The organism is Brevundimonas sp. DC300-4, from assembly GCF_049897365.1.
Lineage (GTDB): Bacteria > Pseudomonadota > Alphaproteobacteria > Caulobacterales > Caulobacteraceae > Brevundimonas.
In genome coordinates this window covers 55,866-110,316 of sequence record NZ_JAFCWC010000005.1, presented here as the reverse complement: position 1 = coordinate 110,316, position 54,451 = coordinate 55,866, and the positions used below count along the sequence as shown (strand labels likewise).

General features: G+C 68.1%; 55 protein-coding genes (2 of these 55 only partly in view). 25 read left to right on the top strand and 30 right to left on the bottom strand.

The features are described 5' to 3' along the window. The 4 genes from ACP7AZ_RS10360 to ACP7AZ_RS10345 all read right to left on the bottom strand — a co-directional run. Positions 1 to 73, bottom strand: partial view of a redoxin family protein gene (locus ACP7AZ_RS10360; RefSeq protein ID WP_426038577.1) — the beginning only. Its footprint begins 587 nt before the window's first position; the window shows 73 of its 660 coding nt (coding positions 1-73); it begins with the start codon at positions 71 to 73; the stop codon falls past the left edge of the window. Positions 74 to 97: 24 nt separating this feature from the next. Continuing rightward, complete coding sequence (locus ACP7AZ_RS10355) at positions 98 to 2,275, bottom strand: protein-disulfide reductase DsbD family protein (protein ID WP_426038576.1); 2,178 nt, start codon at positions 2,273 to 2,275, stop codon at positions 98 to 100. 67 nt (positions 2,276 to 2,342) lie between these two features. Then, on the bottom strand, positions 2,343 to 2,519 hold the full coding sequence (locus ACP7AZ_RS10350) for a Flp family type IVb pilin (RefSeq protein WP_426038575.1): 177 nt from the start codon (positions 2,517 to 2,519) through the stop codon (positions 2,343 to 2,345). A gap of 23 nt (positions 2,520 to 2,542) precedes the next feature. Continuing rightward, positions 2,543 to 2,968 (bottom strand): (deoxy)nucleoside triphosphate pyrophosphohydrolase, encoded by a 426-nt coding sequence (locus ACP7AZ_RS10345; protein WP_426038723.1) that lies wholly within the window; start codon positions 2,966 to 2,968, stop codon positions 2,543 to 2,545. Between the two features lie 155 nt (positions 2,969 to 3,123). On the opposite strand from ACP7AZ_RS10345, the gene ACP7AZ_RS10340 reads away from it, so the two are divergent. The 4 genes from ACP7AZ_RS10340 (at position 3,124) to ACP7AZ_RS10325 (ending at position 5,679) form a co-directional block, all read left to right on the top strand. Continuing rightward, on the top strand, positions 3,124 to 3,567 hold the full coding sequence (locus tag ACP7AZ_RS10340) for a DUF350 domain-containing protein (RefSeq protein ID WP_426038574.1): 444 nt from the start codon (positions 3,124 to 3,126) through the stop codon (positions 3,565 to 3,567). Between the two features lie 10 nt (positions 3,568 to 3,577). Continuing rightward, complete coding sequence (locus ACP7AZ_RS10335; protein WP_426038573.1) at positions 3,578 to 4,408, top strand: S1 family peptidase; 831 nt, start codon at positions 3,578 to 3,580, stop codon at positions 4,406 to 4,408. Continuing rightward, complete coding sequence (locus tag ACP7AZ_RS10330; protein ID WP_426038572.1) at positions 4,405 to 5,043, top strand: LysE family translocator; 639 nt, start codon at positions 4,405 to 4,407, stop codon at positions 5,041 to 5,043. The genes ACP7AZ_RS10335 and ACP7AZ_RS10330 overlap by 4 nt, the downstream gene beginning before the upstream one ends. Positions 5,044 to 5,127: 84 nt before the next feature. Then, positions 5,128 to 5,679: a CC0125/CC1285 family lipoprotein gene (locus ACP7AZ_RS10325; RefSeq protein ID WP_426038571.1), complete on the top strand. Its 552-nt coding sequence runs from the start codon at positions 5,128 to 5,130 to the stop codon at positions 5,677 to 5,679. 22 nt (positions 5,680 to 5,701) lie between these two features. Here the strand turns inward: ACP7AZ_RS10325 and ACP7AZ_RS10320 are convergent, their stop codons facing one another. The 3 genes from ACP7AZ_RS10320 to ACP7AZ_RS10310 form a co-directional block, all read right to left on the bottom strand. After that, entirely contained in the window at positions 5,702 to 6,727 is a 1,026-nt protein-coding gene (locus ACP7AZ_RS10320) for an alpha/beta fold hydrolase (protein WP_426038570.1), read from the bottom strand. Continuing rightward, positions 6,724 to 7,587, bottom strand: a complete 864-nt coding sequence (locus ACP7AZ_RS10315) for a class I SAM-dependent methyltransferase (protein ID WP_426038569.1) — start codon at positions 7,585 to 7,587, stop codon at positions 6,724 to 6,726. The genes ACP7AZ_RS10320 and ACP7AZ_RS10315 overlap by 4 nt, the downstream gene beginning before the upstream one ends. 142 nt (positions 7,588 to 7,729) lie before the next feature. Next, on the bottom strand, positions 7,730 to 8,560 hold the full coding sequence (locus ACP7AZ_RS10310) for a class I SAM-dependent methyltransferase (protein ID WP_426038568.1): 831 nt from the start codon (positions 8,558 to 8,560) through the stop codon (positions 7,730 to 7,732). Between the two features lie 247 nt (positions 8,561 to 8,807). Between ACP7AZ_RS10310 and ACP7AZ_RS10305 the strand changes: the two genes are divergently transcribed. Beyond that, entirely contained in the window at positions 8,808 to 9,275 is a 468-nt protein-coding gene (locus tag ACP7AZ_RS10305) for an Hsp20 family protein (RefSeq protein ID WP_426038567.1), read from the top strand. Between the two features lie 53 nt (positions 9,276 to 9,328). Here ACP7AZ_RS10305 and ACP7AZ_RS10300 read toward each other — a convergent pair whose 3' ends face one another. The 5 genes from ACP7AZ_RS10300 to ACP7AZ_RS10280 all read right to left on the bottom strand — a co-directional run bounded on the left by ACP7AZ_RS10300 (position 9,329) and on the right by ACP7AZ_RS10280 (position 14,682). Further along, entirely contained in the window at positions 9,329 to 10,582 is a 1,254-nt protein-coding gene (locus ACP7AZ_RS10300; protein ID WP_426038566.1) for a pentapeptide repeat-containing protein, read from the bottom strand. Further along, positions 10,579 to 11,850 (bottom strand): pentapeptide repeat-containing protein, encoded by a 1,272-nt coding sequence (locus tag ACP7AZ_RS10295; RefSeq protein WP_426038565.1) that lies wholly within the window; start codon positions 11,848 to 11,850, stop codon positions 10,579 to 10,581. The genes ACP7AZ_RS10300 and ACP7AZ_RS10295 overlap by 4 nt, the downstream gene beginning before the upstream one ends. Positions 11,851 to 12,233: 383 nt before the next feature. After that, positions 12,234 to 12,881, bottom strand: coding sequence for a bifunctional diaminohydroxyphosphoribosylaminopyrimidine deaminase/5-amino-6-(5-phosphoribosylamino)uracil reductase RibD (locus ACP7AZ_RS10290; protein ID WP_426038564.1), 648 nt, complete (start codon positions 12,879 to 12,881; stop codon positions 12,234 to 12,236). Then, positions 12,878 to 13,591 (bottom strand): 2,3-diphosphoglycerate-dependent phosphoglycerate mutase, encoded by a 714-nt coding sequence (gene gpmA, locus ACP7AZ_RS10285; RefSeq protein ID WP_426038563.1) that lies wholly within the window; start codon positions 13,589 to 13,591, stop codon positions 12,878 to 12,880. The genes ACP7AZ_RS10290 and gpmA overlap by 4 nt, the downstream gene beginning before the upstream one ends. 47 nt (positions 13,592 to 13,638) lie before the next feature. Further along, the gene (locus ACP7AZ_RS10280) at positions 13,639 to 14,682 is read right to left on the bottom strand and encodes a serine hydrolase domain-containing protein (protein ID WP_426038562.1); all 1,044 of its coding nucleotides are present in this window, start codon (positions 14,680 to 14,682) and stop codon (positions 13,639 to 13,641) included. A 129-nt stretch (positions 14,683 to 14,811) separates the two neighbouring features. Between ACP7AZ_RS10280 and ACP7AZ_RS10275 the strand changes: the two genes are divergently transcribed. Together ACP7AZ_RS10275 and ACP7AZ_RS10270 are read left to right on the top strand one after the other, a co-directional pair. Further along, positions 14,812 to 16,311: a phosphomannomutase/phosphoglucomutase gene (locus tag ACP7AZ_RS10275; RefSeq protein WP_426038561.1), complete on the top strand. Its 1,500-nt coding sequence runs from the start codon at positions 14,812 to 14,814 to the stop codon at positions 16,309 to 16,311. A gap of 221 nt (positions 16,312 to 16,532) precedes the next feature. Beyond that, positions 16,533 to 17,834 (top strand): FAD/NAD(P)-binding protein, encoded by a 1,302-nt coding sequence (locus tag ACP7AZ_RS10270; RefSeq protein ID WP_426038560.1) that lies wholly within the window; start codon positions 16,533 to 16,535, stop codon positions 17,832 to 17,834. Here the strand turns inward: ACP7AZ_RS10270 and ACP7AZ_RS10265 are convergent. Continuing rightward, positions 17,831 to 18,310 carry an SRPBCC domain-containing protein gene (locus ACP7AZ_RS10265; RefSeq protein WP_426038559.1) on the bottom strand — a complete coding sequence of 160 codons (480 nt, stop codon included), beginning with the start codon at positions 18,308 to 18,310 and terminating at the stop codon, positions 17,831 to 17,833. The genes ACP7AZ_RS10270 and ACP7AZ_RS10265 overlap by 4 nt on opposite strands. A 50-nt stretch (positions 18,311 to 18,360) precedes the next feature. Here ACP7AZ_RS10265 and ACP7AZ_RS10260 point away from each other — a divergent pair, with 50 nt between their 5' ends. Further along, complete coding sequence (locus ACP7AZ_RS10260; RefSeq protein ID WP_426038558.1) at positions 18,361 to 18,699, top strand: ArsR/SmtB family transcription factor; 339 nt, start codon at positions 18,361 to 18,363, stop codon at positions 18,697 to 18,699. Positions 18,700 to 18,720: 21 nt separating this feature from the next. Here the strand turns inward: ACP7AZ_RS10260 and ACP7AZ_RS10255 are convergent, their stop codons facing one another. Both ACP7AZ_RS10255 and glmM read right to left on the bottom strand, forming a co-directional pair. Next, the gene (locus ACP7AZ_RS10255) at positions 18,721 to 20,184 is read right to left on the bottom strand and encodes a response regulator (RefSeq protein ID WP_426038557.1); all 1,464 of its coding nucleotides are present in this window, start codon (positions 20,182 to 20,184) and stop codon (positions 18,721 to 18,723) included. Positions 20,185 to 20,228: 44 nt separating this feature from the next. Beyond that, positions 20,229 to 21,578 (bottom strand): phosphoglucosamine mutase, encoded by a 1,350-nt coding sequence (glmM, locus tag ACP7AZ_RS10250; RefSeq protein WP_426038556.1) that lies wholly within the window; start codon positions 21,576 to 21,578, stop codon positions 20,229 to 20,231. 128 nt (positions 21,579 to 21,706) lie between these two features. Between glmM and glmS the strand changes: the two genes are divergently transcribed. The 4 genes from glmS (at position 21,707) to ACP7AZ_RS10230 (ending at position 26,657) form a co-directional block, all read left to right on the top strand. After that, positions 21,707 to 23,527 (top strand): glutamine--fructose-6-phosphate transaminase (isomerizing), encoded by a 1,821-nt coding sequence (gene glmS, locus ACP7AZ_RS10245; RefSeq protein ID WP_426038555.1) that lies wholly within the window; start codon positions 21,707 to 21,709, stop codon positions 23,525 to 23,527. Between the two features lie 72 nt (positions 23,528 to 23,599). Beyond that, positions 23,600 to 24,478, top strand: coding sequence for a UTP--glucose-1-phosphate uridylyltransferase (locus ACP7AZ_RS10240; RefSeq protein ID WP_426038554.1), 879 nt, complete (start codon positions 23,600 to 23,602; stop codon positions 24,476 to 24,478). A gap of 68 nt (positions 24,479 to 24,546) precedes the next feature. Next, complete coding sequence (locus ACP7AZ_RS10235; protein ID WP_426038553.1) at positions 24,547 to 25,785, top strand: NAD-dependent epimerase/dehydratase family protein; 1,239 nt, start codon at positions 24,547 to 24,549, stop codon at positions 25,783 to 25,785. Positions 25,786 to 25,793: 8 nt separating this feature from the next. Then, positions 25,794 to 26,657: an NAD-dependent epimerase/dehydratase family protein gene (locus ACP7AZ_RS10230; protein ID WP_426038552.1), complete on the top strand. Its 864-nt coding sequence runs from the start codon at positions 25,794 to 25,796 to the stop codon at positions 26,655 to 26,657. Positions 26,658 to 26,777: 120 nt separating this feature from the next. Here ACP7AZ_RS10230 and ACP7AZ_RS10225 read toward each other — a convergent pair whose 3' ends face one another. Continuing rightward, positions 26,778 to 27,518, bottom strand: a complete 741-nt coding sequence (locus ACP7AZ_RS10225; RefSeq protein ID WP_425990487.1) for a DUF6065 family protein — start codon at positions 27,516 to 27,518, stop codon at positions 26,778 to 26,780. A 50-nt stretch (positions 27,519 to 27,568) separates the two neighbouring features. On the opposite strand from ACP7AZ_RS10225, the gene ACP7AZ_RS10220 reads away from it, so the two are divergent. The 4 genes from ACP7AZ_RS10220 to ACP7AZ_RS10205 all read left to right on the top strand — a co-directional run bounded on the left by ACP7AZ_RS10220 (position 27,569) and on the right by ACP7AZ_RS10205 (position 30,000). After that, positions 27,569 to 28,117, top strand: coding sequence for a prolyl-tRNA synthetase associated domain-containing protein (locus ACP7AZ_RS10220; protein ID WP_426038551.1), 549 nt, complete (start codon positions 27,569 to 27,571; stop codon positions 28,115 to 28,117). A 39-nt stretch (positions 28,118 to 28,156) separates the two neighbouring features. Beyond that, positions 28,157 to 29,056, top strand: coding sequence for a tetratricopeptide repeat protein (locus tag ACP7AZ_RS10215; protein ID WP_426038550.1), 900 nt, complete (start codon positions 28,157 to 28,159; stop codon positions 29,054 to 29,056). A gap of 10 nt (positions 29,057 to 29,066) precedes the next feature. Then, positions 29,067 to 29,726, top strand: coding sequence for an LON peptidase substrate-binding domain-containing protein (locus ACP7AZ_RS10210; RefSeq protein ID WP_426038549.1), 660 nt, complete (start codon positions 29,067 to 29,069; stop codon positions 29,724 to 29,726). A gap of 79 nt (positions 29,727 to 29,805) precedes the next feature. Further along, positions 29,806 to 30,000: a Trm112 family protein gene (locus ACP7AZ_RS10205; RefSeq protein ID WP_426038548.1), complete on the top strand. Its 195-nt coding sequence runs from the start codon at positions 29,806 to 29,808 to the stop codon at positions 29,998 to 30,000. 288 nt (positions 30,001 to 30,288) lie between these two features. On the opposite strand, the gene ACP7AZ_RS10200 is transcribed toward ACP7AZ_RS10205, so the two are convergent. After that, positions 30,289 to 31,542: a UbiH/UbiF/VisC/COQ6 family ubiquinone biosynthesis hydroxylase gene (locus ACP7AZ_RS10200; protein ID WP_426038547.1), complete on the bottom strand. Its 1,254-nt coding sequence runs from the start codon at positions 31,540 to 31,542 to the stop codon at positions 30,289 to 30,291. A 158-nt stretch (positions 31,543 to 31,700) separates the two neighbouring features. On the opposite strand from ACP7AZ_RS10200, the gene ACP7AZ_RS10195 reads away from it, so the two are divergent. The 3 genes from ACP7AZ_RS10195 (at position 31,701) to ACP7AZ_RS10185 (ending at position 36,062) form a co-directional block, all read left to right on the top strand. Further along, positions 31,701 to 34,118, top strand: a complete 2,418-nt coding sequence (locus ACP7AZ_RS10195; RefSeq protein ID WP_426038546.1) for a DNA translocase FtsK 4TM domain-containing protein — start codon at positions 31,701 to 31,703, stop codon at positions 34,116 to 34,118. A 195-nt stretch (positions 34,119 to 34,313) separates the two neighbouring features. Then, the gene (locus ACP7AZ_RS10190; protein ID WP_426038545.1) at positions 34,314 to 34,961 is read left to right on the top strand and encodes a LolA family protein; all 648 of its coding nucleotides are present in this window, start codon (positions 34,314 to 34,316) and stop codon (positions 34,959 to 34,961) included. Between the two features lie 306 nt (positions 34,962 to 35,267). Next, positions 35,268 to 36,062: an exodeoxyribonuclease III gene (locus ACP7AZ_RS10185; RefSeq protein ID WP_426038544.1), complete on the top strand. Its 795-nt coding sequence runs from the start codon at positions 35,268 to 35,270 to the stop codon at positions 36,060 to 36,062. 16 nt (positions 36,063 to 36,078) lie between these two features. Here the strand turns inward: ACP7AZ_RS10185 and ACP7AZ_RS10180 are convergent, their stop codons facing one another. Beyond that, complete coding sequence (locus ACP7AZ_RS10180; RefSeq protein WP_426038543.1) at positions 36,079 to 37,491, bottom strand: SLC13 family permease; 1,413 nt, start codon at positions 37,489 to 37,491, stop codon at positions 36,079 to 36,081. 178 nt (positions 37,492 to 37,669) lie between these two features. Here ACP7AZ_RS10180 and ACP7AZ_RS10175 point away from each other — a divergent pair, with 178 nt between their 5' ends. After that, positions 37,670 to 38,425 carry a hypothetical protein gene (locus tag ACP7AZ_RS10175; RefSeq protein WP_426038542.1) on the top strand — a complete coding sequence of 252 codons (756 nt, stop codon included), beginning with the start codon at positions 37,670 to 37,672 and terminating at the stop codon, positions 38,423 to 38,425. A 3-nt stretch (positions 38,426 to 38,428) separates the two neighbouring features. Here the strand turns inward: ACP7AZ_RS10175 and ACP7AZ_RS10170 are convergent, their stop codons facing one another. Next, positions 38,429 to 39,115: a response regulator transcription factor gene (locus ACP7AZ_RS10170; RefSeq protein ID WP_303694776.1), complete on the bottom strand. Its 687-nt coding sequence runs from the start codon at positions 39,113 to 39,115 to the stop codon at positions 38,429 to 38,431. Positions 39,116 to 39,175: 60 nt separating this feature from the next. Next, positions 39,176 to 39,901 carry a YggS family pyridoxal phosphate-dependent enzyme gene (locus ACP7AZ_RS10165; RefSeq protein WP_426038541.1) on the bottom strand — a complete coding sequence of 242 codons (726 nt, stop codon included), beginning with the start codon at positions 39,899 to 39,901 and terminating at the stop codon, positions 39,176 to 39,178. Between ACP7AZ_RS10165 and ACP7AZ_RS10160 the strand changes: the two genes are divergently transcribed. Further along, positions 39,900 to 40,550: a thiamine phosphate synthase gene (locus ACP7AZ_RS10160; protein ID WP_426038540.1), complete on the top strand. Its 651-nt coding sequence runs from the start codon at positions 39,900 to 39,902 to the stop codon at positions 40,548 to 40,550. The genes ACP7AZ_RS10165 and ACP7AZ_RS10160 overlap by 2 nt on opposite strands. On the opposite strand, the gene ACP7AZ_RS10155 is transcribed toward ACP7AZ_RS10160, so the two are convergent. After that, entirely contained in the window at positions 40,547 to 40,939 is a 393-nt protein-coding gene (locus ACP7AZ_RS10155) for an NtrZ family periplasmic regulatory protein (protein WP_426038539.1), read from the bottom strand. The two genes, ACP7AZ_RS10160 and ACP7AZ_RS10155, sit on opposite strands and share 4 nt — an antisense overlap. Before the next feature lie 393 nt (positions 40,940 to 41,332). On the opposite strand from ACP7AZ_RS10155, the gene ACP7AZ_RS10150 reads away from it, so the two are divergent. The 4 genes from ACP7AZ_RS10150 to holA all read left to right on the top strand — a co-directional run bounded on the left by ACP7AZ_RS10150 (position 41,333) and on the right by holA (position 46,077). After that, on the top strand, positions 41,333 to 41,785 hold the full coding sequence (locus ACP7AZ_RS10150; RefSeq protein WP_426038538.1) for a DUF3576 domain-containing protein: 453 nt from the start codon (positions 41,333 to 41,335) through the stop codon (positions 41,783 to 41,785). Positions 41,786 to 41,977: 192 nt separating this feature from the next. Continuing rightward, complete coding sequence (gene leuS / locus ACP7AZ_RS10145; protein ID WP_426038537.1) at positions 41,978 to 44,545, top strand: leucine--tRNA ligase; 2,568 nt, start codon at positions 41,978 to 41,980, stop codon at positions 44,543 to 44,545. Further along, on the top strand, positions 44,546 to 45,028 hold the full coding sequence (lptE, locus tag ACP7AZ_RS10140; RefSeq protein WP_426038536.1) for an LPS assembly lipoprotein LptE: 483 nt from the start codon (positions 44,546 to 44,548) through the stop codon (positions 45,026 to 45,028). It begins immediately after the preceding gene. Further along, entirely contained in the window at positions 45,025 to 46,077 is a 1,053-nt protein-coding gene (holA, locus tag ACP7AZ_RS10135; RefSeq protein WP_426038535.1) for a DNA polymerase III subunit delta, read from the top strand. Before lptE ends, holA begins: the two co-directional genes overlap by 4 nt. Positions 46,078 to 46,237: 160 nt before the next feature. Here holA and ACP7AZ_RS10130 read toward each other — a convergent pair whose 3' ends face one another. The 9 genes from ACP7AZ_RS10130 to ACP7AZ_RS10090 form a co-directional block, all read right to left on the bottom strand. Beyond that, complete coding sequence (locus tag ACP7AZ_RS10130) at positions 46,238 to 46,414, bottom strand: hypothetical protein (protein ID WP_426038534.1); 177 nt, start codon at positions 46,412 to 46,414, stop codon at positions 46,238 to 46,240. A 26-nt stretch (positions 46,415 to 46,440) separates the two neighbouring features. Beyond that, on the bottom strand, positions 46,441 to 47,331 hold the full coding sequence (locus tag ACP7AZ_RS10125; RefSeq protein ID WP_426038533.1) for a ParB/RepB/Spo0J family partition protein: 891 nt from the start codon (positions 47,329 to 47,331) through the stop codon (positions 46,441 to 46,443). Between the two features lie 21 nt (positions 47,332 to 47,352). After that, the gene (locus tag ACP7AZ_RS10120) at positions 47,353 to 48,180 is read right to left on the bottom strand and encodes a ParA family protein (protein ID WP_426038532.1); all 828 of its coding nucleotides are present in this window, start codon (positions 48,178 to 48,180) and stop codon (positions 47,353 to 47,355) included. A 1-nt stretch (position 48,181) separates the two neighbouring features. Beyond that, positions 48,182 to 48,763, bottom strand: coding sequence for a 16S rRNA (guanine(527)-N(7))-methyltransferase RsmG (rsmG, locus tag ACP7AZ_RS10115; RefSeq protein ID WP_426038531.1), 582 nt, complete (start codon positions 48,761 to 48,763; stop codon positions 48,182 to 48,184). A gap of 47 nt (positions 48,764 to 48,810) precedes the next feature. Next, on the bottom strand, positions 48,811 to 50,676 hold the full coding sequence (mnmG, locus tag ACP7AZ_RS10110; RefSeq protein WP_426038530.1) for a tRNA uridine-5-carboxymethylaminomethyl(34) synthesis enzyme MnmG: 1,866 nt from the start codon (positions 50,674 to 50,676) through the stop codon (positions 48,811 to 48,813). A gap of 135 nt (positions 50,677 to 50,811) precedes the next feature. Then, a complete protein-coding gene (mnmE, locus tag ACP7AZ_RS10105) occupies positions 50,812 to 52,107 on the bottom strand; it encodes a tRNA uridine-5-carboxymethylaminomethyl(34) synthesis GTPase MnmE (protein ID WP_426038529.1) in 1,296 nt (431 codons plus the stop codon). A 145-nt stretch (positions 52,108 to 52,252) separates the two neighbouring features. After that, on the bottom strand, positions 52,253 to 52,486 hold the full coding sequence (locus ACP7AZ_RS10100; RefSeq protein ID WP_426038528.1) for a DUF6489 family protein: 234 nt from the start codon (positions 52,484 to 52,486) through the stop codon (positions 52,253 to 52,255). A 48-nt stretch (positions 52,487 to 52,534) separates the two neighbouring features. Continuing rightward, positions 52,535 to 53,968, bottom strand: coding sequence for a transcription termination factor Rho (gene rho, locus ACP7AZ_RS10095; protein WP_426038527.1), 1,434 nt, complete (start codon positions 53,966 to 53,968; stop codon positions 52,535 to 52,537). Positions 53,969 to 54,205: 237 nt separating this feature from the next. Beyond that, positions 54,206 to 54,451, bottom strand: the 3' portion of a protein-coding gene (locus tag ACP7AZ_RS10090; RefSeq protein WP_426038526.1) for a CopD family protein. Its footprint extends 219 nt past the window's final position; only the last 246 of its 465 coding nucleotides appear in the window; the start codon falls outside the window, past its right edge — the gene reads right to left on this strand; the stop codon is at positions 54,206 to 54,208.

Sequence of the window (54,451 nt, the reverse complement as noted above, 5' to 3'; positions counted from 1 at the left end):
CGGCGGGCGCCTCGGCCTGCTGGCAGGCGGCAAGGGTCAGAAGGACGGCGGCGAGGATGGGCAGGCGGTTCACGGCGGCGGTCTCCTTCGGGTCGGCTCAGGGGCGGGCGCTCTCCAGGGCGTCGATCACGACCCCTTCGGTCAGGAGCTGGGGCAGGATGCGGGGCTCGGGCGAGCCGGGCGCATAGAGGAGGTATAGCGGAACGCCGGAGCGTCGGCGGCGCTCCAGCTCGCGGGTGATCGCGTCATCTCGTCGCGTCCAGTCGCCGACCAGATAGACCGCGTTCGACGCCGCCATGGCCTCGGCGACCCTGGGGGAGCTCAGCGAGGTCCGCTCGTTGATCTTGCAGGTGACGCACCAGTCGGCGGTGAAGTTGACCAGCACCGGCCGACCTTCGGCCTGGGCCGCCGCCACGGCCTCCACTGACCAGGGTTGCGAGGCCAGCGGACCAGACGCGGCCGTGACGTCTCCGCCTTCCGCCCGTGCCTGACCGATGGCGACGCCGGTCAGGGCGATCGCGGCGACGATGGACAGGGTCGCTGTCACGGCGCTGATCACGCCGGCCCTGCCTTGCGCGCGACAGGTCTGATTGACCCCCGCCAGCCACAGGCCGAGACCCAGGAAGAGGATCGCCAGGAAGAGGACGCCCAGCGCATCTGCCCCCGCCTGCCGCGCGAAGACCCAGACCAGCCACAGGCCCGCGCCGTACATGGGGAAGGCCAGCAGGCCCTTGAGCCGATCCATCCAGGGGCCGGGGCGAGGCAGCTTCGCCAGCAGACGCGGCGACAGGCTGACGATCACATAGGGCAGGGCCAGACCCAGACCCAGCATCAGGAAGACGACCAGCGCCATCGGCCAGGGCATCAGCAGGGCGGCCCCGAGGGCGAAGGCCATGAAGGGCGCGGTGCAGGGCGCCGCCACCACCACCGCCAGCACGCCGGTGAAGAAGGCGCCGACCCCGCCGGAAAGCCGTGACAGGGGCCCGGAACCCGCCACCTGCAAACCGGCGCCGACATGGAAGACGCCCGACAGGTTCAGGCCCACGGCGAGCATCAGGAGGGCGAGGACGGCCACGACGCCCGGCGACTGAAGCTGGAAGCCCCAGCCCACCGCCTGCCCGCCGGCCCGCAAGGCGAGCAGGATCCCGGCCAGGACGAGGAAGGTCGTGAGCACGCCTGCGAGAAAGGCCAGGCCGTCTCGCCGCGCCTCTGCGGGCGCGTGGGCGCCGGCGGTCAGGGCGGCGGCCTTCATGGCCAGGATCGGGAAGACGCAGGGCATGAGGTTCAGGATCAGCCCGCCCAGCAGGGCCAGGAGCGCCGCCTGCAGGAAGCCCGTCCAGGATGACAGCGAGCCGCCTGCGGGCCGCTCAGACAGGTCGAGCGCGCCACCGCCCCGCGCCCCCACCAGGGCCGGGCCGGGAACGGCCGCGATCTCCCAGGCGCCGTCGTCGGTGACGAGGAGTCCCCCGATCGGCCCGGTCAGCCCCTCGGCCGCCAGCTTGCCGCCGACGGACAGATTCAGGGTCACCCCGTCCGGCCCCCGATCGCCCGGCTGGGGCGCTGAATGGTCGATCAGGCCGGTCTCGAACGGGAAGAACCAGGCGCGTTGGGGCTCAAGGCCCGCGAGCGGTCCGCCGGTCGCGGAGAGGCGCAGCGTCCGGCCCTCCAGCACGGCCCGGGCGGTGATGCCGGCGGGACGGGGGGCGGTCTCGACCACGGCCTGGATCGCGGCGCCGTAGTGGGGGTCCAGCGGCGCCGCGCCCTGGCGAATCGGGAGGTCGAGCCTGAGCGTCAGCTCATCCGGCACGCACATCTCGTCGCTGCACACCAGGAACAGGGCGCGGACGATGACGGGCAGGGTGGAGCCGGGACGGGCGCGGGCCGGAACCTCGATCGGCACCGGCAGAAGCACCTCGCCGGAGTAGCCGTAGTTCATCAGGTGCTGGAGACGTTGCCGTTCGGGCGTCGGCCAGACGATGTCCCCGGCAACGACGCCTGCGGGCAGGGTCCAGTCAAGGGTGGTCGCGCCGCCGGAATCACCGGGATTGCGCCAGTAGGTGTGCCAGCCGGGCTCTATCGTCTGGCGGACGGCAACGATGGCGGTGGAGCCGGGCGCGGCCCACTGGCTCATCGGGACCAGTTCGGCCTCGATCCGCACCGTGCGTTGGGGGCCGGACTGGGCGAAGGCGGGCGCGCGGCTGACCGCCGGTGCCTGGGCCAGGGCCGGCGCTGTCGACAGCAGCAGCGAAAAGAGGAGGGCGAAAAGGCGCGACATCGCCAGCAGCCTTAGCGGCCTGCGGTCCTTACCGCCACGGCCCAATCCGTCACAGGAGCGCCATCGCCTAGCGTGTGGCGACGCTCACGGCGGTCGAGACCTTGTCGAACGTGCCGGTGGCCTTGCCGGCGAACAGGGAGACGGCACCGACGATCACCAGGAAGATCATCGCCACGATCAGTCCGTATTCGATGGCGGTGGCGCCGCTGTCGCTTTTCAGGAACCGGCGGATCAGGCGCATCATTCGGCCCTCCGTTGGGCGAAACCTTAAAGAAGATCGCGCAACCAGGCGACCAGCGGGGCGTCGGCGGGCGGCATGGGATAGTCCGACAACTTGTCCGGCTTCACCCAGGCCAGGGCGGCGTGCTCGCGCTGGACGACCACGCCGGACCAGCGCCGGCACAGGTACAGTGGCATCAAGAGGTGAAACGATTCGTAAGCGTGGCTCGCGAAGACGAATGGGGCCAGACAGGCCTCGTTGACGTCGATGCCCAACTCCTCGTGCAGTTCGCGGATCAGGGCCTCCTCGGGCCGTTCGCCGGGTTCGACCTTTCCGCCCGGGAACTCCCACAGCCCCGCCAGAGCCTTGCCCTCGGGCCGCTGGGCGATCAACACCCGGCCGTCCACATCGATCAGGGCGACGGCGACGACAAGGACGGTGGGTAGTACGGGGGGGAGGGCGGCTTCGGTCATGCCGCCCAATACCGTCTGGCGTAACGCGACTGCAATCATTGGTCATCCAGTGTGTCCGCCACGTCCTTGCGGATTGGGGCGGCAATCAGGCAAGCAGTTTTGCTTTCGTTCCGTCGGCGTCCGACGGCTTTACCGTGAGATCGTTACCGCCCGCCATGGCCCCCTCCTCCCTGTCAGACACATTGTCGAGCCCCGAGGTCCAGGCCTTCGCCAGCGGATTCCCCGTGCTGGTCGTCCACCTCATGGTCACCTTCGGCCTGCTGGGCGCGGGAGCGGTCATCTACGCCCTGCTGACGCCGTGGAAGGAGATCAGCCTCATCCGGGAAGGCAACGCCGCGGCCGGCGTCGCCTTCGGCGGGGTCCTGCTCGGCCTCGCCATTCCGCTGGCGGTGTCGATGTCGGTGTCGACCTCAGTGGCGGATATCGTCCTGTGGGGCGTGGCGACCCTGGTGTTGCAGCTTCTGGCCTTCCGCATCGTCGATCTGGTCCTGACCGGCCTGCCCCAACGCATTCAGGAGGGCGAAATCTCCGCCGCCGTGCTCCTGGTGTCGGCCAAGCTGGCGACCGCCCTGATCCTCGCCGCCGCCCTGACGGGCTGAGCTCGCGCGGATGCGTTTTCCCCGTCCACCGGACTGGCTGATCTATTCCAGCGTGGTCTTCGCCCTGGTTCTGGGTTCGCTCAGTCGGCGCGAGAACGCCGATGCCCCGCCCGCGCCCCCGCCGCCTGACGAGATCGAGGGCGCACTGCTGGGGCCCGTCACTCCCTTTGATCCGTCGGTGACGGTGACCGCGCCGGGCGCGCCCTTCCAGCCTGTCGCCGGAACCGCCTTCTCGATCGCCGGACGCGGGCGCTGGCTGACCGCGCGCCATGTCGTCGAGGGCTGTCGTCGGCCGGCGCTGGTCGTCGGCGGCGGTCGCGCCGTGGCGGCCGATGTGCGGTTATCGCCCCGGGCCGACATTGCCCTGCTGATCACCGCCGGCGGTCCGCCCGCCCTGCCAGTCACGACCCATACGCCCCTGTACGTCGGCCAGAGAGCCTTCCATCCCGGTTTCCCGCAGGGCAGGCCCGGCGAGGTCACCTCGCGCCTGCTCGGCCGCGAGACGCTAAAGGTCCGGGGACGCGGCGCCCATGACGAGCCGGTGCTGGCCTGGGCCGAGGTCGGGCGAACCTCCGGGCTGGAGGGCACGCTCGCGGGCCTGTCCGGCGCGCCCGTACTGGACAGGCGGGGACGAGTCGTCGCCCTGACCATCGCCGAGGCGCCGCGCCGGGGACGGCTCTACACCACCGCGCCCGACACCCTGGGTCCCGCCATCCGGGGGGAACAGCAGGCGGACGAACAGTTGCTGGGCGAGCCCGTAACCGTCGATAATTATGGCCGGGTCTCGGACGACCTGCGCCGCGACCTGCGAGTCGCCCAGGTGGTCTGTCTGTCGCGGTGAGCACCCTGCCGGTCGATCCGCATCTCTATGTTGTCTTCCTGGGCGTGATGATGGTCATGGCGGTGACGCCGGGACCCGCTAACCTTTTCTCCATCGCCACCGGCATGGAGCGCGGCAAGCGGGCGGTGCTAATCGCTGTGGCCGGCATGAATGTGGCGACCCTGGTCTGGTTCGGCGCGGCCGCGCTTGGACTCGGCGCCATGGTGACGGCTTTTCCCGAGGTGTTTCGCTGGGTCGCGATCGCCGGCGCCCTCTATGTCGCCTGGCTGGGCGCGTCCTCGATCCGATCCGCGTTCAAACCTGCCCCGGGCGAGGTCTCGACCGAGGGCCGAACCCACCTGCGCCGACCCGCCTTCGTCGATGGTTTCCTGGTGCAGATCGCCAATCCGAAGGCGGTGCTTTTCTTCACCGCCGTCCTGCCGCCCTTCCTCGATATCGACCGTCCCGCCGCACCCCAACTCGCCCTATTCGCGGTCGCGGTCATCGGCATGGACGTCCTGACCATGAGCGCCTACGGTCTCAGCGGTGCCGTTCTGGCGCGGCGGATGGGCGAGCCTCGTTTCCGGCGCGGCTTCGGTGTCTTCGTCGGCTCCCTGCTTCTGATTGCCGCAGTCCTGATTGTTTCGCGATTATAGAGGTTTGTGAGTTGTCGTAACGTCTCTGTTCATGCGCCATTCAGGTGAAATGACGGACTTTCTGCTCAAGTTCAGGAGCCCCCAATGACGTCTTCGATCAAATCCCTTCTCGTGGTGGCCGCCTCGGCCCTGACGTTGGCTGCCTGCGCCACATCCACCGCCTACGCCCCTGCCGGCTTCAACGGCCAGCGCGGGGGCTATGCCGAGCAGCGGCTGGAGAATGACCGTTATCGCGTCAGCTTCTCGGGCAACTCGGTCACCGCGCGCGACCAGGTCGAGATGGGCCTCTTGCTGCGCTCGGCCGAACTGACTGTCGAGAACGGCTACGACTGGTTCTCAACGGTCAATCGCGCCACCGATCGCGACACCCGCTACCAGACGATCGGCGATCCGTTCTTCAACCGCTACAGCCCGTTCTGGGGCCCGTCGTGGCGCTACTACGGCCCGCGCGGCTGGAGCCGGTGGAACGACCCGTTCTGGGGCCGTGACGACTTCGACGTTCGCCAGATCGACCGTTACGAGGCGACCACCGAGATCGTGATGGGTCGCGGCGCGAAGCCTTCCGGCGACGCCAACGCCTTCGACGCCCGCGAAGTGATCGCCAACATCGGCGGCAGCGTCACTCGCCCGATGTGATCAAGGCTTCCGAAGCAGCGGCTCAGGCCACCGCTTCGGATTCCGCCCTTGGCGGCCCCAGGTCGGCGATCGGCGAGACATAGTCCGCCATCGCGTCGAACTCGTTCAAGAAGATCGCCCGCAGGTCATCGGTCTCCATGATGACCTCGTGCTTGGCGTGATCGATCTCGACATAGCGACCCCGGCCAAGCCGCTTGGCGGCCCAGCGGTTGGTCTGTTTCCAGACGCGGTCGTCGTCGCCTGCCTGCACGATGGTGCAGGGAATCTGGACGGACTTCAGCGCCTTGGGCTTCAGCGATCGTTCGCCCGCGTCGATGCCGAACGCCAGCCAGCCCCAGGTGGGGCCGCCGACCGCCAGGTGCGGACAGGCGTACAGCTGCTGACGCCACAGTTCGTAGCGGGTCTCGTCGGACGTCAGTGCGTCCTTCTCGAAGGTATGGTCAAAGGGATCGTCAGCGTCGTCCAGCACGAAGTCGCCGGCCTTGCCATGGCGCACGTTCCAGCGCACCGCCAGCTTGACCGACCACATCGACCGTTTTCCGGTCTTGATGCGCAGCATCGGACTGGACAGGACCGCCCCGGCGAACCGGGTCTCGCCGGCCTCCAGACAGAGCAGGTTCAGCACCCCGCCCATCGAGTGGCCGACCATGATCCAGGGCTTGGGCGCGCGCGTCTCGAACGCGTCCAGAAGCCGGGCATAGTCGTCCTGGAACTCCTCCACCGCACGGGCGTGACCCTTCAGCCGGTCCGGCAGCAGTCGCGCCGACAGGCCCTGGCCGCGCCAGTCGTGGGCCAGGACGCACCACCCGCGCGCGAGGAAGTTGCCGATGACCTCGAAATATTTCTCGATTGGCTCGGTCCGGCCCGGCGACAGCACCACAGTGCCTCGCGGCTTCGGCGCGACCAGGGCGGACGGGGTCCAGAGAGCAGCGCGCAGACGCAGGCCCCCGGCGCCCCGAAACCATTCGCCGACCCCTCCGGGAGGGGCGGCGGCTCCGGGCACGCCCATCAGCGGTGCATTGGCTGCGAAGGCGGCGGCGCGGTTCACTCGGGCTTCCTGAACTTCAAGGTCATGCGATCGCTTTCGCCGATCGCGCGGTATTTGGCGGAATCAAACGCCGGATCGGGCGCCTCACCCTGGGCCGCCGTCAAGAGGCGCGGCGGCAGGGTCTCGACGCCGAAGGGGTGGTCCTTTGTGTCTTCCGGGTTCGCGTTGATCTCGGAGGCGGCGACGAAGATGAACCCGGCCTCGGCCGCCAGCTGTTTGACGAACGCCTCCTGAACATAGCCGTTGGAGGCTGCCGGATCCTGATCCTCGTCGGGAGCCAGCCGGTGCTGCTCCACGCCAAGGACGCCGCCGGGCTTCAAGGCGGCATAGGCGTCCGCGAAAGCTTTTTCGGCGATGCCCGCCGCCATCCAGGCGTGGATGTTACGCATGAACAGAGCCATGTCGGCGGTCCCGGCCGGCGCCACGGGTCCGGTCCCGGACCCGAAGGCGCTGAACTTCACGTCGCCGTACAGCCTGCGGTCCGAACCGAACCGGCGCTCGAAATTGGCGACCAGGGCCGCCTGGGCAGGGTCTGTCCCCGGTCCGGTCGCGAAGCCCGCGCCGTAGTATTCGCCGTCGCCCTTGGCGAGATAGGGGGCCAGGATCTCGGTGTACCAGCCGCTGCCCGGCCAAAACTCGACCACATGCATCGACGGTTGCAGGCCGAAGAAGCGCAGCGTCTCCAGTGGGTGACGATAGATGTCGCGCGGCCGGTCTGCGGCTCGCCAGGGCCCCTGGATGGCCCATTCGAGTGAGCCTTCCGGCGGCCCGGCGGGAGCCTCGGGGTCGGCGGTCTTCTGTTCCTTTCGGCCACAGGCCGCGACGCCGGAGATCAGCACGAGACCAACGCCGGACAGCATGGCCCGACGCGATGGTCCCGTTCGCCCTATCCGCGCCTGATGCCGCATCAACTCTTCCCCGCCGGCCGTCGCCGGGAGGGCGACGCCGTCCCGGAACGGGTTGGGATAGAGGGGTTCGCCAATGCCGTCAAAGGCTTGAAACTCAGGCGGGCTTGCGGAATCGCAGGGTCATCCGATCGCTCTCGCCGATAGCGTCATATTCGGTCCGTTCGGCCTCGGTCAGCGGCGTCGCCCGGTCGGTGGCGTTGCCTTCGCGCGCGGCGCTGGTCCGCACTGGCGGCAGGGTCCAGACGCCGAACGGGTGGTCGCGGTCGTCCCTGGGATTGGCGTTCAACTCGCTGCGTGCCTCCAGCACGAAGCCGGCCGCCTGCGCGGCATGAATGACATAGCTTTCCGGGACATAGCCGGTGGGCGCAGTGACATCCGCGTTCAGCCCCTCAAGGGCGCGATGCTGTTCCACAGCCAGGATGCCGCCCGGTTTCAAGGCTTTGAAGAAGGCCGCCAGGTAGGGGCCGGTGCGCTGCGGGTTCGAGCGGTGCCAGTTGTGGAAGGCGCGGGCGACGACGACCATGTCCGCCGCGCCGTCAGCCACGACCATCCCTTCCAGCGGACGATTGACGGGGACATAGGCGCCGCCGGTCGCCTGGGCGTAGGGCTGCAGGATCGCGCTCCACCAGCCGCCCCGACCGGGTTCGATCTCGACCACGGTCGACCCGGGCGTCAGCCCCCAGAAGGTCAGCGTCTCGAACGGATGGCGGAAGGCGTCACGCGCGACGTCTGCGGCCGGGCGCGCATCCGAGCCGATCGCGGCCTGGAGCGCCTCATCCTCCTGCAGCACCGGCGGCGGCATGGCCTCGCGTCGCGCCTCGCGCTGGGCCGGGGTCTCTCCAGGGGAAGGAGCGGTCTGGGCGGCGGCGGCTCCTGCCGAGATCAGGGCGAGGGTGGTGACGAGGACGAGTCTGGACGCGTGCATGGTCAGCTCCGAAACAGAGGGCGGGTTGGGCGGCACCTTACGGACAGGTCGCACGCGGGCAAGTGACGATCCCGCAACCGGCCTGCCCTTGACGTCGCACTCAGGCATCCCACCTCTTCATCCGAGAGCGCCGATCACGGGCTCTCGCAGGCCGGACGGGGCCCAACAGGGACCGCTCGGACTGATTCCAACCGCCGCTTCGGGCAACGCGGAGCGGCTCAGTCTTGCTGATGATCAGGAGATCGACATGCGTACCATCGACTTCACCCCCCTCTATCGTTCCGCCGTGGGCTTCGACCGCCTCGCCGGCCTTCTCGAAAGCGCCGCGCGCACGGGCCCGGAGACCGGCTGGCCGCCCTACAATATCGAGACGACGGGCGAGAACGCCTATCGGATCGAGATCGCCGTCGCCGGCTTCAGGCCTGACGAGCTGAACATCGAGGTCAAGGAAAACCTGCTCACCGTCACCGGTCGCAAGACCGCCAATGACGATGCGTCGGCGAACCGCACCTATCTGCATCGCGGCCTGGCCGAGCGCGATTTCGAGCGCCGCTTCCAGCTGGCTGACTATGTGGTGGTGACCGAAGCTTCGCTCGACAACGGGCTCCTGGCCGTCAGCCTGAAGCGCGAGCTGCCTGAGGCCCTCAAGCCCCGGCGCATCGAGATCGCGACGGGTGCGCCGACCGCGGCTCTGATCGAAGGCGAAGCGGCGTAAGCCTCGGCCTTCGCGAATGAATGGAAAGGGCGGTCCTCGGGCCGCCCTTTTTGTCAGGCGGCGACCGCCGTTTGGACGAGGCCTGTGACGCGGTCGAGACGGGCGTCGGTCAGGGTCGCACCGTCCAGCTTCGCCCCCGTAGCGTTGGCGCCGGACAGGTCCGCGCCCGTCAGATTGGCCTTCGACAGGTCTGCACGGAACAGTTCGGCATAGCGCATGCGCGCGCCGCCTAGGTTCGACGGCACACAGCGGGTCGGACCCAGGGGCAGCGGGCTGATGTCGGCCGCTGTCAGATCGACCTTGGTCATCAGGGCCTCGCCGAAGCGGGCGCCGCGCAGGTCCGCCTTGCCCAGCAGCGCGCCGCGCAGATCGGCCTTCTCGAAATTGGCCCCCTGCAGCTGGGCGCCACGCAGGTCGAGACCCGCCAGACAGGCGCCCTTGGCGCTCATGGCCGAGAGTTTCAGCCCCTTCAGCCGATCGCCGAGCGGGCGAAGATCCTCGCCGTCCAGAATCGCCGGTCCGCCCAGAACACCGCCGCTTTCGGCCCAGGCGTTGGCGTCCAGCGCCATCTGATAGAGTTCCTCGGCCCGGGCGATGGTCGCCGCGTCCGGCTCACGGAGCGAGCCGGTTGTGTCGGTTCGGTCCAGCCTGGCCCGATCCATGGCCACGCCGGTCAGGATGGCGCCGCACAGGCGCGCTCCCGCCAGATTGGCCCCACCGACATCGGCGCCTTCCAGCAGGGCGCCGGACAGGTCCGCATCCTTCAGGTTGGCGCCTGTGAGCCGCGCGCCGCGCATCGAACAATCGGTAAAATCGGCCTTGCAGGCGCTGACGCCGTCAAAACGCGAGCCGTCCAGATTCGCGCCCGAGAAACGCGCACCGTCGGCCAAACCCTGACGCGTCTCGTGACGCGCCGAGGCGAGACCCTTGGTCTCATGCGGGACGGCGATGACGCCTTCCCGGAAATCGGCCTGGGTCAGGTCCGCCTCGGACAGGTCGGCGCCCTGCAGACAGGTTCCCCGGATATCCGCCCGCCTCAGGCAGGCCCGGGTCAGATCGGCGCCGCGCAGGTCGCAGCCGAACAGGACCGCGCGTTCCAGCCGCGCCCCGGCCATGTTGCAGTTCTCCAGGATCGAACCGGAGAAGTCTGCGTCGTCCAGTATCCGATGCGCCATCGAGACGCCGGTCAGGTCGATGAATTTCAGCGACAGCTTGCGCCCGCCCGGCTTGCCGGTGACGAACCGCTCGTGGGCGGCGGCGAACATGTCGAAATCGCCCTGTCCGAGGCGGCGTCGGGTCATGGTCATGCCGGTTCTCCGTCCCGCTGAAGTCCGCGGGCCCCGGCGAGAACCGCGTCCGTGAAATCGGCATGGCGCGTCTGGGCGCCGTGGAGGATGGCCCGGGTCAGATCCGACCCGACAAGAACGCAGCGTCGCATATCGGCCCCTGACAGATCGACCGAGCGCAGCACCGCCTTGGTCAGATCGGCCGGAAGCAACCGCTCAGGTCCCAGCATCAGGGGCCCAAGCTGCGCCTCGCGCAGGTCCGCCCCATTCAGCCGCGCCCCGACGAGCCGCGCCCCGCGCAGGTCGGCCCGGCGCAGGTTGACGGACCTCATGTCCGCCCCCTCGAGATGCGCCCCCTGCAACTGCACCCCTTCCATGTTCAGGCCGTAGAACACGGCGCGCTTTGCCGACAGTGCGGTCAGGTTGAGGCCCGTGATCGACCCCAGGCCGCGCAGATCGACGTCGTCGAACACCGAGGGCCGGCCCTCGACCCCGCCGGTCTCGCACCAGTTGGCATGTTCGTGCAGCATCTCGGCCGCCGGCAACTGGGCCACCGGCTCGCCGGCCGAACCCTTGTCGGTCAAGGCCCCGTCCAGATTGGCGCCATCGGTGCGCCACAAGGACGAGATCACCCCGACCAGAATGGCGTCGCGCAGATCCGCGCCGGTCAGGTCGGCCCCGGACATGTCGGCGCCCGCCAGGTCCGCGCCTCGGAAATTAGCCTGTTTCAGGTTCGCCCGGACCAGCTTGCAGTCCTTCATGATGGCGTCGGAGAAGTCCGCCGACTGGGCCGCGATGCCCGACAGGCGCGACCGCTGCAGATTGGCGCCGACCAGGCTGGCGCCCTGGGCCTGGGTGACCTCCCGGCCTTTGGCCTCGAGCACGCGGAACCCGACCTTGCGGTCCGCCGAAGCGATCGTGCCTTCGCGCAGGTCCGCCTCGAACAGGTCCGCTCCCGACAGATCCGCGCCTCGCAGGCAGGCGCCGCGCAGGTCCGCGCGGCGCATCGAGGCCTCGACCAGGATCGCGTCCTGCATGTCCGCGCCAAAGAAGGATCCGTTGTCCAGCTTGCAGCCCGTCAGATCGCAGCCGATCATCGCGGCGGCGGAGAAGTCGGCATCAGCGAGATTGCGACCCTTCAGGCTGAGGCCAGACAGGTCCATCCAGGCGAAGACCGCCCGCGCGCCGCCGGGGCGCGCCTGCCACAGGCGGTCGTGACGCGCGCAGATGGCGTCGACTTCCTGCTGGGTGATGCGGCGTCGAAGGACGCCTTCCTGGACCGCTGACATGATCCCATGATGGGACAAGGTCGCTTAAGGAAGGTTTTCGGAAACCCTGATTTCTTTCAGCCCTCTGGCGGAGATTTGCGCCGCGATCCCGGGTCTGACCTGCGGTTCGTCCGAAGCGGACAAAAATTAGACCATGACGAAACGGACGAGACGGGCGAATCCCGAAATATACTCAACGAAAACAAGGATTAGGATTTCCAGCCCTTGTCCGCCGCCTGCCGTCGGGGGACCATCGGTGTTCCGGTTCTGATGTCAAAGACCCGATTGAGCAGATGGTAAGGCCCGGAAGGTCAAACAAGACCTGGGTATGAATTAAATCCTACGACGACTCAGCTCGACGGCCCATGCCTCGCGCGTTTGCGCCGGTTCGACGCCGATCAGGTTCAGACTGTAAGCAACCCCTGCTCGGCCAGGGCATCGGCCAGTTCGCCCGGAGACGTCCAAAGCCGCGTGTAGCCGGCCTCGCCCAGCCGTTTCAGTTCAGTGACAAGATCGGCGCGGGCCGAGGCGGCGAACCGGGCGTCGAAACCCTGGCCGTCGGCGCTGATGCGAACCATCGGCCGTCCGGTCTCGAGCCGGTGCAGGAAGCCTTCCGACAGGACGGCGGCCTCGTCCTTCATCAGGCCGGTCTCGACGATGAGGCCCGCCTGACGCAGCCGCTCGGTGCCTCGCCCCGAAGCGAACGGCGAGGGATCCAGGGCTGCCACCACGACGCGGGCGATCTTCGCCTCGGCCAGAAACTGGGCGCAGGACGCCCGCCCCGACGACCGGGCCCCGCAGGGCTCCAGCGTCACATAGGCGGTCGCGCCCTCGACCTCGGCGCCGGCAGCCGGCACGGCCTGTTCCTCGGCGTGGGGGCGTCCCCCCGCGGCGGTCGCAGCCTCGGCCAGCAGCCTGCCGTTCTTGACGATGACACAGCCCACCGCCGGATTGGGCCAGGTCTCGCCCATCCGTTCCAGCGCCAGGTCGATGGCCCGGCGCATGTAGACATCATCGTCGCTCATGCCGCGACGGGGGAGGTCGCCGCTCATGAAATCGCCGGAAGTGCGGTGGCGCGGCCGGCGTCCAGATAGCGGGCCGAAACGGGCTTCAGGTCGGCGTCCAGGTCGATGTCCAGCGGATTTCCGGTGGGGATCTCGACACCGACGATCCGATCGTCGGGCACGTCGAACAGATGTTTGACGATGGCGCGCAGGGAATTGCCGTGGGCGGCGACCAGCACGTCCTCGCCGGCCTTCAGACGCGGCGCGATGGCTTCGTTCCAGTAGGGCAGGACCCGGTCGAGCGTGGTCTTCAGGCTCTCGGTGTCGGGAATGGCCTGGCCGGCATAGCGGGGATCGCCCGCGAAATCCCACTCGCTGCCCGCCTCCAGAGGCGGCGGCGGGATGTCGTAGCTGCGTCGCCAGATCTTCACCTGGTCCTCGCCGTGCTTCAGGGCGGTCTCGGCCTTGTCCAGCCCGGTCAGGCCGCCGTAATGGCGTTCGTTCAGCCGCCAGTCCTCGATCACCGGCACAGCCTTCAACCCGGCCGACGACAGGGCCAGGGCGCCGGTGCGTTTGGCCCGCGTCAGGACCGAGGTGAACATCACGGCGGGCTTGAACCCCGCCTCGGCGATCAGTTCGCCGCCACGACGCGCCTGGGCCTCGCCCTCGGCGGTCAGGTCGACGTCGACCCAGCCCGTGAACCGGTTCTCAAGGTTCCATTGGCTCTGGCCGTGGCGCAGCAGGATCAGGCGGGGCATGGGCTCTCCAGGTCAGCCTGCCGGGGTAGGGCGACCCACCCGAAGGGTCAAGCGCCGGGCGAACCGCAGGCGGCGGCGCGGATCAGATCGATGGACAGGCCCTGGCCCCGCCAGACCTCACCAAAGCCGGTCCGGTGGTCGTTCGAATAGACCGCGACGGCGAGTTTCAGATCGGGAAGCAGAAAGTTTCGGACCTGGACCCCGCCGATCTCGCCGTAGCGTTCGACCAGCCGGGTCTTGCCGATACACCCGCCCAGATCCGGCGAATAGGACCAGACGCTCAGCGCCGCGTAGCCCGACGCCGGATCACCCGTCAGCATAGTCTCCAGCGAGCCGGCCGACATCAGCCGCCCCTCCATCAGAGCGACGTCGATCGTCAGCAGGTCCTCAATCGTTCCATAAAGGCCTCCGGCTGGGCCGTAACCCGACGGCCAGACGGGGGCCTCGGCCGAGCCGTCTTCCATCGTCGCCTCGATCCGGGCTTCATCGGGCAGGGCGAGTGTGACGCCGAGCGGGGCGCCGATGCGGACATTCACAAGGTCGAGGTAGGACGAGGCGGTCACGGCCTCCAGCACCTTGCCCAGGATGATGGTGTCGCAGTTGTTGTAGAGGAAGACCGATCCCGGTTCGGCCGCGGCGGTCGTGCAATACTGCGCCAGATCACCCGGCGGACCGTTTGGCAGGTCCGACTGACCCGCGAGTCCCGAACGGTGCGCCAGAAGCTGTCGGATGGTGATGCGGTCGGCGTTGGGAAGGGTCGGGAGCCGAACATAGGACGAAACCGGCGCATCGAGGGAAAGGGCGCCGTCATCGATCTGCTGTAAGACCAGGATGGCCGTGATCATCTTGGAAACCGAGGCCCAGCGGAACGCCGCCGACGGATTGTGGGGGCGACCCGGCTCCGCCTGACCCAGGAGACCCGTAGACATTCGGCCTTCCCGCGCGACGCCGAAAACTCCGGCGTAGCCCGGCTCGACGGACAGGCGGGCCTGGACGGCGTCGCGGCCGTCCCGGGCAGGCTGCGCGGACGCATCTGCGGGCAAGATCAAAAGCAGCGCCGCCGCTGCGACCCAGGCCAGCCGTTTCGTCATTGGAGCCCCCAGGGACCGATCATGCCGCTTCCACGCGCAGCCATAACACCGATCGCACGTTGTTGTGGGCCCGAAAGCCTGCGGCTATACCGCCGGTCGTCTAGACCTCCCCGCCTTCAAGGACATCGCATGCTGAAGCCCCGCCAGGACCTGGTTCCGAACACCTTCGAATTCGAAACCATCCCCCTGGTCAAGCCGACAGGCTTCCGGGAATACGACGCCCGCTGGATTCTGGAGAAGGAGATCAACCTTCTCGGCATCCAGGCCCTGGGCCTGGCCCTCGCCACCTATGTTCACGAGAGCGGCATCCAGCCGCGCATCGTCGTCGGACACGACTTCCGCTCCTATTCCTCGACCGTGAAGCACGCCCTGATCATCGGCCTGCTGGAAGGCGGGATGGAGGTGCTGGACATCGGCCTGGCCCTGTCGCCGATGGCCTATTTCGGTCAGTTCGCGCTGGAGGCCCCCTGCGTCGCCATGGTCACCGCCTCGCACAACGAGAACGGCTGGACCGGGGTCAAGATGGGCACCAACCCGCCGGTCACCTTCGGCCCCGAGGAGATCGGCCGACTCAAGGAAATCGTCCTCGAGGGAACCGGCGTCGCGCGGCCCGGCGGGCGTCTGGAGCGGGTCGAGAATTTCCGCGAGCCCTACCTTCAGGAGGTGGTCGGTTCGATCAGGCTGAGCCGGCCGCTGAAGGTGGTCTGCGCCTGCGGCAACGGCACGGCCGGCGCCTTCGCCCCCGAGGCCCTGCGCCGCATGGGCTGCGAGGTCATCGAGATGGACTGCGACCTCGACTACACCTTCCCCAAATACAATCCGAACCCCGAAGACCACGCCATGCTGATGCAGATGGCGGCGCGGGTGAAGGAGACCGGCGCCGACCTTGCCCTGGGCTTCGACGGCGACGGCGACCGCTGCGGCGTGGTGGACAACACCGGCGAGGAAATCTTCGCCGACAAGATCGGCCTCCTGCTGGCCCGCGACCTGTCGGCCCTACACGCCAACGCCACCTTCGTCGTCGATGTGAAATCGACCGGCCTCTACAAGACCGACGAGGTGCTGAAGGCCAACGGCGCGACCACCGTCTACTGGAAGACCGGCCACTCCTACATCAAGCGCAAGACCGCCGAACTGGGCGCCCTGGCCGGGTTCGAGAAGTCGGGCCACTTCTTCCTCGCGAACCCGATCGGGCGTGGCTACGACGACGGCCTGGTCGCCGCTGCCGCCGTCCTGCAGATGCTGGATCGCAATCCGGGCAAGACCCTGTTCGATCTCAAGTCGTCCCTGCCGGACGCCTGGACCAGCCTGACCATGTCGCCCCACTGCGACGACGAGCTGAAGTACGAGGTCTTGGCCAGGGTCGTGGCCGAATACGAGAAACTGGCGGCCGAGGGCGGGTCGATCCTGGGCCGCAAGATCGTCGAGGTCATCACGGTCAACGGCGCGCGGGTGCATCTGGAGGACGGATCGTGGGTCCTGGTCCGCGCCTCTTCGAACAAGCCGGAGATGGTCGTGGTGGTCGAGTCGATGCGGTCGGAAGACGACATGCGCGACCTGTTCCACAAGGAGGTGAAGCCCCGCCTCTCCGTCCACCCCGAGGTCGGCGCCTACAACCAGGAAATCTGACCGAGCGTCTCCTTCCTGTTCGCCGCCTGGCGAATGGGGAGGTGGCGGCGAGCTCTTCGCGAGCTGACGGAGGGGGTCTTCGTGCATCAAGAACCCCTCCGTCTCGTCCGCTTCGGTACGGATCCACCTCCCCATCGCTGCGCGACAGGGGGGAGACCGACTCCGCCGTTTGACCCCCAGCGCGGCGCGGTCCAGAACCGCCGCAACGGGCAGGAGGCGGCGTGACGGGACGGATCGACAGGGTCGCCATAGTCGGGGGCGGCTTCTCGGGGGCCATGCTCGCGGCGCGGCTGGCCGAACGCGGGACGAACGCCCTCCTGATCAACCGGACGCCGGACTTCGGTCTGGGCGTCGCCTATTCGACGCCGTTCGAGGGGCATCTGCTGAACGTCCGCTCGGCGCGGATGAGCGCCCTGGCGGATCGACCCGATCATTTCGTCCGCTGGCTGGAGGCCAACGCGCCCGAACATGAGGATCCGGAGGGGTTCGCGCCGCGGATGATCTTCGGCCGCTATGTCCAGGCGAGGCTGGCCGAGGTCGAGGCCGCCCATCCCGGCCGGATCGAACGCGTGGTCGGCGAGGTCACGGGCCTGGAGGCTGGCGGCGTCGCCTTGTCCGACGGCCGCCGCATCGCCGCCGCCGCCGTCGTCCTGACCACCGGCAATCCGGCCCCGCGCACGGCCTCGGGCGAGGCGGGGGCGGTCATCTCCGACCCCTGGGCGCCGGGCGCGCTCGATCCCGTCGGCGCCGAAGACGACATCCTGATCGTCGGCACGGGCCTGACCATGGTCGATATGCTGCTGTCGCTTGAGGGACGCGGCTGGCGCGGACGGGCGATGGCCGTGTCCCGACGCGGCCTGCTGCCCCGGGCGCACGGCGAGCTTCCCGATCAGCCCGCGCGGGCATCGCCGGCTTTGTTGAACGGTCCGCTGTCCGCGCGTCTCGCCGAGGCGCGAAAGGTTTCCGCCCGCTCGGGCTGGCGCGAGATGATGGAGGGCCTGCGCCCCATCACCGCCGATCTCTGGGGCGAGGCCGATATCGCCACGCGCGGCCGGATCGTGCGCCACCTGCGGCCCTGGTGGGACGTCCACCGCCATCGGCTGGCGCCGCAGATCGGCGCCGATATCGACCGGCTGGTGGCCGAAGCTCGGCTCGCCGTCGTCTCCGGCCGGGTAAAGGCGATCACGGCCGATGCGGACGGCGTCCGTCTCGACTGGCGTCCGCGTCAGGGCCCGGCCCGGGAGCCGCTGACCGCCCGCTGGCTGATCGACTGCACCGGCCCCGGCCATGCGCCCGAGGCCGATCCCGTGACCGGCCCCCTGCTGATCGACGGCCGGGCCCGGCTGGATCCGTTGCGGCTGGGGCTGGAGCTGGACGCCTCCGGCCGGGTGCTGGCGGCCGACGGAGACGCCGATCCCCGACTGTTCGTGCTCGGCCCGCCGGCCCGCGCCGCCTTCTGGGAGACGATCGCCGTGCCCGATATCAGGAAGCGGATCGAGGATGTGGTCCTGGCGCTCGTCTAGCGGTAGGCCCCGGTCCGCAGGTTGATCCCGTATTCGACGCTGGCCTTGAGCGCCGAGAGCATCTGGGACCAGCCCATGCAGTTGCCATAGGACGCCTTCAGTCCGGTCGGCGTCTCGCGCCAGCCTTCCTCGGCAATGCGGACCAGGGTGCGGGTCCCGTCGTCCAGCGGCGCGAACGTCATGGTGACCGTCGTCATGTATTCAGCCGCAACGACCGGATCCGCGTCGTCGGGGACGCCTTCATTGGCTTCCCAGCGCAGCACGATCTTCTGGTCCTGCACTACCTCGACGACCTGGACCGGGAAGGCTCCCGGATAGTCGGCGAAATCCCACTGGACCGTCGCCCCGGTTTCCAGCCGCCCGACGGCACCGCCGGTGGTGAAATAGGCCGACAGTTTCGAAGGATCCGCGACGGCTTCGAACACCTCGTGCACCGGCCTCGCGACCCGGGTCGACACCTCGAATTTCAGCTCCATCGTCCCTCTCCATGGTTGATGGCGGCGCTTATATGTTATAGAAATACAACATGTCAAACGAGGACGATCTTGACGCCGTTTTCAAGGCGCTCGCCAACCCGATCCGGCGTCGTCTTCTGGACGCGATGAAAGACGGCCCGCGGACGACAGGCCAGCTGTGCGAGGCCGAGCCGTCGCTGGATCGCTGCACCGTCATGCAGCATCTGAAGACACTGGAAGGCGCGGATCTGATTATCATTCGGCGCGAGGGACGCGAGCGCTGGAACCACCTGAACGCATTGCCTATCAAGGCTGTCCACGATCGCTGGCTGGCCCCCTATGCGCGCGTGGCCGTCGCCATGCTGGCCGATCTGAAGACGAGGGCAGAGGCCTTTGATCCGGGGGGTTGAGGACGGGATCGCAGGGCGCGGTCAGACCGGGCGGGCGCCCTCACCCGTCGAGCCCTCGACCGAGCCGGCGTCCGGTCTTCCCGCGCTCCAGACCGAGACCGCCGTCAGCAGCCCGACCATATTGATCGGCTTGGCCAGACAGTCGTCGATGCCTACGGCGGCATAGCTGGCGAGCTGTTCGGGCAGGGTGTTGGCGGTGACCGCGATGATCGGGACCGCACTCATGGTGCTCGGCAGGGCCCGGATGCGCCGGGACGCCTCCACCCCGTCCATGACCGGCATGGCGATGTCCATCAGGATCAGGTCGAAGTCGCCCTTTTCGACCGCCGTCAGACCCTGAAGACCGTCGTCGGCGGTCTCGCACCGGATGCCCTGGGTCGCCAGAATTGTGGCCACCAGGGTGCGGTTGTTCTCATTGTCGTCGACATAGAGGACCACCGGTCCACTGTCGGGTTCGCGCGCAGCGGGCGTTGCGGCCATCGGCGTGACGGTCGGCGGCAGGACGCTCCCTTGCCCTTCAGGGACAATCACGTCCTGGTCTGACACGATGATCATCTCGTTGACCAGCGTCAGCAGCCGCTGGCCCGCCTCGTGGATCCGTCCGGCCTGTTGCAGCGTCCGCTCCGGCAGGGCGTCGTGCACCATCACCTCGGCGAAGCCGAGGATCGCGTTCAGCGGCGTCCGCAGCTCGTGCGACATGTCGGACAGGAACTGCTGGCGCGCCTCGGCCATGGCGGCTTTCTGTTCGGCGGCGGCGCGCGCCTGTTCGGCCTCGACCCGGGCGGTGACATCCTGTTCGCTAAGCAGCAGGCCGATTTCGCCGGTCACCGGGTCCGGCACAGCGGTCAGGACCAGATAGTGCCAGCGAATTCCCTTTGCGGTGCGGATCTCGCACACATCGAAGGCGCCATGGCCTTCCAGGGCGCGCGTACGCAGACTTTCCACGGCCTCGGCCCGGACAAACCGCTCCGCATAGGCAAAGGTTTCGCTGCCGTAGGCGGTGAAGGCGGCGGGGTTGCAGAACAGGGCCCCGCCCTCCTGGTCAAACAGGGAAATGAGGGCGGGTGCATAGCGCAGCGCCTCGACAGCGCGCCGCTCGGCCGGCCCGACCTCGATCGGCGCAGCCTCGAACAACAGGACGGGCCGATCGTCGTCGAGCACGAAGGTCGAGATCGTCGCCTTCACCGTGACCGGCTGCCCGTTTGGATAGAAGGTCCAGCGCTCGCTGACCGTTTCGCCGTCCGCCGTGGCCTGCACCAGTCGGGCGGTCCGCGCCTTGACGGAGGGCGACAGGTCGGAGAAGTCCCGGGCCAGCAGAGCCTCGAGCGTATCCGATCCCCAAAGGGCCAGGGCGGGTAAGTTGGCGTACACTCCCTTGCTTGCCGCCGGGTCGAACATCCAGATCGGACGATGCAGCCGGTCCCAGGCGAGGAACAGGGACGAGTCATCCAGGGCAGGGGTCGCGCTGTGCATGGAATCTGCCATGCCAGAGCGACCTGAATTTTCACTTAAGTCTTCGTGATATCGGGCTAGCCGGCCGCCTTCACCGCGGCGGCGACCTCGGCCACGACCCGTTTCACCAGGGCCTCGTTGTCGCCCTCGGCCATGACGCGGATCAGTTTCTCGGTGCCGGACGGGCGGACCAGCAGGCGGCCCTGACCGGCGAGGGCGGCCTCGGCCTCGACGATTGCGGCCTTGACCTTCGCGTCCTCCAGCGGCTTGCCGCCGGTGAAGCGGACGTTCTGGAGCAGCTGGGGCACGGGCTCGAACTGGCGGGCCAGTTCGCTCATCGGCTTGCCGCTCTCGACCAGGACGGCCAGCACCTGCAGCGCCGCCATCAGGCCGTCGCCGGTGGTGGCGTGATCGTGCAGGATCAGGTGGCCGGACTGTTCGCCGCCGAGATTGAAGCCGCCCTCGCGCATCCGCTCCATGACATAGCGGTCGCCGACCCTGGTCCGCTCCAGCGTCAGGCCGTCGCCGGTCAGGGCGCGCTCGAGGCCCAGGTTGGACATGACGGTGGCGACCACGCCGCCGCCCTTGAGCACGCCGCGCCGGGCCCAGTCGCGGCCGATCAGGGCCATGATCTGGTCGCCGTCGACGACCTTGCCGTTCTCGTCGCAGATGATCAGCCGGTCGGCGTCGCCGTCCAGAGCGATGCCGATGTCGGCCCGCTTCTCCTTGACCACGGCCGCCAGCGTCGCCGGATGGGTCGAGCCGCAGTCGGCGTTGATATTGGTCCCGTTGGGCGAGACCCCGACTGAACAGACCTCGGCGCCCAGTTCATAGAGGGTGGTGGGCGCAACCTTGTAACCGGCGCCGTTGGCGCAATCGATGGCGATGCGCAGGCCCGCCAGCGACAGGTGACGCGGGAAGGCCGCCTTGGCGATCTCGATATAACGGGCCTGGGCGTCGTCGATGCGCTTGACCCGGCCCAGCCGGTCCGACACGGCCAGCCCCTCGTTCAGCCCGTCGTCCATCATGGATTCGATCTTCAGTTCGGTCTCGTCCGACAGCTTGTAGCCGTCGGGGCCGAACAGCTTGATGCCATTGTCGGCATAATCGTTGTGCGAGGCGGAAATCATCACGCCCAGATCGGCCCGCATCGATCGGGTCATCATCGCCACGCCCGGCGTCGGCAGCGGCCCGAACGTCAGCACGTCCATGCCGACCGAGGCGAACCCCGCCACCAGCGCCGGTTCGATCATATAGCCCGACAGGCGGGTATCCTTGCCGATCACCACCAGATGGCGGCGGTCGTCGCCCGACATGAACAGCTTGCCCGCCGCCAGACCGACGCGCAGGGCGACCTCGGCCGTCATCGGACTGCTGTTCGCCTTGCCGCGAATGCCGTCCGTACCGAAATATTTGCGCTCGCCCATGTGCGGCCCTCCGCCGAAACCTGCCGAAACGCCTTTTTAGGTGTCGGCGTCCTAAGGCCGTCCTAGAGCAGACCATCCCGGCCGTCATCCTCGGCCGTAGACGACCCTGCGCCAGGAGCGACCCCGGAATGTGCGGCATCATCGGCATCGTCGGAATCCAGCCGGTCTCGGATCGCCTGATCGAAAGCCTGAAGCGTCTTGAATACCGCGGCTATGACTCGGCCGGCATCGCCGCCCAGGTCAACGGGGTGCTGGAGCGCCGTCGCGCGCCCGGCAAGCTGAAGGCGCTGGAAAAGGTGCTGGCGGCGAACCCGCTGGTGGCCACGACCGGCATCGGCCACACCCGCTGGGCCACCCACGGCGCCCCCACCGAGGCCAACGCCCACCCGCACATCGCCGGCCGCGTGGCCGTGGTCCACAACGGCATCATCGAGAATTTCGCCGAGCTGAAGGCCGAGCTGATCGCCGCCGGCCGCGTCTTCTCGTCCGAGACGGACACCGAGGTGGTCGCCCATCTGCTGGATTCGGCGCTTGCCACAGGCCTGTCCCCGCTCGACGCCTTCAAGGCGACGCTGGACCGGCTGTCGGGCGCCTTTGCGCTGTGCGTCCTGATCTCGGGGGAGGACGAGGTGATCCTGGCGGCGCGCAACGGCCCACCGCTGGCTGTCGGTCACGGCGACGGAGAGATGTTCATCGGCTCCGACGGCCTGGCCCTGGGGCCGTTCACCAACAGGATCACCTATCTGGAAGACGGCGACTACGTCATCGCCACCCATGGCGGGGCTCGCATCTTCGACGCCTCGGGATCGGAGGTCGCGCGGCCGATCAAGATCGTGCCCGCCTCCGCCGTCCTGATGGAGAAGGGCAACTACCGGCACTTCATGGAAAAGGAGATCCATGACCAGCCCGAGGGGTGCCAGCACACGATCGCCGCCTATGTCGACACCCTGACCGGCCGGACCAAGGTCGCCGGCGATGTCGATTTTGCGGCGCTGGACCGGATCCAGATCGTCGCCTGCGGCACCTCCTATATCGCCGGGATGATCGGGCGGTACCTGATCGAACAGCTGGCTGACCTGCCCGTGGACGTCGAGATCGCCTCGGAGTTCCGCTACCGCAATCCGTCGCTGCGGCCCAACGCCCTGGCCATCGCCATGTCGCAGTCGGGCGAGACCGCCGACACCCTGGCCGCCTTCCGTCATTGCGCCCAGGCCGGGATGAAGACCGCTGCCATCGTCAACGCCACCGAATCCACCATTGCCCGCGAGGCCGACGTCGTCTGGCCGATCCATTGCGGGCCCGAGATCGGCGTCGCCTCGACCAAGGCCTTCACTGCCCAGGTCTCGGTCATGATCGCCATCGCCATCGCCGCGGCCAGGGCGCGCGGCCGGATCGACGAGGTCGAGGAGCAGCGTCTGGTCCGCGTCCTGCTGGAGGCGCCGCGCCTGATCGCCGAGGCCATCGGTCTGGAGGACGCGCTGAAGGACATCGCCGTCGACATCGCCAAGGCGCGGGACGTCCTTTACCTCGGCCGCGGCCCAATGTCGGCCCTGGCCCTGGAGGGCGCGCTGAAGCTGAAGGAGATCAGCTACATCCACGCCGAAGGCTATGCCGCCGGCGAGCTGAAGCATGGCCCGATCGCCCTCGTCGACGAGGCCACCCCGGTCATCATCCTGGCCCCCTATGATTCCTGGTTCGAGAAATCGGCCTCGAACATGAGCGAGGTCATGGCGCGCGGCGGTCAGGTGGTCTTCATCACCGACCCGGAAGGAGCGAAACACGCTCCCGCAGGCGCCAGGGTGGTGGTCACGGCCCCGGCCTGCGATCCGCTGATCTCGGCCCTGGTGATGGCCGCCCCGATCCAGCTGCTGGCCTATCACGTGGCCGTGGTGAAGGGCGCCGACGTGGATCAGCCGCGGAACCTGGCCAAGTCGGTGACGGTCGAATAGCGAAATCGCGCGGACGGGGCTACGAAACCGGGCGACGCGCGTTACGCTCGCCGTCGCTGTCTGGGAGCTTTCATGAGTTCGTCGTCGTCCCGCGTCCGCAAGGCCGTCCTTCCCGTCGCCGGTCTGGGCACGCGGGTGCTGCCTGCCGCCAAGACGACGCCCAAGAACATGCTCAATGTGTTCGACCGGCCCCTGCTGTCTCATATCGTGGAAGAGGCGCGCGCCTCAGGCATCGAGCACATGATCTTCGTGGTCGGACGCGGCCAGACCTCGATCGAGGACTATTTCGATCACGGCTACGAGGTCGAGGCGATCCTGAAGGCCAAGGGCAAGGACGACATCCTGGCCCAGATCCTGGCCGACCTGCCCCGCCCCGGCGAAATGAGCTTCGTGCGCCAGATGGCGCCTCTGGGCCTGGGTCACGCCGTCTTCTGCGCGCGCGACCTGATCGGCGACGAACCGTTCGCGGTCATCCTTCCCGACATGCTGATGATGGCGGAGACCCCGGCGCTGAAACAGGCGATCGAAGCCCACGACCAGACAGGCGGAAACATCGTCGTGGTCGAGCCGGCGCCCGAGGGAGAGACCCACAAATACGGCATCGTCGCCCTGGATGGGCAGGACGGGCGCCTGAACCGGATGACCGGCATGGTCGAGAAGCCGCCGCTGGGGTCCGAGCCGTCGAACCTGTTCATCTCCGGCCGTTATGTACTGACGCCCGACATCTTCCCCCTGCTGGCCGACCAGCAGTCGGGCGCCGGCGGCGAGATCCAGCTGACCGACGCCATGGCCCGGCTGATGAAGGTCCGGGACTTCCACGCGCTGGAATACGAGGGGACGACCTTCGACTGCGGCGATCCGGTGGGGCTGCTCAGGGCCAATGTCGCCTATGGACTGAAGCATGCGGGCCTCGGCGAGGCGGCGCGTGCGGCGATCGCGCCCCTGCTTTAGGCAACCGCTCCGCTTTGCTCCGGTCCCCGCCTTCGGCTAGGCAAGGTTGGGGCGGAGGAAAAGACGCGATGAAGGTACTGGTTCTGGGCGGGGATGGCTTCTGCGGCTGGCCCACGGCGCTGCATCTATCGGCCCGCGGCTGGGACGTGATCGTCATCGACAACCTCAGCCGCCGGAACATCGACAACGAGCTGGAGGTCCAGTCCCTGACCCCGATCCGGACCATGGGCGAGCGGATCGCCGCATGGAAGGACGTCAGCGGCCGCGACATAGGCTTCGTCAACATGACCGTCGGCAAGGAATTCGACCGCCTCGTCGCCCTGATCCGGGACGAAAAGCCCGACAGCGTCGTCCATTTCGCCGAACAGCGGGCCGCCCCCTATTCGATGAAGTCGGCGCGACACAAGCTCTACACCGTCGACAACAACATCAACGCCACCAACCACCTGCTGGCCGCCATCGTCGAGAGCGGGCTGGACGTCCACCTGGCTCATCTGGGGACCATGGGTGTCTATGGCTACACCACCGCCGGGCTGCGCATCCCGGAAGGCTATCTGAAGGTCACGGTCCAGACCGACTTCGGCCCGACCGAACAGGAGATCCTGTTCCCGCCGAACCCGGGCTCGATCTACCATATGACCAAGACCCAGGACGCCCTGCTGTTCCAGTTCTACGCCAAGAACGACGGCGTCCGGATCACCGACCTGCACCAGGGCATCGTCTGGGGCGCCCAGACCGAAGAGACGAAACAGGACGAGCGGCTGATCAACCGGTTCGACTATGACGGCGACTACGGCACGGTGCTGAACCGGTTCCTGATGCAGGGCGCGCTCGGCTATCCGCTGACGGTGCACGGCACGGGCGGCCAGACACGGGCCTTCATCCACATCCAGGACACGGTGCGCTGCGTCGAACTGGCCCTGAAGAACCCGCCAGAGAAGGGCGAACGGGTCAAGATCCTGAACCAGATGACCGAGAGCCGCCGGGTCCGCGACCTCGCCGCCATGGTCGCCGGGATGACGGGCGCCGAGGTCCACAATGTCGCCAATCCCCGTCTCGAGGCCGACGAGAACGAACTGGTCGTCGCCAACGACCAGTTCCGCGACCTGGGGCTGAAGCCCATCACCCTGGCCGAGGGGCTGATGGCCGACGTCACCGACATCGCGCGCCGCTACGCCGACCGGGCCGACCGGACCAAGATTCCCTGCGTCTCCGCCTGGAACGGCAAGCGAGCCGAAGCCTTGCGCGCCGCCCCGGAAACCGCGCCGGCGCCCGTTCCCACTCCCGCCGAGGCGCGGGTCGGCTGAGCCCAGCAATGGCGCACGGGTCCCTGCTGATTTTCGGCGCCGGCTATCTCGGCCGGGCGGTGTTGGCCGAGGCGGCGAAACGCGGCCTGTCAACGGCGGCGACCTCGCGCGACCCGGAACGCCGGGCTGCGCTGACGGCCGACGGCGCCGCCGCCGTCGATCCTGCGGACAAGGCGGCGCTGGCCACAGCGGTCAGCCAGGCTTCCGCCATCCTGATTACCGCCCCGCCGGACGGCGGCGGCTGTCCCGGCGCCCGGGCCCTGTTGCCCGCCCTGACCGAGGCGCAGGCCTATCCCGACTGGATCGGCTACGTCTCCTCGACCGCCGTCTATGGCGATCGCGACGGCGGCTGGGTGTTCGAGGACGACGCCCTGAACGCGTCCAGCCTCGAGGGCGCGCGTCGCGTCCGGGCCGAGGCAGACTGGCTGGACGCAGGGCGCGGCATGGGGCTGACGGTGCAGGTGTTCCGCCTGCCAGCCATCTACGGCCCCGACCGGTCGGTGGTCGACCGGCTGCGCGACGGCTCGGCGAGGATCGTGCGCAAGCCCTGCCAGGTCTTCAACCGCATCTATGTCGACGACGCCGTCGCCGGTCTGTTCGCCTCGATGGACCGGCCCAGGCCTGGCGCGGCCTACAATCTGGCCGACGATGCGCCCTCGGCGGTCGATGTCGTCATGGCCGACGCCGCGCGGCGCATGGGCCTGCCACAGCCGCCCGAGGTCGACTGGACCGATCCATCGGTGTCGGACGCGATGCGGCGCTTCTATCTCGACAGCAAACGTATCTCGAACGCCCGCGCCAAGGCTGAACTTGGCTGGCGACCGGCCCATCCGACCTGGCGCGAGGGGCTGGAGGCGATCTTGGCAGTGTGATCGTGTCTCTTCCCCGCGCCGCAGGCGGGGGGAGGTGGATCCGGAGCGAAGCGGAGGAGACGGAGGGGTTCTTTCTGCATGCGGCCAGAACCCCTCCGCCAGCTCGCAAGGGCTCGCTGCCTAGCCCACCCGCGGGGTCTTCAGCCTGCGCTTGTTGGCATGGGTGTCCGGCGCCGTGCCCAGGGCCTCGGGGATTTCGCCCTTGAAGTAGAACCGCTGCCACGCCTCCTTGGCCGCGTCGGGATCGCCGCTGGCGAGCCTCGTATTGAAGTCGGTGCGCTGGCGGTTCCAGGCCTCGAACTGGCCCTTCATCACCGGGTTGGACTCCAGCGTCCGGATCACCGGCTGGACCGCCTCCATCTTGCGGTGCTCGACCAGGTGGATGAAGCAGAAGGGCTCGCCGCGCTCAAACTTCACCCGGCCCGGGCGGGTGAACAGCCAGTTCATGGTGAAGGGGAAGGGCAGCCAGTCCGTCTCGATCAGGCCGACCAGGGGCTGGATCCCGTCCTTCATATGGTTGGGCGAGCCCCCGCAGATCATCCCCCAGCCTGGCGGCGTGCGGAACAGATACTGGGGGTGCATGGTCAGGACCCCGCGCGAGAAGTGCGAGGTGACGAAATGGTCCAGCTCGGGCTGGGGCCGCTCGGGCGTAATGGTGATGTCGGCCTGCGACGGCCCGCCGTTCCACTCGGCCGTGAAGGTGAAGGGGCACAGGATCTCCCATCCCGTGGTGTTGGCCATGGTCAGGGGCAGGCAGCGATACGGATGCCGGCTGACGAAGGCGTCCATCCAGTTTCGCGACTGGCGCCCGGGCACCAGATCCGGCGGCCGGGCCGACATGGGGTAGCATTCCAGTTCCAAGGCGACGCTCCGGGCGGTATCGAGGTGCATCACTCCTAGCCCGGCCAAGCATGACCGCTCAACCACTGCATGATCGCGACAGTCTGATCGCCTGGATGGCCGAGCGGGGCATCGAGCAGACGACCCACGACCACCCCGCCGTCTTCACCGTCGACCAGGGCCACGAGATCAAGGCCGCCATGCCCGGCGCCCACACCAAGAACCTGTTCCTCAAGGACAAGAAGGGCCGGCTGTGGCTGATCTCGGCCCGTCAGGACACGGTCATCGACCTCAAGGCCGCGCCCCGGACCATCGGTTCCGACCGGGTGTCGTTCGGCAACGAGGTCCTGATGCACGAGACCCTCGGCGTACGGCCCGGCTCGGTCACCGCTTTGGGATTGATCAACGACGTCGATCGGAGGGTGACCTTCGTCATCGACCAGCGGCTGTGGGACGCCGACATCGTCAACTTCCACCCCCTGACGAATACGGCGACGACGGCTCTGAGCCAGGCCGCGTTCCGGCGCGTGCTGGCCGAGATCGGGCGGGAACCGCTGGTGATCGACTTTTGCTCCAACGCCTCCGGCGACTTGCCGCAGGCGGCCTCCGCGACCATCTGAGCCCTACCGCGTTACAGCCCCGAGCTTCAAAGAGACCCGATGACCCTAGCCGATCCCCAGACCTCCGAAACCGACGACCTGATCAAGGACGGCTCCGACGCCGGCTTCATGGACGACGTGATCGCCCAGTCCAAGATCCAGCCCGTCATCGTCGACTTCTGGGCCACCTGGTGCGGCCCGTGCCGGACCCTGACCCCCTCGCTCGAGAAACAGGTCCGGGCGGCCGGCGGCGCGGTCAAACTGGTCAAGATCGACGTCGACAAGAACCCCGCCTACGCCGGTCAGCTGAAGGTCCAGTCGATCCCCACTGTCTATGCCTTCGTCGACGGCCAGCCGGTCGACGGCTTCCAGGGCGCAGTGCCGGAAAGCCAGATCAAGGCCTTCATCGAAAAGCTGTCGGGCGGCGCGGCCGTCAACACCGACGTCGAGCAACTGCTGGCCCTGGGCGAGGAATCTCTGGGCCTGTCAGACTTCGGCGGCGCGGCCCAGGCGTTTGCCCACGTCCTGACCATGGAGCCCGAGAACCAGAAGGCCATCGCCGGCATGGCGCGGGTCTATCTGGCCGGAGGCGACGCGGATCAGGCCCGCCAGACCATCGCCATGGCCCCGCAGGATTCGACCGAACCCTCGGTCGTCACGGTCCGGGCCCAGCTGGCCCTGTCATCCAGCGCCCCGGTCGGCGAGACCGCCGCGCTCGAGGCCAGGGTGAAGGCCGATCCGAACGATCATCAGGCGCGCTACGACCTGGCCTTGGCCCAGGCCGCCGAGGGCGACCTGAAGGGCGCGGCGACCAGCTTGCTCGACATCGTGTCGGCCGATCGCGATTGGAACGACCAGGCGGCGAGGAAGCATCTTCTGGTCGTGTTCGAGGCCGCCGGCCTGTCGTCCGACATTGCAAAAGACGGGCGCCGCCGCCTGTCTTCCATTCTGTTTTCCTGAAGGACGTTCGATGGCCCAGGGCTATGTGAAGGCCGTTGACCTGCCCCAGGTGATCCCGGTGTTTCCGCTGCCGGGAGCCGTCCTGCTGCCGCGCGGTCAACTGCCGCTGAACATCTTCGAGCCGCGCTACCTGAACATGATCGACGACGCGATGGCGGGCGACCGGGTGCTGGGCCTGATCCAGCCGTCCGGTGGGCCGGCGCGGTTGCCCAGCCTTTCGGCGGTGGGGTGCGCCGGACGGATCACCAGCTTCGCGGAGACCTCCGACGGCCGCTATCTGGTCACCCTGACCGGGGTGGCGCGGTTCCGGGTGGCGTCCGAACTACCGACCCAGACCCCCTACCGTCAGGTCCGCGCCGCCTTCGCTCCGTTCGAGGCCGACCTGTCCGCCCCCCACGGCGGCGAAGCCTTCGACCGCGAGGCCTTCCTCGCCGGGTTGAAACATTATCTGGAGCGGCGTCAGCTGGAGATCGACTGGGAGACGGCCGAGGCCGCGCCTCAGGAGGCCCTGATCAACAGCCTGTCGATGGCCCTGCCGTTCGAACCTGCGGAGAAACAGGCCCTGCTGGAATCTCCGGCGCTCGCAGACCGCGTCGAGGTCCTGACCACCCTGATGCGCATCGACGCGGCCGAGACCGGCGACGGCGACACGCCGACGTCGATGCAGTAGACAAATCCCCCTCGATCCACAGAAGGACCGGGCTCAAGCAGCGAGCGCCCGCGGCGCAAGCGGTAGCCCTCTACAAAAAATGAGCGATGCTTTTCACACGCCGTCATCGGTCGACCCGCGCCTGCTGGAAGTCCTCGTCTGCCCGATCACGCGCGGACGGCTCGACTACGACCGCGAGGCCAATGAGCTGATTTCGAAGGGGGCGAAGCTGGCCTTCCCCATTCGCGACGGCGTGCCGATCATGCTGCCCGAAGAAGCGCGGCAATTGGACTGAGTGGTGCAGACGTGGGTCTTCAAGACCACCGCCCACAGGCCTGATGAAGAGCCGAGAGAGCTAGTCGCACTGGCCAGCGGCGCGGATGAGCAAGCCTGTCTGGCCTTCGCGATTGATCAGATGACCCTGCGCGGCTGAGTGGACATTGAAGTCTCGCGGCGCGTCGAACTCGATCCCAACGCTAAGGCGAGCGCCAACGACTACCTCCTTAGAGCGATTGAGACGGTAGAGGCCTGCGGATTTTCGGTCATTCGGTATGGTCCTGCCGACCACTGACCCGGCTCAAGGCTAGACCAGCTCGCCCCGCAGCAACTTGGGCAAGTCCCCCGTCGCACCGCCGGCCTCGCGCATGAAGACGCGGCGCAGCGGGCCGATACGGTTCACCGCCGCCATGCCGAGATCTCGCGCCAGGCGCACCGGCGGCAGGTCGTTGGAGAACAGCCGCACGAAGCCGTCGAACCCGGCCGCCAGGGCGACAGTGTCGAACCGCCGCCAGCGGGCGTAGCGGTCCAGAACCACCGTCGAGCCGATGTCCTCGCCCAGCCGCATCGCCTCGATCAGCACCTCGGCGAGGGCGGCGGCGTCTTTCAGTCCCATGTTCAGGCCCTGGCCCGCCACGGGATGCACGCCGTGGGCCGCATCGCCGAGGATCGCCGTGCGCGGGGCGGTCAGTGTCGTCGCCAGCTCCAGCGCCAGCGGATAGACGAAGCGCGGGCCCTCCGGCGTGGCGCCGTCAAGGAAATCGCCGAACCGCCGGGTCAGATGGGCCTGGAAGGCCTCGTCCGAACAGGCCTTCAGCGCCTCGGCGGCGCGGGTGCTTTCGGTCCAGACCAGGCTGGCGCGCTGTTCGGTCAGGGGCAGGATGGCGAACGGGCCGCCGGGCAGGAAATATTCGTGGGCGACATTGCCGTGGTCGCGGCCCAGCCGGACCGTCGCCACCACCCCGGACTGGCCATAGCCCCAGGCGACCGTCTCGATCCCGGCCGCCTTGCGCACCTTCGACCCGCGCCCCTCGGCGCCGACCACGACCGGGGCGCTGATGACCGAGCCGTCGGCCAGCGTCACGCGCGCGGCAGGGTTCGTCTGTTCGACCCCGACGACGGAACCGGGCGTGCGCAGATCGATGTCGCTCGCCGTCACCGCCCCGGCCAGGGCCGCGCGGATACGGCGGTTCTCGACCATATAGCCCAGCGGCTCGCCGCCGTTGGCGTCGCCGATCTCGTCGGCATCGAAGCGCAGGAAGGCCGGGGAGGCGGCCTTCGACGCCGCGCCCGGACGGCGTCCGTCGGTCACGAGAATCCGGTCCATGCGGCAGGCATGGGGCCGGAGACCGTCGCCTAGACCCAGCGCGTCCAGCATGCGGAAGGTCGAGAATGCAATCGCCGTCGATCGCCCGTCGAAGGTCGGGGCCAGCTGGGCCGGGAAGGGTTGAGGATCGATAAGGACGACCTTCAACCCGCCCCGCGCCGCGGCCAGGGCGAATGTCGCCCCTGCCATGCCTGCGCCGGCGACGATGACTTCGTGGGTGTGAGGTGAGGCCATGGCCGCTTGTCGCGCTGTCCGGCGGGCGCGTCCAGTGGGCGTAATGTCTCCTCCCTGTTCGCCGCTCGACGAAGGCGGAGGAGACCATCTGTCGAGGTAAACAGCCCCTTAACCCCAAGCCTGCGACACTGGTCTGCAAGTCCGTCCGGAGCCCCTGCATGTCCGCAGCCCTCGCCATCAGCCAGCGCGCCATTCTGGGCGCTCTCATGATCTGGGAAGCCCCCTTCATGGTGCGGTTTCGCGGCGTGCTGCAGGCCCTACTGGCGACTCTGCTGGTCATCGCCCTGGTGTCGTGGAACCCCGCCGATCCCAGCCTGAACGCTGCGTCATCGATCGCCCCTACCAACTGGCTGGGAGCCAACGGCGCCCTGTTCGCCGATCTGTTCATGCAGTCGCTGGGCCTCGCCGCCTGGCCGGCCGCCGCCCTGACCGTCGCCTTCGGCCTGGCCTCCGCCATCGGCGACGCGATCCAGCAACGCCTCAAGCCCACGCCGCTCAAGACCCTGGCTGCCTCGGGCGGTGTCCTAAGCCTGTCCGCCGCCCTGTCGGCCCTGGCCGCGCCGACCGCCTGGCCGCTGGCGGTGGGGCTTGGCGGGCTGTGGGGCGACGGGGTCATCGGCCTCGTCGATGCCGGCTTCCGCGCCCTGGGCGTTCCCGGCGGAGAGATCATCGGCGGCGTCGCCTTCCTCACCTTCGGCTTGTGGGCCTGCGGATACGCCGTGGGCCTGCGCCTGAACGATTTTGCCGAGGGGGTCGCCTGGGCCTCGGGGCTGCGCCGTTCCGCAGAGCCCGCGCCGCCTTCGCGCAGGCGCCCCGTCCGGCCCGCGCCGGACGCGGAGGCCGCGCCGGTCCGCGCCCCGCGCCGCGCGCCCAGGCTCGAGCTGCCCGACGACGACGATGCTGAACCTGGAACGCCCCTGCCCCGGGACGAGCCGGTCCACGGGCCCGCTTCCGCCGCACCAGCCTCGCCCACGTCCGGGAACGAGATAAAGGTCGCTGCGCCCAAGCCCGCCAAATCCTCGAAGAAGACCGTTGACGACGACCAGACGACTTTCGACTTCGTCCGGCCCGAAGGCGACTTCTCCCTGCCACCGCTCGGCATGCTGGCCAAGCCCCAGGCCCGCGCCGGCATGGTCGACGAGGACGCGCTGAAACAGAACGCCAAGATGCTGGAAGGCGTCCTGGCGGAGTTCGGGGTCAAGGGGGTGATCGACCAGATCCGCCCAGGCCCGGTGGTCACCCTGTACGAACTGGTCCCGGCGCCCGGCGTGAAGCACGGCCGCGTCGTGGCCCTGTCCGACGACATCGCGCGGTCGATGAGCGCACGCGCCTGCCGTATCAGCGTCGTGCCCAACCGCAACGCCATCGGCATCGAACTGCCCAATCTGAAGCGCGAGACCGTCTATCTGAGGGACCTGCTCGCCTCGTCCGAATACGGCAAGCCGGCTCACATCCTGCCGCTGGCCCTCGGCGAGACCATCGGCGGCGACCCTTACGTGGCCGATCTGGCCCGCATGCCCCACCTGCTGATCGCGGGCACCACCGGCTCGGGCAAGTCGGTCGGGGTCAACGCCATGATCCTGTCGATCCTGTATCGGCTGAGCCCGGCCGAATGCCGCTTCATCATGATCGACCCCAAGATGCTGGAGCTCAGTGTCTATGACGGCATCCCGCACCTGCTGGCGCCCGTCGTGACCGATCCCAAGAAGGCCGTCGTCGCGCTGAAATGGACCGTGCGCGAGATGGAGGACCGCTATCGCCGAATGTCCAAGCTCGGCGTCCGCAATGTCGCCAGCTACAACGAGCGCGCCCGCGAGGCCCAGGCCAAGGGCGAGCATTTCGAGCGCACGGTCCAGACCGGCTTCGACGACCAGGGCCGTCCGGTGTTCGAGTCCGAAAAGATCCGACCCGAGCCCATGCCCTATCTGGTCGTGGTCATGGACGAGATGGCCGACCTGATGCTGGTCGCCGGCAAGGACGTCGAGGGCGCGGTCCAGCGCCTGGCCCAGATGGCCCGTGCCGCCGGCATCCACTTGATCATGGCCACCCAGCGGCCCTCGGTCGATGTCATCACTGGCACGATCAAGGCCAACTTCCCGACCCGGATCTCCTTCCAGGTCACCTCCAAGATCGACAGCCGCACCATCCTGGGCGAGCAGGGCGGCGAACAGCTGCTGGGCCAGGGCGACATGCTCTACATGGCCGGCGGCGGCCGCATCACCCGCCTGCACGGCCCGTTCGTGACGGACCAGGAGGTCGAGGAAGTCTGCAAACATCTGCGCGCCCAGGCCGAGCCCGACTATCTCGACCTGATCACCGACGATCCCGACGGCGACGGAGACAACGCCATGGACGACGGCGGCAGCGCTTCGTCGGGCGACGACCTCTACGACCGCGCCGTGGCCGTGGTCACCCGCGACCGCAAGGCCTCGACCTCCTACGTTCAGCGCCGGCTCCAGATCGGCTACAACCGCGCCGCTTCCCTGATCGAGCGGATGGAGCAGGAGGGCGTCGTCAGCCAGGCCAACCACGCGGGCAAGCGTGACATCCTGGCCGGTCCGCCGCCGATGGCCTGATCCTGCTCCCTCCCCTTTAAATGGGCGGGAGACGGCTTTCGGGAACCTTTCGACCTGAACAGGGCTTCATCCCGCCGCCTGAATAAGGTCTAGCTGCCGTCATCGCCGCGCCGCGCTGGACCGGCACAAAGCCAGCCTCGAAAACCATCCCGTCCTCCGGTCAAGCCGGGGGATGACGAAGGGAGAAAGACGACCATGACCCTTTCCCGCAGAGACCTCGGCTTCGGCCTCGCCGTCATCGCCGGCCTGTCCGGCATGGGGGCCGCCCTGCCCGCCAGTGCCCAGACGGCGCTGTCGGCGGAGGATCGCGCCACCCTGGCCCAGGCCCAGACCTATCTGCAGAACCTGACCTCGGCCCAGGGGAATTTCGTCGAGACCGGCGCCGGCGGGCAACGCCGCGAAGGCCGCTTCTATCTGCAGCGTCCGGGCAAGATGCGGTTCGAATACACCAATCCAGGGGGGCTGCTGGTCGTGTCGGACGGCAATAACGTCAAACGCTACGACCCTCGCCTGAACGTCTTCCGCCAGGTGCCTCTGGGCGTGACGCCGCTGTCGACATTCCTCGCCCGCAACGTCCGTCTGGACCAGGGGGTGCGCATCGACCGCGTCACCCGGATGCAATCCGGCGCCTTCGCCATCACCGCCCGCGACGAACGCAGTCCGAATGAAGGGTCGGTCATCCTGGCCTTCTCCGGCACGCCGCTGCGGCTGCAGGAATGGACCATCACGGATTCGCAGGGCGGGCGCACCCGGACCCAGTTGACCACTCTGACGCCAGCGTCGGGCCTGGCCGCAAGCCTGTTCCGCCTGATCGATCCGACCCGCCGACCCGGCCGCAACTGACGGAGCCACGAATCGTGAACCGTGTTCGATAGAACACAGGCAATCACCCTCTCTTGGGGTTTGACTATTTCTATGAGGAGTGACACTTTGAACACAGAGCGGCGGCGGCCGTTCCTGCGCCTTCGGACCTCATCCCCTCCCGATGGCGGCGAGAGAGAAACAACCTTCACCCCCGGCGTCCGCGCCGGGGGTTTTCTTTTCAGTGCGCGGTCGTGAGCCCCTGGGTCGGATCTTTGATCCGCCCGAGGCTGAACTTTGCGGTCGCTCACGGCTTGAGCGCCGCCCAGCTTGCGCTAGACGGGGTCCATGCTTCGCGTCGCCACCTGGAACATCAACTCCGTCCGCCTGCGCATCGACCAGGTCGCCCGGTTCGTCGCCGAGGCGAACGTCGACGTCCTGTGCCTGCAGGAGATCAAATGCCTGGAGGACCAGTTCCCGCGGAACGCCTTTGCCGACATGGGCATGCCGCACCTGAAGATCGCGGGTCAGAAGGGCTGGCATGGCGTCGCCATCGCCTCGCGCCTGCCGATCGAACATTCGGACACCTTCCAGGCCTGCAAACTGGGTCACGCCCGCTGCGTCTCGGCCAGGGTCGCCGGCGTCGACATCCAGAATTTCTACATCCCGGCCGGCGGCGACGTCCCCGACCGCGCGCTGAACCCGAAATTCGATCACAAGATGGATTTCTACGAACAGCTGACCGCGACGATCGCGCGCCAGGACCGTTCGTCGCGACTGCTGATGTGCGGCGACTTCAACATCGCCCCGAGCGAGTTCGACGTCTGGAACCACCGCTATATGTCGAAGATCGTCAGCCACACCCCGCTGGAGGTTGAGACCCTGAACCGGCTGCAGACGGCAGGCGGCTTCCACGACGTGGTCCGCGACGCCTGGCCGGAACCGCAGAAGCTGGCCTCATGGTGGAGCTATCGCGCCCAGGATTTCCGGGTATCGCAGCGCGGCCTGCGCCTGGACCACATCTGGACCTCTCCGGGCCTGACGCCGTCGGTCGTACCAGGCTCGGCGATCATCCACGAGCCGGTGCGCGCATGGACCCAGCCGAGCGACCATTGCCCGATCACGGTCGATCTGGACCTCTAGAGCAGGCCTCCAGCCTCTAGAACGGGAAGAAGATCGGAATGGCGAACATGGCCGCGACCCAGGTCACCAGGTTCAGCGGCAGGCCGACGCGGACGAAGTCCATGTAGCTGTACCCGCCCATGTTGAAGACCAGCACATTGGTCTGATAGCCGAACGGCGTGGCGAAAGCAGCCGAAGCGGCCATCATGACGCAGACGAGGAAGGGGCGCGGATCCACGCCCAGGCTCTCGGCCAGCGCCACGGCGATCGGGGTGATCAGCACCGCCACCGTCGCGTTTGACAGCAACTCGGTCGCGAACAGGGTCACGCCGTAGAGGACGATGAGAGCGCCCAGCGGTCCCATCGGACGAATCACATGGATCAGGGCGTCTGCCCCTGCGGCCGCCAGTCCGGTGACCTCGATGGCTGTGCCGACCACGACCATCCCCGCGATCAGCAGCAGGATTTCCGGTCTCAGCCCGGCATAGGCCTCCTCGGGTGTGATGACCCGGCACAGGATCAGGGCGACCGCCCCGGCGAAGGCCGAGGCCGCGATGGGCGCCCATCCCAGCGCCGCAGAAGCGATGACGAGGGCGAAGATCGCCAGCGAAATCATAGCCGGTCTCAGGCGAAACGGCTGGTCCGCCGCTCCGTACAGGGCCACGTCTCCCAGATGGGCGTCGCCCGAGCCGTCCGGCTGGTTGCGGGATTCCCCGAAGCGCGGCAGGCCGAAGGGCAGGAGCCGACGGCGCTGGCGGTTCTTCGCCTCAGCCTCGGCGCGCCGGCGGCTCTCCTCGATCATCGCGATCCGTGCAGCCTCGGCCTCGTCTTCGGCCACCGCACGGCCCAGCTGACGCGCGCCGATGAAATAGAGCCAGAGCCCCCCGGCCACGGCGATGACCAGCCCCACCGGCGTGATCTCGAACAGGCTGAAGACCGGCTGGCCCGCGTTCCGCGCCATGTCGTTGACCAGCAGGTTGGTCGATGTCCCGATCAGCGTCAGCAGCCCCCCGAGGACGGTCACATGGCTGAGGGGCATGAGGAATCGCTTGGGCGACAGATGCAGGGACTTGGCGACGTCGCGGATCACCGGCGCGGCCAGCACGACAACCGGGGTGTTGTTCAGAAAGCCGCCGACGGCGCCGCACAGGCCGATGACGATCCAGATTCCCGTCGCTCCGATCCTCGCCGCCAGTTGTGTCGCCTGGCGGATCAGCAAGCCCAGAAGCCCCGACAGCTCGATGGCGTAGGCGATGACGAACAGACCGGCCAGGGCGATGACGGCCGGGCTGGCGAAGGCGCCCTGCACCTCGACCGGCCGCACGACCCCGAGCAACAGCAGGATGGCGGCGGCAGTCAGGGCGACGACGTCGGCGCGAAGCTTGCCATGGATCAAGACGCCGACAACGCCGACAAGCACCGCGAGCGCGGCGATCTGATCGAAGGTCATGATCCCGTGCAGACCGCTCCCGAACGCTTTCGTCAACCTTTTTCAGGCGATGGACATCGAAACAGCGAAGCCGTGCTAGGCTTGTTCCATGCTCGAACCGACCGCGTTCCTTCGCCCGTCGGCCGTCGCGCTCGCGGCGACCGCTCTTCTTCTCTCCGGATGTCAGCGGGAGGCAGCCGTGACTGCGCCGCCGATTGCGCCCCCGCCGGCCGAAACGGCTGAACCGCCCGTGCCTCCCGTGCCGCCCGCCCCGACCCTGGATCGCGCCGGACTGTTGCAGGCGATGGACGCAGCCGCCTCGGCCTATGCGGCGGGCCAGGATTCCGCAGGCTCGCTGACCGGACGTCGGTTCGTCGTCCGCGAGGCCTTTGGCTGCGCGGGCGCGAGCCCGCCGCCCGTTGAGGCGGCGCCCGGAAACGGGCTGGCGGCCTGGTCGTGGGGCCCCCGGCGCGAGAGCCTGAGACTGACCCTGGCCCCCGGCGACTGGACGGATTCGCCGCTGCTCGCGGGGAGCGCCGACAGCTGGGAAGCGGCTGAGGGCTTCTGGATATCCCGGCCATGGTTGCGAGCCGACGGTTGTCCAGGTGTCGAGGGCGATCCCCTCGCAAGCGGCCCGGTGGTGGCGCCGTCGCCCCAGTCCGTCGGTCTTGCGGCGGTGTTCGAGGAAGATGGCTCCCGACTGGGTCGCCGCAACGGTCGCGCCTACGAATTCACCGTGCGCGGCGAGAGCGACCAGGCTCCGGCCGCGCCGGCCGGCGGCTATCGGCTGGTGCTGGAAGGTCGCCTGGCTGCATTCGCGGACGGGCGCGCCCTTCGTTGCCGGGCCGCTTCCGCCAACCAAAGGCCGGTCTGCATCGGCGCAGTTCAGCTGGATCGGGTGGCTTTCGAGACCGCCGACGGCAAGACCCTGTCGGAGTGGCGGGTTGGAGGCTGACGCCTAGGGCTGCAGCCGGTACCCGCCCGCGTCGGTCAGCAGAAGGCGCGCCTGGCCGGGCTCGGGCTCGATCTTCTGGCGCAGGCGATAGATATGGGTCTCCAACGTGTGGGTCGTGACCCCGGCGTTGTAGCCCCAGACCTCGGTCAACAGCTCCTCGCGCGACACCGGCTTGGCCCCGGCGCGATAGAGGTATTTCAGGATGTTGGTTTCCTTCTCCGTCAGCCGGATCTTCTTGCCCTTGGGATCGACCAGAATCTTGCCTGCGGGGCGGAAGGAATAGGGGCCGATCTGGAAGACGGCGTCCTCGGATTGTTCGTGGCTGCGCAGATGGGCGCGGATGCGGGCCAGAAGGACGGCGAAGCGGAAAGGCTTGGTCACATAATCGTTGGCCCCGCTGTCAAGACCCAGAACCGTGTCGGCGTCCGAATCCTGCCCGGTCAGCATGATGACGGGGGTCGAGACGCCGTCTTTGCGCAACAGCCGGCAGGCCTCCCGGCCGTCCATGTCGGGCAGGTCGACGTCGAGCAGGATCAGGTCGGCGCGGATCTCTCGACCCAGGCGCAGGCCCTCGGTGGCGGTCGAGGCCTGGACGGTCTTGAACTCCTCATGCAGCGCCAGTTGCTCGGCCAGGGCCTCGCGCAGGTCGTCGTCGTCGTCGATGATAAGCAGGGTCTTGGCTGGGGGCATCTGTTTAGAATGGCGAGGCTGGAGGCAAACGCCAAGGCAGCGGCTGAATTTGGCGTGGAATCAGCAACCAGAGGGCGCGAAAGCCGGGTTTCGTTCCCCGAACAGCGCCGATCCGACCCGGACGTGAGTCGCACCCAGCCGGATCGCGGCCTCGTAATCCGCGCTCATCCCCATGGACAGGACGCCCAGGCCGTTGCGGCCGGCGATCCGGGCCAGCAATGCGAAATGCAGGATCGGTTCCTCGTCAGCGGGCGGAATGGCCATCAGTCCCTCGACGATCAACCCCTGGGCGCGGGCGGCGGCGATCAGGGCATCGGCGTCGCGGGGGGCGACTCCTGCCTTCTGGTCCTCCTCACCGGTGTTGATCTGGACCAGCAGGCGGGGTGAGCGACCGATTTTCTGCGAGGCCGAGGCCAGGGCGCCGATCAGTTTTGGCCGGTCCAGCGTCTCGATGACGTCGAACAGGGCGACAGCGTCCTCGGCCTTGTTGGACTGGAGGGGGCCGATCAGGCGACGCTCGAGGTCGGGCAGAGCCGTCCGGCGATCGGTCCAGCGGCCCTGCGCCTCCTGCACCCGGTTCTCACCGAAGACCCTCAGCCCCGAGGCGAGGGCGGCCTTGATGGCCTCGTCCGGCTGAGTCTTGGACACAGCGGTCAGGGTGATCGCGGCCGGATCGCGGCCCGCAGCCCTGGCAGCCGCCGCCATGCGCGCCCGGATCGTCGCCAGACGCGCGGCGAAGGTGTCGTCAGTAGACGGGGGCGTCGAAGCGGGGGATGAGGCGACCATGGACGTGCCGGATATGACGGAAGACGGAGCCCGATTGTGGGCCGTGGCTCAGGCTCTAGCCCGTGACGCCGACATTGTCAGGAGTGGCGGGCGGTCGCGTGTCCCGCCGATGCTGCTGTTCACCGACCCGGAACGGACGCCGAGGCCCTGGGAGATCGCGGCGCGGATGCCGGCGGGATCGGGCGTCGTCTATCGGTCGTTCGGCGCGGCGGACGCGATCGAGACCGCGGAGCGGCTGCGCATCGCCACGCGGGAGCGCGGCATGAGCCTGCTGATCGGACTGGACGCCGGGCTGGCGGACCGGGTCGACGCCGACGGCCTGCATCTGCCGGAACGGGCCATCTCGGCGGCCTATGCCCTGTCGGGAAGGCGGCCGGACTGGATTCTGACCGGTGCGGTGCATTCGGTCCAGGCGGCGCTGGCCGCGCGGGATCTGGACGCGGTGGTGCTGTCGCCGATCTTCCCGGCGGGGGGGGAGTCCTCGGCGAAACCCTCTCTCGGCAGGAATTCGCTGGCCCGCGCCTCGGAGGGCCGGATGCGAGTCATCGCGCTCGGCGGGATCACCGCCGGAAATGCAGGCGGATTGCAGGGATCGGGCGTCTACGGACTGGCGGCGATCGGCGGGATCGCCGGGCCGTTCGGGTCCTAGAAGCGGAACAGGGTTTCCAGACGCACGCGCGGCTGGGCGCGGCGGTCGGTCTCGGGCGCACGGGCCGGGTCCTGCTCGGGCGTGGCCAGGCCGGCGGCGGCGCCGACGCGCAGGCGCGGCGAAAGGCGATAGTAGGCGCCGGCTTCGACGTCGCCCCATTCGGCTTCGCGGCCGACAGGCTGGTTCAGGTTGAAGTCGAGGCCCCAGCGGCCGTTCTCGTTCCAGCGCAGGCCGCGACGCGGTGCGGCGGGGGTCGAACGCTGGGCGTTGGACGCTTCGGCCAGGGTCACGGCCGGCGCGCGCGACCGCGATTGCGCGGACGCTTCGCCCGCGACGCCGAGAAGGGCGACGAGACCGACAGAGGCAGCGATGACCGCGGCGAGACGCATTTCCAACCCTTCGACCCGGCGTTTCTCGCCGGACCCTTGTTCGTGAACCCGGTGTTTCCACCGTGGACCTGCCGATTAGACACCGGTAGTCCGCCCGGTCAACGCAACGAGGCCGAAGCAACCCGGTTCCACCGACTCTTGCGCCCGCCTGTGGCGCAAGCGTCACGGGAAGACGACGGGAAGGTGTTCGCCGGGTTGGGGAAATCGTCTTCCGAGCCCGATGCGGATCGTGGCCGCCGTATACGGAGGGCCTCGGCTGTGGATTGCCTTGTCATCGCCCCTTTTGGGCGTGTTATAGAGCCGCGCTTGGCGAACGGTCGCGGACCGTCTCGCCCTTGCGCCCGCCCCTCCTGTTCGGGACCGGCGGATCAGCCCTGATGGAGACGACGTTCGATGGGTTCTGTTCGCGGCAAGACGGTCCTGGCGACCACCCTGGTTGTCACCGGCGGTCTGCTCCTCTCCGCCTGCGGCGGTCTGCCCTTCTCGGGCGGTTCGGCCCCTCGCGCCACGACGGCGCAGCAGGGCATCGGCGTCAACGCCTATCTGTGGCGCGCCACTCTCGACACCCTCAGCTTCATGCCGCTGCTGACCGCCGATCCGTGGGGCGGCGTCGTGAACTATGACTGGTACGTCAATCCGCAGACGCCGAACGAGCGTTTCAAGGCGACCGTCTTCATCCTCGACACCCGCCTGCGCGCCGACGCCCTGAACGTCACGGTGACCAAGGAGGTCCGCACCGCCGGCGGCGACTGGACCGCCTCAGCCGTGGCCGCCCAGACCGAGGCCGACCTGGAAAATGCGATCCTGACCAAGGCGCGCCAGCTCAACCTGTCCAACGCGGGCTAGAGGCCGCGTCCCTTCCCCGTCGCGGAGCGATGGGGAGGGGGACCGCCCGCCGCTCGGCGGGGGTTTAGGGGCTCTTGACGCCCCACGACCGAGTCCGCTTCAAGAACTCCTCCGTCTCCTCCGCTTCGCTACGGATCCACCTCCCTATTCGCCCAGCGGCGAACAGGGAGGAGACGCCTTGAAGGATTGCCCGTGTCCGCCTCTCCGACCCGTTACGACCCCAAGACCGCAGAGCCGCGCCAGCAGGCGCGCTGGGCCGATGCAGACGCCTTCGTCACCCGGGATACGGGTCGCCCGAAATACTATGTCCTTGAAATGTTTCCCTATCCGTCGGGTAACATCCACATGGGGCACGCCCGCAACTATGTGATGGGCGACGTGGTCGCGCGCCACAAGCGGGCCCAGGGCTTCGACGTCCTGCACCCGATGGGCTGGGACGCCTTCGGCATGCCGGCCGAGAACGCGGCCATGGAGCGCGGCATCCACCCTAAGGGCTGGACCTACGACAACATCGCCTCGATGCGGGCGCAGCTGAAGCTGCTGGGCCTGTCGCTGGACTGGTCGCGTGAATTCGCCACCTGCGACCCGGAATATTACGGCAAGCAGCAAGCCTGGTTCCTGGAGCTGTATCGGCGCGGCCTGGTCTTTCGCAAGGACGGCGTCGTCAACTGGGACCCCGTCGACAACACTGTCCTGGCCAATGAACAGGTCATCGACGGCAAGGGGTGGCGCTCGGGCGCGGTGGTCGAGAAGCGCAAGCTGAACCAGTGGTTCCTGCGTATCACCGACTATGCCGACGACCTGATCGACGGGCTCAAGGACCTCGACCGCTGGCCCGACAAGGTCCGGCTGATGCAGGAGAATTGGATCGGCCGGTCAAAGGGCCTGCAGATGACGTGGACATGGGCCGGGGAGGCTCCGGCCGCCTCGCCGGACGGTCTGGAAATCTACACCACCCGCCCCGACACCCTGTTCGGCGCGTCCTTCATGGGCATCGCGCCCGACCATCCGATCGCCAGGGCCATGGCCGAGGCCGATCCGAAGGTCGCCGCCTTCGTCGCCGAGTGCCGCGCGGGCGGAACCTCCACCGCCGACATCGAACAGGCCGAAAAGATCGGCTGGGACACCGGACTGAAGGTCCTCCACCCGTTCGACGGGCATGAGGTCAGCGTCTGGATCGCCAACTTCATCCTGTCGGAATACGGCACGGGCGCCATCTTCGGCTGCCCGGCCCACGACCAGCGCGACCTGGATTTCGCCCGCAAATATCTGCTGCCAGTCCTGGCCGTGGTGAAGCCGGATGGCGCGGGCGATGATTTCGCGGTCGAGACCGAGGCCTATACGGGCCCTGGCGCCCTGTTCCACTCCGACTTCCTCGATGGCCTGTCGATCGAGGACGCCAAGGCGACCGCGATCGCCCGGATCGAGGCCGCGGGCATGGGCAAGGGCGCGACCATCTATCGCCTGCGCGACTGGGGCGTCTCGCGGCAGCGCTACTGGGGCTGCCCCATCCCCATCGTCCATTGCTTGTCCTGCGGCGTGGTCGAGGTTCCCGGCGATCAGTTGCCGGTGGTCCTGCCCGACGACGTGACTTTTGACGTGCCCGGCAACCCGCTGGATCGCCACCCGACCTGGAAACACGTCCAATGCCCGTCCTGCGGCGCCGACGCGACGCGCGAGACCGACACGCTCGACACCTTCGTCGATTCCAGCTGGTATTTCGCCCGCTTCACCGACCCGAAGGCGGTTGAGCCGATCAACAAGAACGCGGCCGATCGCTGGCTGGCCGTCGACCAGTATATCGGCGGGGTCGAGCATGCGGTCCTGCACCTGCTCTACGCCCGGTTCATCACCCGCGCCCTGTCCGACGCCGGCATGCTGTCGGTGAAGGAGCCCTTCGCCGGCCTGTTCACCCAGGGGATGGTGGTCCACGAGACCTATCGCCGGGCCGACGGCGCCTGGGTCGAGCCGACCGACGTCGACCTGACCAACGACGCCGGCGTGCGATCCGCTCGCCAGAGGTCGACCGGCGAGACCCTGATCATCGGCGACATCGAGAAGATGTCGAAGTCGAAGAAGAACGTCGTCGCGCCCCAGGAAATCCTGGACTCGCACGGCGTGGACGCCGGCCGCCTGTTCGTCCTGTCCGACAGCCCGCCCGAGCGCGACGTGCAGTGGACCCCCGGCGGCGTCGAGGGCGCCAGCCGCTTTGTCCAGCGCGTCTGGACCCTGTTCGACAGCTTCGAGGCCGACACAGCCGGTGATCCGGCCGCCGACGCCCTGCTGTTCAAGGAAACACACAAGGCCATCAAGGCCGTGTCCGAAGGCGTCGAAGGCTTCCGCTTCAACTCCGCCATCGCCAAGCTCTACGCCTTCGTGGCCACGATCCGCGACCACGACGGCGCGTCAGGCGGGGCGCGGCGCGAGGCTCTGTCGGCCCTGGCCCGTCTCGTCGCCCCCTTCACCCCGCACGTCGCCGAGGAGGGTTGGACCCGTCTGGGCGAGACCGGCATGGTTCTCGACGCCCCCTGGCCTGTGTTCGATCCGGCCCTCGCCGCCGATGACGAGGTCGTCCTGCCCATCCAGATCAACGGCAAGCGCCGGGGCGAGATCACGATGCCGCGCGGGGCCGACGCCAGGGCGGTCGAGGCCCAGGCGCTCGCCAATCCGGCTGTTCAGGCCTATCTGGAAGCCAACTCGCAATCGATCCGCAAGGTGATCGTCGTGCCCGATCGCATCGTCAACTTGGTGGCCGGCTAGATGTCGGTCCGCAGCCTGTCAGCGCTGGCGGCCGCCTCCCTGCTCCTGGCCGGGTGCGGATTCACGCCGCTGTACGGGGATGCGGGTGGATCGCCGTCGCTGAGCCGGATCGCCGTGACGACCCAGGACGACCGGCTGGGATACCGCCTGCGCGAGCAGCTGGAGGACGCTCTCGGCTGGAACCGCAACGCCGCGCCCCTGTATCGGCTGGAGACGGTGGTTCAGCAGAACCGTCGTCCTCTGGGCCGCCGGATCGACGACACCGCCACCCGCTATGAGCTGACCGTGCGCGGGGCCTGGACCCTGACGCCCGTCGCGGGCGGCGCGGCCCTGACCGGGACCGAGGCCGTCACCACCACCTACGCCGCCGCCGACCAGCCCTATGCCGCCATCGCAGCCCAGCAGGACGGCGAGGACCGCGCCGCCACCGAACTGGCCCGGCTGATCCGCGTCGACCTGATGCGGGCTCTCTCCGCCCCATGATCCTCGCCAAGCGGCCCGAGGTCGACCGCTTCCTGGCGAAGCCGGACGCCGGGATCCGCGCCGCCGTCATCCACGGCAAGGACCGCTCCGGCGTCGCCGAGCGCGCAGAGATCCTGTGCCGGGCCGTCACCCCCGATCTGAACGACCCGTTCAACGTCACCCTGCTAACCGACAGCGACATCGACGGCGACGAAGCCCGGCTGGAAGAGGCCCTGACCGCCCTGTCGATGATCGGCGGACGCAGGCTGGTCCGCGTGCGGCTGGGGTCGGAGAAGGCCTCGATCGACAAGATGCTGGCGGCGGCGCTCAAGGTCCATGCCGACGGCGGTTACAATCCAGACTGCATGCTGGTGGTCGAGGCGGGCGCGCTCGGCCGCGATTCCGCCCTGCGCAAGGCGGCCGAGGCCGGCAAGGGTTCGGTCGGCATCGCCGTCTACGAGGATGAAGCCGGCGACATCGCCCGCATGACGCGCGAGGCTCTCGCCGTCGACAAGGTGGGCCTGACCACCGACGCCCTGGCCGCCTTCGTCGCCCGCCTGCCCCGCGAGCGCGGCCTGATGCGCCAGGAGATCGAGCGGCTGGCCTTGTATGTGGGTCCGGGATCGGGCCGGACCATCGATGTCGAGGAGCTGGAGGCGCATCTGGGCGTGGAAGCGGACGCTTCGCTCGCCGATGCGGCGCTGCAGGCCTTCGGCGGTCGCCCCGCTCCGGCGCAAGGCGGGCTGAGACGCGCCCTGGCCGAAGGCGAAAGCGCCGTCATGGCGGTGCGCTCCGCCTCGATCCATCTCGGCAAGCTGCGCCGGATCAATGTGCTTCAGGGCTCGGGCGCCGGGGCCAAGGAGGCCGCCAAGGCCGCCGGCGTGTTCTGGAAACAGGAGGCCGAGATGCTGCGTCAGGCCCGCGCCTGGCGGCTGGAAGAGCTCGACGTGGTTCAGGACAGCGTCAATACGGCCGATGTCGCGACGAAGACGACAGGGATGCCGGAGCACCTGATTGCCGAGCGTTTGCTGCTGGAGATTGCCGCACGGGCGCGACGACTGGGCCTGTGACCCGTCTCCTCCCCATTCGCCGCTTGGCGAATAGGACGGTGGCAGCGAGCCGCTTCGCGAGCTGACGGAGGGGCTCTGGACGGCGGCAAGAACCCCTCCGTCTCTCCGCTTCGCTCCGAGCAACATCCCCACTGCTGCGCAGCAGGGAGGAGACGATGAATCAGCCCCGCTTCGACGCCTTGCGGAAGGCGGGCTTGGCCAGGGCGGCGCTCTTGGCGGCGGCGGCGCGTTCCTCTCCCTTGCCGCCGTTCATCGCAGCGTGAGCCGGCGCGGCGGCCTTCTTGGCGGCGAGGACGCGTTTCAGGGCTTCGGAGGGGGTTTCAGGCGTGTCGGTCATGACCTCACCCTAGCACGCTCGGGCACTCAGGCGCGCATCAACCGGCGACACAGGTCGTCCAGCTGTTCCAGGCTGGCGTAGGACAGGGTCAGTTCGCCCTTCCCGCCCCTGTCGGCCAGGGCGATCTTGACGCCCAGGGCATCGGCCAGGTCCTGTTCCAGGGCGGCGATGTCGGGCGATGCAGACGCCTGGTCGGCGGAGCTCTTTGCGATCTTCGGTTTCTGCTCGTCCTGCGACTTGCGGGCCAGAGCCTCGGTCTGACGGACGTTCAGCCCTTGGGCGACGACCTGGTCGGCCAGCGTATCCGGGTCCCTGGCCGTCAGCAGGGCGCGAGCGTGTCCGGCGGACAGGCGGCCGTCCAGCACGTGCTCTCGTGCGCCAGGGCTCAGCTGGGTCAGGCGCAGGGTGTTGGCCACATGGCTGCGCGACTTGCCGACGATGCCGGCGACCGCGTCCTGGGTGCGCCCGAACCGCTCCATCAACACGCCATAGGCCGCGGCCTCCTCCAGCGGGTTGAGGTCGGCGCGCTGGACATTCTCGATGATGGCGACTTCCAGCACCTCGAGGTCGTCCATCTCGCGGATGATGACCGGCACCTCGGTCAGGCGCGCGCCCTGGGCCGCGCGCCAGCGGCGCTCGCCGGCGATAATCTGCCAGACGCCGTCCTCGCCGGGCTGCTGACGCACCAGAATCGGCTGCAGGACGCCCTTGTCGCGGATCGACTGGGTCAGTTCGTCGTGGTCCGCCTTGGTGAACTGCTTGCGCGGCTGATCCGGGTTGGGCTTCAGGCTCTCGATGGGGACCGACAGCACGCCGGTCGGTAGAACCGCGCCCGACGCGACCGGCACAGGCTCGTTGATCGACTCGCCCATCAGGGCGGACAGGCCGCGGCCCAGACCTCTTTGACGTTCAGACAAACTCTTGATTCCGTATGATGATCAGGCGGCGAGGCGGCGGCGTTCGCGACCGACAACTTCTTTGGCGAGCTTCAGATAGGCTTGGCTGCCAGTGCATTTCAGATCGTAGATCAGAACGGGTTTTCCGAAGGACGGCGCCTCGGACACCCGCACGTTCCGGGGGATCACCGCGTCATAGACCTTGTCCCCGAAGTGGCTCCGAACGTCCGCTGCCACCTGTCCCGAGAGGGCGTTGCGGCGGTCATACATGGTCAGGACCAGACCCTGGATTTCGAGCGTCGGATTCAATGATTGACGGACCATCTCGATCGTCTTCATCAACTGCGTCAACCCTTCGAGGGCGAAGAACTCGCACTGCAGCGGGACAAGAACTCCGTCGGCCGCGGCCATGGCGTTGAGCGTCAACAGGTTCAACGACGGCGGGCAGTCGATCAGCACATAGTCATACCCGGTATGGCCTTCCCCGCCCTGTCCCGCGAGCGCGTCGCGCAGGCGGTAGGAGCGGCGATCGGCCTGGCTGAGCTCGATCTCGACACCCGACATGTCGGCGTCGGCAGGAATGATGTGCAGGCCCGGAACGGCCGTCGGTACGGCCGCATCATGGACGGACCGACCGTCGACGATCACGTCATAGATGGTGATCCGTCGTGTTTCACGTGGAACACCCAGACCCGTGGAGGCATTGCCTTGGGGATCCATGTCGACGATCAGCACCTTCTCGCCAATGGCGGCCAGCGCCGTGCCCAGGTTGATCGCGGTCGTCGTCTTCCCCACCCCGCCCTTCTGGTTGGACACGGCGAGGACGCGCGGAGACCTCTTCGGGCCGGAGCCCGGGACTGACTTGGTCATACTAACCACGGTGCTGATTTCCACGGGGGCGAAGGCTCCGGACGGTAACGATGCGGCCCCCCGGATCGCTGCGCGAGACCGAAAGCTCAGCGTCGACTTGCCAGGACTTCGAGGCCTCCCGCAACTCCGCCTCGGCCTTCTCTCCCTTGAGAAACAAACCTTGTGCACCGCGAGACAGATAGGGCTGTGCATAACCCAGCAACTTTTCCATCGGCGCGACGGCACGCGCGGTGACGACATCCACCTTCAGCGCCTGTTCCTCGGCCCGCCCCCAGACGACGGTCGCCGGCAGGGCCAGCTCATCCACGATGGTCTGCAGGAAGCGGCAGCGTTTCTGCAGGGAATCGATCAGCCAGATGTGGGCGTCCGGCCGCCCCTTCAAGAGGATGGCCAGTACGACGCCGGGAAACCCTGCGCCCGCACCCAGGTCCGCCCAGGTCCGTGCGAAACCGGCGAGATCCAGGAGTTGGGCCGAGTCCCAGGCGTGCCGGTTCCAAAAGTCCGGCAGACTGTCCGGCCCGACCAGGTTCATGACCGCGTTGGCCTCAGTCAGCATGATACGAAACCGTTCGAGGTCGGCCATCCGTTCCGGCCAGGCGCCGGTCGCCTTCTGGAATTCCTCGGCAGTCATCAGGCCGCGACCGCCGCTTTTTTCACGTGGGACAGCAGGGCCGTGAGCGCACCGGGGGTCACCCCCTCGATGCGACCGGCCTGGCCGAGGGTGCGCGGCAGAACCAGCGACAGCTTTTCGCGGACCTCGTGCGACAGGCCGCCGATCGCCGCATAGTCGAGGTTGGCCGGAAGCATCAGAGCCTCCTCGCGGCGCAGGGCCTCGGCGTCGGCGGTCTGACGATCCAGATAGCCGGCATAGCCCGCGTCGATCTCGACCTGTTCGCGCACAGACGGGCTCCAGTCGCCGATGACGGGGTATGCCGCCGCGAAGGCGGTCAGATCGACGCCCGGATAGGCCAGCAGATCGCGCATCGATCGGCGCTGGCCGTCCGCATTCACCGCGATGCCGAGCGCCTGGGCCTCGTTGGGCGTGAACCGGGTGTCGCGCACGAGCCGCGTGGCATCGGCCAGGGCCGCCGCCTTGATCCCGAAGGTGCGCCGACGCTCCGCAGAGACGATTCCGGCCTCAATCCCGAGCGGGGTCAACCGTTGATCGGCGTTGTCGGCTCGGAGAGTCAACCTGTACTCGGCGCGGCTAGTGAACATCCGGTAGGGCTCGGTCACACCACGCGTGACAAGATCGTCGATCATCACACCGATATAGGCCTGCTCCCGCCCCAGCACGATTTCCGGGGATCCGGCGGCGGCGCGGGCGGCGTTGAGGCCGGCAATCAACCCTTGAGCGCCTGCCTCCTCATACCCGGTCGTACCGTTGATCTGACCGGCCAGATAGAGGCCCGGACGGCGCTTGACCTCCAGCGCCGGGGTCAGTTCGCGCGGATCGACATAATCGTACTCGATCGCATAGCCGAAGCGGAACACCTCGACCGATTCCAATCCCGGCATGGTGCGCAGGAAGGCGGTCTGCGTCCCCGGCGAGACTGAGGTGGAGATGCCGTTTGGATAGACGGTCGGATCATCCAGCCCCTCCGGTTCCAGGAAGACCTGGTGCGAGGTCTTGTCGGCGAAACGGACCACTTTGTCCTCGATCGAGGGGCAATAGCGCGGACCGACCCCGGTCAGCTTGCCGCCGTACACAGCGCTTTCGCCAAGATTGGCGGCAATGATCGCGTGGGTCTCTTCGGTCGTCTGGGTGATGCCGCAGGCGATCTGGGGCACGTCGATCCGGTCGGTCAGGAAACTGAACGGCACGGGCTCGGCATCGGCCGCCTGCATCTCCAGCCGGTCCCAGGCGATGGTGCGGCCGTCGAGGCGTGCAGGGGTTCCGGTCTTCAGCCGCCCCATCTTGAGTCCGGCGCCATAGAGGTCGGCGGCAAGACCCGTCGAGGGGGCCTCGCCATGACGGCCGGCGGGAATCCGCTCGTCGCCGCGATGGATGACGCCGTTGAGGAAGGTGCCGGTCGTCAGGACCACTGCGCCCGCGCGGAGCGAGATCCCCTCACCGGTCGTCACGCCGACGACCCGGTCTCCGTTCAGGATCAGAGCCTCGGCCGTGCCGGCCATCAGGGTCAGGTTGGGATAGTCGGCCAGCTCGGCCTGCATGGCCTCGCGGTACAGGCGCCGGTCGATCTGGCTGCGAGGGCCGCGCACGGCGGCGCCCTTGGAGCGGTTCAGCAGACGGAACTGGATGCCGGCCTTGTCTCCGAGCCGGCCCATAAGGCCATCGAGGGCGTCGATCTCGCGGACCAGATGGCCCTTGCCCAGGCCTCCGATAGCCGGGTTGCAGCTCATCTCGCCTATGGTTTCGAGCGTCTGGGTCAGCAGCAAGGTGCGGGCGCCGGCGCGCGCGGAGGCCGCGGCGGCCTCGCAGCCGGCATGGCCGCCGCCGATCACAATGACGTCGAAGGAAGTGGGGAAGCTCATAGGCCGGGACATAGGCGAGATGGGTCGAAAACGCCACTCAGACATGAATGTGGCGCTGACGCTCGACGCCTGGCGTCCCCCCCGCCTGAGCGGAAGGTGTTTCACGTGAAACACGCCGGGCGGCCGGCGGCCAACCTATTTGCCGATACAGAAGGTCGAGAAAACCTCACCGAGGATCTCCTCGACCCCGACTGCACCTGTGACCCGGCCCAGAGCGTCAGCGGCCCGGCGCAGATCGTCACCCGCCAACTCGGGCGCGGTGGCCAGGTGGCTGCGCGCGGCCTGAACCATCGCCACGGCTTCTGACACTCTGCGCCGATGGCGTTCACGGGTCACCACCGGAAAATCAGCGCCGGACAGGTCTCGCGCAAGTCGGGCTGCGAGCGCATCATGCAGATGGCGTAGGCCCGCTCCGGTCACTGCGCTGACGGCGATGCCCTCCCCCGAGGCCGGTGATAGGTCGGCCTTGGTCCAGACGGTGACGTCGTCAGGTCGGGCAAAGTCGGCGGCGTCCCCCTCGGGATCGCCCGGAGCCCGGACCCAAAGGCGCAGATCGGCGGTGCTGGCGCGGGCGCGGGCGCGACGGACACCCTCGGCCTCGACGAGGTCCTGGCTCTCGCGCAGGCCGGCCGTGTCGGACAGGGTCACGGCATAGCCGCCGATGACGAGGTCGGCGTCGAGCACGTCGCGCGTCGTGCCTGCAATAGGGGTGACGATGGCGGCCTCCCGCTCAACCAGGGCGTTGAACAGGGCCGACTTGCCGGCGTTGGTCTCGCCGATTAGGACGATGCGATAGCCCTCACGGACGCGGCGGCCCCGGTCGGCGTCGGCCAGGGCGCCGTTCAGGTCGGCGGTCAGGCGATCAAGCACCGGACCGGCGGATAAGGCCAGATGGTCGGGTACGTCCTCGTCCGGGAAGTCGATCTCGGCCTCGACGAGTGCGAGAGCCGTCAGCAGGTCCCGGCGAAAACCGGCGTAGGTCTGGCTGAGGGCGCCGTCGAGCTGGCCCAGGGCCTGGGCCGCCTGGGCCGAGGTCTCCGCGTCGATCAGGTCGGCGACCGCCTCGGCCTGGGCCAGATCCATGCGGCTGTTCTCGAAGGCGCGGCGGGTGAACTCTCCCGGATCGGCGGGGCGTAGGCCGAGATCGATCAGGGCGGTGGAGACGGCGTCAATGACGGCGCGTCCGCCGTGTAGGTGGAGTTCGGCGCAGTCCTCGCCCGTGTAGGAGTTCGGGCCTGGAAAGCGGAGGACGAGGGCCTGGTCGAGGATGACGCCGCCGTGTCGCAGAATGCGCAGGGCGGCGAGGCGCGGTTTCAGATCGGGCGCGCCGAGGGCGCTAAGGGCCTGATCCGTCGCGGGTCCCGACAGGCGCAGGATGGCGATGGCGCCTTGGCCGGGTGGGGTGGCGAGAGCGAAGACGGTGTCGGTCATTGTGTTTCTCCTCCCCCGTCGGGGGAGGTGACGCGTCGCGGCTTCGCGACGTGACGGAGCGGGCTCGCCACACAAGCCGAGTCTGGGCTGGCCCCCCCCCACCGCTTCGCGGTCCCCCTCCCCCGACGGGGGAGGAGAAGGGTCTTCACTTCGGCGTCGTCACCGCGGCCTGCATGAGTTGACGGAACTGGTCCTGGGCCTGGAGGCCGAAGCTGGTCCAAGTCTTCATCAGCTCTTCGGGCTGCATGGCCGACATGTTGGCGTCCATCCGTTTCTGCATCTCGGCGACGAGATGATCGTTCAGCGGCGCGACGTCCGGCAGGCCCAGAAAGGCCCGCGCCTCGGCCGGCGTGCATTCCATTTCGACGTTGACCTTCATGTCGCTCTCCCTGTTTCACGTGAAACATTGGCCAGACCCGGCTTGCCGTCAGGTGTTCATCGATTGGAAGAAATCGGCGTTGTTCTTGGACTGACGCAGCTTGTCGAGCAGGAACTCGATCGCGTCCTGCGGGCCCATCGGGTTCAGGATGCGGCGCAGTACATAGGTCTTGGTCAGCTGATCCTTCGGCGTGATCAGCTCCTCCTTGCGGGTGCCGGATTTCAGCACGTCGATGGCCGGGAAGATCCGCTTGTCGGCGACCTTGCGGTCCAGCACGATTTCCGAGTTACCGGTGCCCTTGAACTCTTCGAAGATGACCTCGTCCATACGCGAGCCGGTGTCGATCAGGGCCGTGGCGATGATGGTCAGCGAGCCGCCCTCCTCCACGTTCCGCGCTGCGCCGAAGAACCGCTTGGGCCGCTGCAGGGCGTTGGCGTCTACGCCGCCGGTCAGGACCTTGCCCGACGACGGCACGGTGGCATTGTAGGCCCGGCCCAGACGGGTGACCGAGTCCAGCAGGATGACGACGTCCTTCTTGTGCTCGACCAGGCGTTTGGCTTTTTCAATCACCATCTCGGCCACGGCGACGTGGCGGGTGGCCGGCTCGTCGAAGGTGGAGGCCACGACCTCGCCCTTCACCGTCCGCTGCATGTCGGTGACTTCCTCGGGGCGTTCATCGATCAGCAGAACGATCAGCGACACCTCAGGGTGGTTGGCCTCGATCGATTTGGCGATGTTCTGCAGCATGACCGTCTTGCCGACCCGCGGCGGTGCCACGATCAGGCAGCGCTGGCCCTTGCCCAAAGGGGCGACGATGTCGATGACCCGGCCCGAACGATCCCGCAGGGTCGGGTCCTGAATTTCCATGATCAGCCGCTCATTGGGATACAGCGGCGTCAGGTTGTCGAAATTGACCTTGGTGCGGACCGTCTCCGGGTCCTCGTAGTTGATCGTGTCGACCTTGAGCAGAGCGAAGTAGCGTTCGCCTTCGCGGGGGCCGCGCACGGCGCCGTGGACAGTGTCTCCAGAGCGCAGGCCGAAGCGGCGAATCTGGGACGGAGACACATAAATATCGTCCGGACCCGGAAGATAATTGGCGTCCGGCGAGCGCAGGAAGCCGAAGCCGTCGGGCAACATTTCCAGCGTGCCAGAGGCGATGATCTCGACCTCTTCGTCGGCCAGAGTCTTGAGGATGGCGAACAGGAGATCCTGCTTGCGCAGATTGGACGCGTTCTCGATCTCCAGCTGTTCGGCGAAGGCGACCAGCTCGACCGGAGTCTTGTCGTTCAGCTCCTGGAGCGTGATCCGGCCGGACGGCACGACGGGTTCGCCGTCCTCTTCCGCGTCGTCGCCGATGTCGGCGGCCACGTCGGCGTCATTGGCCCCATCCGCCTGCGAGGTGTCGTCGGCGGTTTCAGGCGTCAGCCCCTCGAGCGCTTCGGCTTCAGGAGCTGTGGTATCGGTGTCGCGGACGTCGGTCATGTCGGAGCTCTGGATTCACGCCGTCACGGCCCTGCGTCGAGGACGTCAGGCGGGGACGGATGGTCCCCCGGCCTGGCCGGAGGATGACGAAGGCCTTGCGGCCGGGTGGGAGAGCGTCGGGTCCGAAGGCGGCGAGTTCGCCAGCGATCGGTCGACGCGAAGAGAAGGGCAGCGCCGCGAACGACGCCTCATCGCCAGCGGAACCACATTCCGGGCCTGTGGGTCAAGCGTCGCGGCTCAGAAGGTCCACTCGGTCGTCACCGACAGGACCATAATGATGGCCAGCACGAACGGGATCTCATTGGTCATCCGCCAGAAACGGCTGGTCTTCGTCGATGTCCCGGCAGTGATGCGTTTGCGTTCGGCCGACAGGAAGCCGTGCCAGCCGAACAGCAGGACGACGCCGATCAGCTTCACCACCATCCACGGCTCCGCGAGGAAGGCGGCCCCGCGCATCTGGACATCGAGATGGATCAGCCAGGC

Coding starts and splice junctions, on each gene's coding strand:
- ACP7AZ_RS10240 (WP_426038554.1), top strand. CDS start 23,600: ATGAGTTCGTCGTCGTCCCGCGTCCGCAAGGCCGTCCTTCCCGTCGCC.
- ACP7AZ_RS10300 (WP_426038566.1), bottom strand. CDS start 10,582: ATGACCATGACCCGACGCCGCCTCGGACAGGGCGATTTCGACATGTTC.
- ACP7AZ_RS10220 (WP_426038551.1), top strand. CDS start 27,569: ATGACCGCTCAACCACTGCATGATCGCGACAGTCTGATCGCCTGGATG.
- ACP7AZ_RS10255 (WP_426038557.1), bottom strand. CDS start 20,184: ATGGCAGATTCCATGCACAGCGCGACCCCTGCCCTGGATGACTCGTCC.
- ACP7AZ_RS10235 (WP_426038553.1), top strand. CDS start 24,547: ATGAAGGTACTGGTTCTGGGCGGGGATGGCTTCTGCGGCTGGCCCACG.
- ACP7AZ_RS10180 (WP_426038543.1), bottom strand. CDS start 37,491: ATGACCTTCGATCAGATCGCCGCGCTCGCGGTGCTTGTCGGCGTTGTC.
- ACP7AZ_RS10210 (WP_426038549.1), top strand. CDS start 29,067: ATGGCCCAGGGCTATGTGAAGGCCGTTGACCTGCCCCAGGTGATCCCG.
- ACP7AZ_RS10165 (WP_426038541.1), bottom strand. CDS start 39,901: ATGGTCGCCTCATCCCCCGCTTCGACGCCCCCGTCTACTGACGACACC.
- ACP7AZ_RS10310 (WP_426038568.1), bottom strand. CDS start 8,560: ATGCACGCGTCCAGACTCGTCCTCGTCACCACCCTCGCCCTGATCTCG.
- ACP7AZ_RS10190 (WP_426038545.1), top strand. CDS start 34,314: ATGACCCTTTCCCGCAGAGACCTCGGCTTCGGCCTCGCCGTCATCGCC.
- ACP7AZ_RS10355 (WP_426038576.1), bottom strand. CDS start 2,275: ATGTCGCGCCTTTTCGCCCTCCTCTTTTCGCTGCTGCTGTCGACAGCG.
- mnmG (WP_426038530.1), bottom strand. CDS start 50,676: ATGAGCTTCCCCACTTCCTTCGACGTCATTGTGATCGGCGGCGGCCAT.
- ACP7AZ_RS10120 (WP_426038532.1), bottom strand. CDS start 48,180: ATGACCAAGTCAGTCCCGGGCTCCGGCCCGAAGAGGTCTCCGCGCGTC.
- glmM (WP_426038556.1), bottom strand. CDS start 21,578: ATGGGCGAGCGCAAATATTTCGGTACGGACGGCATTCGCGGCAAGGCG.
- ACP7AZ_RS10215 (WP_426038550.1), top strand. CDS start 28,157: ATGACCCTAGCCGATCCCCAGACCTCCGAAACCGACGACCTGATCAAG.
- ACP7AZ_RS10325 (WP_426038571.1), top strand. CDS start 5,128: ATGACGTCTTCGATCAAATCCCTTCTCGTGGTGGCCGCCTCGGCCCTG.
- ACP7AZ_RS10260 (WP_426038558.1), top strand. CDS start 18,361: ATGTCAAACGAGGACGATCTTGACGCCGTTTTCAAGGCGCTCGCCAAC.
- holA (WP_426038535.1), top strand. CDS start 45,025: ATGATCCTCGCCAAGCGGCCCGAGGTCGACCGCTTCCTGGCGAAGCCG.
- ACP7AZ_RS10160 (WP_426038540.1), top strand. CDS start 39,900: ATGGACGTGCCGGATATGACGGAAGACGGAGCCCGATTGTGGGCCGTG.
- glmS (WP_426038555.1), top strand. CDS start 21,707: ATGTGCGGCATCATCGGCATCGTCGGAATCCAGCCGGTCTCGGATCGC.
- ACP7AZ_RS10195 (WP_426038546.1), top strand. CDS start 31,701: ATGTCCGCAGCCCTCGCCATCAGCCAGCGCGCCATTCTGGGCGCTCTC.
- ACP7AZ_RS10100 (WP_426038528.1), bottom strand. CDS start 52,486: ATGAAGGTCAACGTCGAAATGGAATGCACGCCGGCCGAGGCGCGGGCC.
- ACP7AZ_RS10295 (WP_426038565.1), bottom strand. CDS start 11,850: ATGTCAGCGGTCCAGGAAGGCGTCCTTCGACGCCGCATCACCCAGCAG.
- ACP7AZ_RS10280 (WP_426038562.1), bottom strand. CDS start 14,682: ATGACGAAACGGCTGGCCTGGGTCGCAGCGGCGGCGCTGCTTTTGATC.
- ACP7AZ_RS10230 (WP_426038552.1), top strand. CDS start 25,794: ATGGCGCACGGGTCCCTGCTGATTTTCGGCGCCGGCTATCTCGGCCGG.
- ACP7AZ_RS10200 (WP_426038547.1), bottom strand. CDS start 31,542: ATGGCCTCACCTCACACCCACGAAGTCATCGTCGCCGGCGCAGGCATG.
- ACP7AZ_RS10155 (WP_426038539.1), bottom strand. CDS start 40,939: ATGCGTCTCGCCGCGGTCATCGCTGCCTCTGTCGGTCTCGTCGCCCTT.
- ACP7AZ_RS10305 (WP_426038567.1), top strand. CDS start 8,808: ATGCGTACCATCGACTTCACCCCCCTCTATCGTTCCGCCGTGGGCTTC.
- gpmA (WP_426038563.1), bottom strand. CDS start 13,591: ATGCCCCGCCTGATCCTGCTGCGCCACGGCCAGAGCCAATGGAACCTT.
- ACP7AZ_RS10185 (WP_426038544.1), top strand. CDS start 35,268: ATGCTTCGCGTCGCCACCTGGAACATCAACTCCGTCCGCCTGCGCATC.
- ACP7AZ_RS10290 (WP_426038564.1), bottom strand. CDS start 12,881: ATGAGCGGCGACCTCCCCCGTCGCGGCATGAGCGACGATGATGTCTAC.
- ACP7AZ_RS10170 (WP_303694776.1), bottom strand. CDS start 39,115: ATGCCCCCAGCCAAGACCCTGCTTATCATCGACGACGACGACGACCTG.
- rsmG (WP_426038531.1), bottom strand. CDS start 48,763: ATGGCCGACCTCGAACGGTTTCGTATCATGCTGACTGAGGCCAACGCG.
- rho (WP_426038527.1), bottom strand. CDS start 53,968: ATGACCGACGTCCGCGACACCGATACCACAGCTCCTGAAGCCGAAGCG.
- ACP7AZ_RS10350 (WP_426038575.1), bottom strand. CDS start 2,519: ATGATGCGCCTGATCCGCCGGTTCCTGAAAAGCGACAGCGGCGCCACC.
- ACP7AZ_RS10150 (WP_426038538.1), top strand. CDS start 41,333: ATGGGTTCTGTTCGCGGCAAGACGGTCCTGGCGACCACCCTGGTTGTC.
- ACP7AZ_RS10335 (WP_426038573.1), top strand. CDS start 3,578: ATGCGTTTTCCCCGTCCACCGGACTGGCTGATCTATTCCAGCGTGGTC.
- mnmE (WP_426038529.1), bottom strand. CDS start 52,107: ATGACCGACACCGTCTTCGCTCTCGCCACCCCACCCGGCCAAGGCGCC.
- ACP7AZ_RS10130 (WP_426038534.1), bottom strand. CDS start 46,414: ATGACCGACACGCCTGAAACCCCCTCCGAAGCCCTGAAACGCGTCCTC.
- ACP7AZ_RS10265 (WP_426038559.1), bottom strand. CDS start 18,310: ATGGAGCTGAAATTCGAGGTGTCGACCCGGGTCGCGAGGCCGGTGCAC.
- ACP7AZ_RS10205 (WP_426038548.1), top strand. CDS start 29,806: ATGAGCGATGCTTTTCACACGCCGTCATCGGTCGACCCGCGCCTGCTG.
- ACP7AZ_RS10315 (WP_426038569.1), bottom strand. CDS start 7,587: ATGCTGTCCGGCGTTGGTCTCGTGCTGATCTCCGGCGTCGCGGCCTGT.
- ACP7AZ_RS10345 (WP_426038723.1), bottom strand. CDS start 2,968: ATGACCGAAGCCGCCCTCCCCCCCGTACTACCCACCGTCCTTGTCGTC.
- lptE (WP_426038536.1), top strand. CDS start 44,546: ATGTCGGTCCGCAGCCTGTCAGCGCTGGCGGCCGCCTCCCTGCTCCTG.
- ACP7AZ_RS10275 (WP_426038561.1), top strand. CDS start 14,812: ATGCTGAAGCCCCGCCAGGACCTGGTTCCGAACACCTTCGAATTCGAA.
- ACP7AZ_RS10340 (WP_426038574.1), top strand. CDS start 3,124: ATGGCCCCCTCCTCCCTGTCAGACACATTGTCGAGCCCCGAGGTCCAG.